Source organism: Thermoplasmata archaeon (assembly GCA_038874435.1).
Lineage (GTDB): Archaea > Thermoplasmatota > Thermoplasmata > Lutacidiplasmatales > SKW197 > SKW197.
Genome location: JAVZCK010000004.1, coordinates 57,672 through 115,342 on the forward strand (window position 1 = coordinate 57,672; position 57,671 = coordinate 115,342).

Sequence of the window (57,671 nt, forward strand, 5' to 3'; positions counted from 1 at the left end):
AGATTTACAATTAGTACACTGCCCTGAGAGAATTGCACCAGGTGTAACCCTACTTCACATAGAAACAATGCATCGTGTTGTGGGTGGTAACACAAAAGAGGGAATAGAGAGAGCTATCCAATATTACAGAAAGATTGTCAAAGGTGATTTGGATCCTACTGATTGGCTTACTGCGGAAGTGGTCAAAACTGTGGAAAACGCTGAGCGTGACCTCAAGATTGCATTTGCAAATGAAATTGCAATGGCATGTGAAGCAATTGGGATAGATTATTCACAAGTGAGAAAATTTGTGAACAAAGCACCATTAAGAGATTTGGTGTTTCCTGGTCCTGGTGTTGGTGGACATTGCATTCCGAAGGACCCATATCTGTTTATTTATGCCCTAAAAGGAAAATTTAAGCCAAAATTGTTGCTTACAGCGAGAAAAGTTAACGAGAAGATGCCAGAACATGTGGTGGAACTTGTAAAGAAAGCATTGAAAAAGAACAAAATCCAGATGAAGGATGCAATTGTGACAATTTTGGGATATGCATACAAGGAAAACACGGACGATACAAGAAATACTCCTGCCGAGGAAGTTAGAAAGTTGCTGGAAAAGAAAGTGAAGGAAGTGCGAGTTCACGACCCGCATGTAAATACAAAGTTTGTTGAGAAGGATTTGATTAAGTGCATTCAAGATGCTGACTGCCTTGTCCTTGTTACAGCCCACAATGAGTATAAAGAGTTATCACCAGAGATTCTCACACAACATCTCAGACACAAAATTATTGTTGACACAAGAAATTTTCTGCCAGAAATGGAAGGTTTTACACAGATTTGCCTGGGTGTTGGAAAATGAACATCTGCATGGTTGCTTATACTTATTACCCAAAAGATCCAAGAGTGCGAAAAGAGGCAGAGGCGCTTGCAGGAAATGGTTATAGCGTAGATATAATCTGCATAAGGCAAAGTGGGGAAAAAAGGGAAGAGATAATAAACGGAGTTCGCGTGTTCAGATTACCAATGCAAACTGCACGAGAAAGCGGGAAGTTACGGTATGTCTACCAATACTTAATGTTTTTTTTGCTTGCTACATTTGCAGTATCTGTTTTCCATTTCCGAAAGAGATACCATGTTGTGCACACACATTCTCTACCTGATTTCATTGTGTTTGCTGGAATTTTCCCAAAACTCTTCGGTGCAAAGCTTGTTTTGGATTTGCATGAGTCAATGCCTGACATTTATCTATCCAAGTTTAATGCAAGAGAGGGTTTTGTTTACAAGCTTGTATGCCTTGCGGAGAGAATAAGCACCTCAGTTGCAGATGCTGTAATTACAGTTTCGGAATACATTGCGAAATTACTTGTTGAGAGAAGAACAAAAAAAGAAAAGTTAACAGTAATTCCAAATGTTCCAGATATAGATTTCTATCCGCCGAAATGCAGTGATGCAAAAGACATTGTTTTTGCTGGAAATCTCACAGAGTATCAAGATATAGATACTGTACTGGATGCAATGGTAAAACTTCCAGACTTTAAGTTTCATATTTTTGGAGATGGCATTCTGTTACCTCGGATAAAGGAAAAGATTGTGAAATTAAATCTGACAAACAGAGTATTTTTGTACGGATTTGTACCACAGAATGAGTTGAGGAGAAAGTTGATAACATCCGACTGGTTCATTGCTGTCCATCCGTGTAGAAACATAAGACTTGCCTGGATTGCATTGGGGAATAAAGCGCTAGAATATACATTTTTGGGTTATGTAGTTGTTTCTTCAGACATGCCGGGAGTTAGAGAGGTATTTTCTGATGAGTGCTTTTATTATTATCTACCGGAAGATGCTGAGAGTTTAGCTAATGCAATTCGTCTTGCATATAGTGAGAAAGTAAAAACGATTGAAAAAATAAAGAAAGCTCAGGAAGTTATAAGGAGGAAAGGGATGAGTTGGAGTGATGTAAAAGGGAAACTCTTTCAGCTTTATTCTAGGCTTACTGCAGAAAGTTGAAGATAGAACAAATTAGGCAGTTCTCAATTGGTTGTAGTTCTGCCTACCCATGTTTCTTCCCGGGTGTAAGAATCCAGTCATATGGAATTTCCTTTGTGTCGGGTGGTAAGCGGTATTCATCTGGTTGCTTGCGATTGTATGGTTCTGTTGGAATGTTAATAACTATCGCTTCAGACTCACTCACACATTTCCAACCATGGTAAACTTCATTTGGAATAGCAACAAGCAATGGATTGTATTCTCCGATGAAAAATTCGTTGATTTCACCTTTTGTGGGAGAATTTGGTCTTGAGTCATAGAGAGCTAACTTTATCATCCCCTTGAGACAGCAAACATAGTCCGTCTGGAGCTTGTGATAGTGCCAGGCCTTTACAACACCAGGCAATGTTGTGGTCATGTAGACCTGCCCGAACTTGAGAAAAATTTCATCATCAGCACGCAGAATCTCCATCAGGCGACCTCTCTCATCTGGAATGACACGCAAGGACTTTGTTTTTACACCTGAAATCATGGGTGAGGCATACACTTAAAGGTATTTATTGATTATGAGAACCGGGCTGCAGAAAAATCATAAGTGCCAGCAATTTTTCAGAGCATCCAGTAGTTTATTCATTCTATACCTTCAGAATGGGCTTACACCACACATTTGTGAAACTGCTTTATCCTCCTCAAACAGGATGTGCACTAATTTGGTTTGCGCTTTGGAGAAAGGTATCTGTCCTGCAAGGGATAAACAACTTAGTGCACAATTACATCCTTGGTGTTTTCTTAGAAATATTGATTAGAGAGTTGCACTTACAGTTGACTAATGAAGATAATCTCTATCGGAAACACACCTCTCACAAATTTACAGTACGGTGGGACCATCGGAATAATTTTACATCTTACAGCACTCTCTAGGTTTGCCGATGTAACTTACATTAATTGTTCCAGGTTTCCTGAAGTGAATCCCAAAAGCCTCCCATTTGAGGTGTTAAATGTGCCTATCTCTTCAAAAGGTTATCTAGTCCAGAAAGGAATTTCAGGGATTTTAAGGCCTTTCACAATTATTCCCTCTGTGCCTATTGTGAACGAAATTAATATGTTTTTGAGTCCTAACACAAGAAAAAAAGTAAAAACTATTGTTGCCGACTATGCTAAAAGGGTTGGTGAAATCGCAATATTATTTGAATCTCCAATGGGGAATACTTTAGTTGATTCTCTTCACGATTATCCAAAAGTTTTGAGGGCACATAATTTTGAGGCAGAATACTTCAGAAGTCACACCAAACCTACCTACTACTTTAATAAACTGTTTTATAACTATTTTGAAGGTCAATTTGCAAAAAAATGTAATCTAATCTTTTCTATTTCTAAAGAAGATATGATCGGAATGTCCGAATACTATAAAATAGAAAAAAATAAATTCATCTATGTTCCAGCTAGTATTGACACAAAAAAAATCAAACCATTTACTGAAGAGGAGAAACAAATTGCAAAAGCAGAACTTGACTTGGTTGGAAAAAAAGTCGCTGTCTTTATTGGAGGAGGAAGTGTACGGGATAGGGTACTTGCTGTTCCTACAATCACCAGGCTTGCAGAGAAATTTGAAAATTTATATTTTTTAATTGCAGGTAAAATCTCAAAATTATTTACTCCGAGAAAAAATCTTAGATTGATGGGTTACATTGATGAGGAAACAAAAAAACTTTGCCTTGCTGCTGCTGATTTTGCCCTAAACCCAACAGCTTTTGGCACTGGCATGAATATAAAGATGTTAGAGTATCTTGCTTATGGGTTGCCAGTAATCACAACGCCAGAAGGAACAAGAGGATTTTCTCTCATTCATGGCTCAAATGCATTTGTATGTCATGTAGAGTCCTTTGAAGAGGTCATAGAAACCATCATTCACGAAAGGATTGACTGTGTAAAAATTGGTAAATCTGGTCGTACTCTCGTTGAAAAAGAATACGATGCGGCTATTGTAGGAAAACGAGCCGTGGATGCTATTCTCAGATTGCTGAAAAGAGATTAGGATTTTGACAGAGGTTAGAGGGGACGCTTAGCCCTGCAAAAATTTTCTTAAGTTGAAGGAGTATCCCTTGAACTACTCGCAACTGATATATAGAAGGAAGTATCTTCTCCTGACAATGAAGAAAGACGCAAGAATATTTGTTACTTTATCACTGATTACGGTCTTCTTTATCGCTGTTTTAGTGCGTTATCCTTTTGTAGATTATCCACCTGGAAACACAGATACGTACGCATATGTGTTTATGAGCGCACCAATAATAGATACTTCGCGAGTTCCATGGCTTCTTCATCCATTTTTATCCTTTTTTGGTTTGTATCCCGCATCAGATACTTCGGGTCCTATGATACTTGTTGCAACAACCTATGCCGTTACGAATGTTCCTAATTTATTTGCCGCATGCACAATTCTCGACTCTTTTATTATTCTAGTTTTTCTCATCTCTGGGTACCTGTTAAGTTCATATCTGTCCAGAAACAAATTGTTATGGGTTCTCCCTCCCTTGTTTATTATTGTTTGTCCCACTTTTGTCCTGGAAACCAATTTTTTTACAGTAGGCTCTAGGTTGCTTGCTGTGATGTTCTTTATGTGTTATTTTCTTTGTTTTTTTTACTTCTTGTTTAAACATAGTTCAAAGAGAAAAAAATTGAAAATATTTTTACTAGCAATTGTGTTTTTTATAGGAGGAATTGCCTCTCACCTTATGGGACTATTTTTTGCATTCTTCCTATTTTTTCCATTTTTACTCACACCTCTGTTTTATAAGCTCTCTGATTTATTAATAAGAAATCTTCATCCAACCTTTCCGAAGATTGTAATCAAATACGGATGGGTGTTTTTTACAAGTGTAATTTTTGTTATACTTGCTCTTGTCTATTTAGGATTGGCACCAGTAAAATTTAGAGAATTTTATGCTTCTGAACAAAGCAGTGTCATTAGTGGTAGAATTCTCGGGCCACTTGCGCAAAATCCCTTTGTTGTAGTATTCCTGGTCTACTTTTCAAAAATCGGGTTTTTTGTCCCTCTTTCAGCACTAGGCATCTATGCTCTCTTAAAAAGAGGATATAATAAGAGACTCAAAATCTTTTTTATGGTGGCTGTATCCACAATACTTCTTTTTATTTACGAAGCTGGGTATTTTCCATATGTAACAACTATTGTCTTGACATTATTATCACTGATTGGAATAGATTTTATTCTGAGAAATAAAAAGAAGATAAGTATGTTCGTTATCGCCATTAGTGTATTGTTAATTTCAATGACTTTTTACTTCTACTATTCTATCTTTAATGATGATTATAGAAGTTATTACGCTGCAATGTGTGGAATTTTTATAGTTATTACTTTTCTACATATATTTCTCTATCGTTTGTGGAAAACTACGAAAGAAATGCGAAAGAGCATCATAAAAGAAAAGGCTACAGTTCTTGCTCTTTCTTGCCTTCTTGTGTTTTCTGTAGCGTACGGAATTTACAGCCCTAATTTTGATCTAGCAGGTGATGCTGAAGGAAAAAGTATGCGAATGACACCACATTATGCACCTTTGTCCATAGTAGAAATCGCGTACTACTCTAAATTTATTTGCGAGTCAAAGCGTGTTCTTTTTCCTACATATGGGGGGAATACACAATTTTCTGCGATAACCGGAAAAACATTGTATGCTGAGACCCTCACAGAATCCCCTCTTTTTGTAGAGAGTCTCTCAATTCAACCTGTAGATTCTTACGACTATCACAACCCAAAAACCCTTTATATTGGTAAGAGCTCAGACTTTCCAAATATTCAGGCAGGGTTATCTGGACAGGTAGTGATTATGACACTTTACTTTACTCCTTCTGTTTCTACACTAGATGTAAGAAAAAAATATGATATTAATTATACTGTGGAATTCTTGCCTTATGAGGGGCAGTATGTTTCGTATGGTTTCAAATGGACCTCCGCAAAATCAATCTTCCTAAAAGAATTGAATGGTAGTTCTTATGTGACATTTATGAACTCTCAGTTTCGGATGTACTATTCATAATGAGAGCAAGCCACTCAAAATACCATGCCAGTATGTCGTTAACATTTTCAGTGTGTATCTTAAGTTTTTTGTCCGTATTATTAACTTTAAAAAAAATCGAAATGGAGTGTAAAAAAACCAGTAAATGATGTATGTAAGCCAGAATCTACAATGTTTTTTTGCAAAAAATACCGAGTTTCGATTATTAAAGAAGAGAATATGAGGTTTCATCTCCATCAATGACTTTGTCACTCCTTTATGCCATATACAACTAGCAGGCACATACAATAGATTGTACCCCTGCTTTTTTGCCCTGATACACCAATCACTCTCCTCCCAGTATGCAAAAAATTTTTCATCAAAGAGTCCAATATGGGCCAGGACAGAAGTACGAATCATCATTGCACATCCTTCAACATAACTGGTTTCAAATATTTCATCATACTGTCCCGTATCAAAACCTGTTCTTTTTTTAACTTTGCAAGTCCACAGATCTATCTTTGCACCAGCAAATGAAATATAGTCCTTCCTTCCATGATAGTCATAAGCATACACTTTTGGCCCCACGCATGCAATCTTTTCGTCTGTAAAACTCTCAACCAGAACTTTTATTGTGTCTTTATTTACAACAGCATCCGCATTCAACAAGAACACAAACTCATACCCATGCTTCAGTGCAAACTCAAACCCAAGATTGTTGCCGCCAGTGAAACCGAGATTTTTTGGTGAGAGATAGAAAAGAATTTTTTTTGTGCCTTTCCTCTCCAGTTTCACATCTCCTACATCTTTCATCTCAACTACATCGTAATTTTTCTGTGTGAAGTACTTTCGCAAAATCTCAACTGAGTTGTCCTTTGAACCATTATCCACAAGAAATATATCCACGCCATGTGGCTCTGTCTCGGAAGCCATTACAGAATCTATCGCTTCCATCGTATCTTTCGCACAGTTCCAGTTGAGAATGATTGTAAGGACTGATGCCATCAAAACTGGTAAAATATGGTTCATATTTAAAGAGTGTGGTGCTATTTCTTCTTTTTCAATAATGCTAGAACATCTTTTACTTCCTCGATAATTTTTCCTCTGGTTAGTAGGTATATAGAAGTTGCATAACACACTGTAAAGGAGGCAATTTTTAGGATGAAAATCGTGAAAGAGATTTCACGAGAAAAGAATGTAATAAGTAAAATTGGACAAACTCCTATTATTGATGCTAGAAAAGAAGGAATTGATGTTTGCAAAACCTCTCTTATGTGAATGCTGATAATTTTATTTACAAAAGAGATTACCCATATAAACATAGGAAAACCAAATATCAGGTAAGTCAGAGCTACACCAACTGTACCGAAAAGTATGCAAAGGGGACATACAAATATCGCCACGATCAGAAGGCCAACTAAGGTTTGGAGGAAGTTTATTCTTACATTACCAGTGGAAACAATAATAGCTCCTGCAGGTACCCAAAGAATTGGAAGAATTGCAAATCCTGAGATTATGGTAAGAACTGGTATTGCTCCGTCCCATTTGGAAGTATTTCCTGCAAGTACAACTCTCACGAAATCAGGAGCGAGAAACATTAAACCGATGCAAACAGGGAACGCAAAGAGCGAAATATACTTGAGAGTAGTTAGATAACCTTTTCTCAAACGGTCTTTATTTCCTACCACTTTACAGTAGGTGGGAAACAGAACAGCATTCAACACACCACCGATTACGGATGGAATTACAAAACCCCATGTCCATGCAACCTCATATGCTCCAAGTGATTCTGTTCCAAATGAATTCCCCACGACAAATTTCCCAATAGAAAGGGTTGCCCAATACATTATCCCAACAGCCAGCACATACTTCCCAAAGTTCAGCAGTTCCTTTGCCACTTTGACATCAAACACGAATTTTACTTTCCAGGAAACAAAAGAATACAGCACAACCACTGTGATCAAGCCACCAGCAAGATTGCCAAAAACCACGCTCCAGTAGGAAAAACCGAGGAAGGCAAGAGCAATAACTAGAATTCCCTTACTCAGTCCTCCAGAGAGATTGGCAAGCACAATTTTGTTAAATTTCAATTCTCTAGTCAAGCGTACAGTGACCACAAATCCAGCAGATGTGAGGAAAAACTGCAAGCTTGCAATTCTGATCACATTTGTCAATCTTGGTTCAGCCATGAAATCTGCAACAAAAGGTGCTATGGAAAATACTGTTAGATAAAGCCCAGTTGCAAAAATCAGACGAAGGGTTGCGCCAGTGTAAAGTTCTTTTTCAATGTTTTCCTTTTGCTTTTGAATAATTGCAGCACTTAAACCAAAATCACCAAGAATCTCACCGAATCCAATAAAAACCATTGCCATGCTCACTATTCCATACTCATCTGGAAACAACAACCTTGCCAGAACCAAAGAGGTTATCAGGGAGATGCCATAGCTTACAACTCTGAGCAAACTCACCCACAGAATGTTCTTTGCTGTCTTTTCCTTAAGTCCCTGCATTGGTCTCACGCATTCTTACCAGCATTTCTCTGGTGGTTGGAACCCTCAAAATTTTTTCAAGTTTTTCTGTATTCAAAGAGGAATTGACAGGTCTTTTAGCTGTGAAGTTTAGCTCACTTGAGTGAACATCTTTGACAAGAGCTTTATCCAACCTAAAAGCATCACAAATTTCATACACAAACTCCAACCTTGAGATTGCATTCCTGCTTCCACAATGGAAAATCCCTCTTACCTGCCTTTCAATCAATTTTTCTATCACTTCGGCACAAAAATCAACAAGCACAGGTGAGTAAATCAGGTCAGAAGCAATGGTTATCTCCTTCTCATTTCTCAATGACTCATGCACCCAAGAGACGAAATTATGTTTTTGCCAGGTTTTTTTCCAGCCAAAGTTTCCACAACAGCGAAGGACACAGCCATTTCCGTAATCCAGGACAAACTTTTCACCCTCCAATTTGGTCTGCCCATAAACGCTTATCGGGTTAACTGGTTCTTCTTCTCTATAGTTGCCCTTTTCTCCATCAAACACATAATCGGTTGAGATGTAAACAATGTAGGCATTCCATTTTCTTGCAAAATCAACTGCATTTTTTGTGCCGACAACATTAATCTGATAAGCCAGTTCTGGTTCTTTTTCGCATCTGTCAACATTTGTTAAAGCTGCAGTGTGAACAACAACATCCACTCTATTTATTCTCTCAAAATTTTCTTTTCTAGCAACATCTATTTCCACACAACTTCTATCGGGTATTTTTGATGAGTGACATGCTGGAATCACATTGTAAGTATTGGAAAGTTTAAGGTATGTGGCATAACCTAAAAGCCCTGCAGCACCTGTAATTAGGATTTGCATATCACACCCATATGCTTGAGTTCTCGCCCAATATTAACCTTTGTCCCTTTGGCTTTTTCTCGCCCTTGAAAATCTTTGTGTTGGCACCAATTAGGGAATCAACAATTCGGCCCTCATAATTTATCTCAGTGTTTGCTAGGATTATAGAAAACTCTATTTCCACACCAGTAATCTTACAGTTATTCCCGATTGCAGTGTATGGCCCAATGTAAGCATCTCCTTCTATAATCGTGTTGTCTCCAATTATTGCGGGACCACGGACCCGTGCACCCTTCTTTACAATTGAATTTTTCCCTATGGTAACTTTTCCTGTGACTTCTGCACCTTCCTCCACAGTGCCTTCCACTTTTGGCTCAAGATATTCAAGCACTACACGATTTGCTTCAAGAATGTCTTCTGGCGTTCCTGTGTCCTTCCACCAACCCGTGACTATGTATGCATGAACTGGGAGTTTAGCATCTATTAACATCTGGATTGCATCTGTGATTTCAAGTTCGTTTCGCCAGGATGGCTTGAGTTTCTTTATCATTTCAAATACTGATTTGCGGAAAAGATAGATACCTATGATAGCTAAATTTGTTGGTGGCTCCTTGGGTTTTTCAATCACACGAACAATCTCTTTGCGTTCATTGAGCACTGCAATCCCGAATTTTTGTGGATTTGGAACTTCACACAACCCGATTACTGATTCCGCACCTGTCTTTTCAAATGCCTGAACCAAGCCGCCAATACCACCAATGAGAAGATTATCTCCGAGATAGACCACAAATGGTTCATCCCCCACAAACTCCTCTGTTAAACCAACGGCGTGGGCAATGCCCTTTGGCTCTCCCTGATAAATGTAGGTGATTTTTACACCGTAATTTGACCCATCTCCAAGCAACTCCTTTACCTTTTCTGGCATATTGTTGCCAAGAATCACAGCAATGTCAGTTATACCTGCGTTTCTCAAGTCTTCAATGCAGTAAACGATGTTCGGCTTGTTCGCTATGGGAATAAGCTGTTTTGGACCCGTGTGTGTCAATGGTCTCAACCTCGTTCCGGCACCACCAGATAACACAACTCCTTTCATAATGATGGAAAAACCAACACAATAGTTAAAGATTATGGTTGGCTTGACTGTAGGACAAAATAGATTATCTGGCTTTTTCTCCTCCTTCACCAGCTGGTATCGAATTTTTGTCCTGCACCGATATCAAAGCATATAAATAACCCCTTTGGTTGTGAAAAATAATAAGAACTTGGCGTATCTCCAATGGTCTGTATTGAAGGTGGTAACTAATGGAAATGCAGATAATATTGAACTATCAGTATGGATTTCCCTGGTATAAATATAATAATACATATGTAAAGGGATATGTCATAAAAGAAAATAAACTTTGTCGAAATCATGATTTTGCCCGTCTAATCGATAGTATAGATACCTTTTCGAAAATTGTTACAGCATTGAAATCCTTTCATGGGATCTTTGTGATAGTGACAAAAAAAGAGGAAAAAATTTATCTAGCTTCAGACATCACACGAACATTCCCTCTATTCTACACCATTCACAACAACACAGTATACATTTCAGATGATGCTTTTTATCTCCAGCAATTACTTAATCTAAAATTAGATTCAATATCATCAAATGAGTTTTTAAAGTGTGGTTATGTAACAGGAGATGCTACCTTACTGAAAAACTTAAGGCAACTTCAAGCAGGAGAGATTATAGAATTAAACTCGAGGAAATTTTTTAGGCGATTTTATCATAATTACACCGTCAAAAACGATGAACTTTCGACCTTATCCGAGAAAGAACTACAATCTAATTTGTTAGATATCTTAACAAATGCAATAAGTAGACTTATTATTTTTGCGGCTGGTGCGCCTATTGTTGTTCCACTAAGTGGTGGGTTTGACTCAAGGCTAATCGTAGCTTTGCTAAAAATTCTTGGTTATAAAAATGTTATCTGCTATACTTACGGAAAAAGAGATAGCTCAGAAGTCCTTACGGCTCAAAAAGTATCGGAAAAATTGGGATATACATGGCACTTTGTGGAACAGAACGATAAGATAATTCCTAAAAACTATACGCATACTCAATGGTTTTATGATTTTTATAAATATGGTTTTAATTATGTCTCAACCCTTCACCTTCAGGACTTTTTTGTTTTTAAATTTTTGCATGAAAAAGAGAATATTTCTGAAAATAGCGTTATAGTGCCCGGACACAGTGGTGATTTCCTAGGAGGTTCACACATACGAAAATTACCGATACCAAAGAGTGTGAGAATGTGTCTTCATACGCTTACTGTAAAACACTATGTGTTGAACGGACATGTGCCTATTGCTCCAGCAGTTAAGGAGAAAATATTTTCTTACATAACTAAGTGTGCTGCTCAGGGTTCTCTTCTCTATTCTATTGACGAGAATTGGAACTTGAAAGAAAGGCAAGCAAAATATATCATCAATTCTAACAGAACTTATGAGTTCTTCGGTTATAGGCACGCTATTCCTCTATGGGACATAGATTTGGTAGAGTTCTTCAGAAGGTTACCACTCCATTATAAAGTAAATAAAAACCTATATGCAGACACAATAAAAGAATATATTTTCAGACCTTTAGATATTATTTTTGACCAAAAAGCATTTGCAAAAGGATTTAAGTTAAAGTTATATTTCAAAATCGTCAAAGAATTACCGGTGACACCGTATTTAAGGTATCTATTTGAGGTAGCCTGCCCATCTATCACAAGAATTCCAATAAAAAATCTTTTCCGTACCGACGAGAACAATTTTGCCTCTGTGCTGAATCCAATAATTATGGAACTTGGCAAAAGATACTATTTGATTAACACTCCAGGCCATGTAGCAGAATGGTGTTTAGCACACACAGGCATAAGCTGAAAAGCGAGAAATATTATATTTCTTATTTTTTTATGTTTTTATAAATTCCATCAATAATGTTTAAAAAGTAATCTTTATGCACCTCTTTCGAAAATTTTTGAACTATTCTCTCTCTTGCTTTTTTCCCCAAATCACGCTTTGAAAGTGCAAGTTTGATTCCTTTAATAGTACCCTCTACATCGCAATAGTGTACATATATTCCTGTATCGCCAACAAGCTCGGGAATTGCACCGCCTTTAGTCACTACTGGTACACACTCACATGCCATCGCCTCAGCTATGGCCATACCAAATCCCTCTATTTTACTGAGTTGACAATAGACACTTGCTTTCCTCATCAAATCACGAAGCTCTGTATCCGAAAGGTCATGTAGAATTTTTAGATTTGGGGGAACATTTATTTTTTTAAGAAAAGACGGATCTTTTAAGAAACCAACCCAAATAAAATTTAAGTTTGGTAATCTTTTTGCGCATTCAACAAATACATGAAAACCTTTTTTCTTTAAATATTTTTCCTCAATTGCTCCAACAGAAATTATAAGATTCTCATCTTTTTTGCCATTAGGTGTGAAAAAGGTTACATCTACTGAGTTTGGTCCATAACTTAAAAAGTGTTTCTTTGGCGTGACAAATGATAGCATCTCTTTTTCCAAGTATTTACTCACTACTATAACATAATCTGCAAAGATTAAAGCAGGTTTAGAATAGATTTTAATACGTATCCAGTCGAATGTGTTAAGTTGATGCTCTTTAGCTATATCATACCCGGCTGCAATGACGACTGTCCGACATCTTTTCAACTTAGATAAAAGTATCGTAACCAATGCAGACCTTCCTGCAAAATATATGATGCAAAGGTTATTTTGTTTCAAAGTTTTAAGAATTTCTAATATTGATAAAAATCCTTGAAATTTTATACACTTCACTATATATTTCTGTGAGAGGAAACCTATAACTGTATTTTGAAATCTCAAAAAGGCTCTAGATACAAATACAATTTCATTTTTCTCCATTTTTCTCTACTTCCTCCCCAACTTCTCCATCACCATTGGGAACTTTTCCTTGAAGGCAATGGCGTGTTCCTCGGGCACAGAGAAGGAAACTCTGATGAAGTTCTGGCCAAAGCGTTTTGAGACATAGGTGCCTGAGCGGACAAAGATTTTGTGTTCGTAAAGCAACTCATTCTGCACAGCATCTGGAATTATTCCGGTCTTGCTGATGTCAATCACAAACATGTTGGCTTGCGAAGGATAAACAGGCAGGAACACACCCTCAATCTTATCGCAGGCCTCCTTGATATGGGCCTGGTTTCGCCTGCAAACCTCCTTCACCTTTGGGAACCACTCTTTTTTCGTTTGCAGCGCAGCCAGTGCAGCCCTCTGCCCGAGCACATTGATTGAGAGGTCATTTGTGTTATAAGGCCTGAGTTTGTTCATTAACTCTCTATGAGCCACAAGTGCCCCTGTTCGCATTCCCGCTAACCCACAGTTTTTGGACACAGAATAAACCACTATGCTCGCCTCAGGTAAAAACTCTGTCGCCAGTGTATGGCTATCTGCAAAGTCCCTGTAAGTGATGTCATGTAACACATACAGCTTATTGTCCTTTGCAATCTCACAAATGGCTTTCACTTCATCTCTGGTGTAAGAACTGCCCAGCGGATTCAACGGGTCAATCAACAAAATCATCTCTGTCTTCTTTGTAATCGCCTCGTTCACCTCATCAATGTTGTATTTCCATGGCGGTCTGTAGATTGGGAAATCCGTGCATCTAGCACCTGACAACTCTATGAACCGATGAATTATCAAGTAGCTTGGGTCACTCGTAATTACCACATCACCATGCTTGAGCAAAGCCCTTGTAGTGATGTAAAGCGACTCTGTGCCTCCAGCTGTAAGCAGGCACTCAAATTCCTGCAAAGGCAGCCCCAAATCTTCAAGAATTGCCTCCCTCAATCCGAAAATTCCATGGGTGTAAGGATAAAAATTGTATTCTTTTTCCCGCAATGCCTCAATCACAGCTTTCTCAATTGCATCCGTAGTGGGCAAATGGTTCGTATTCTGGCTCATCCAGATTATCTCGTTTCTGTGCTTGTGAGCGTAAACAAACACATCCTTTATCTCTGGAATGGTAATCACCACATCGCCATAACTTAAAACTCTAAATAAATTTATCGGCCAATTACCACATTTCCTTTCTTATTCAGCAGTGCATAAATCTCGTCCTCAATTTTCTCAATTTCTTTGTTAATTTTCTCCTTCAACTGCAAGATTTCATTGAGGCGTTCCTCCTGCTTCCCCAATGTCTCCACATACTTCAGCCGCATTGCCCCTTCCTTTCCCTCTGTGTGCAATGCCTGAATGTTCTGCCTTATCCTTTCCTGGTCAACAAAGATTCTGTTGTATTCCTCATCCATTTTTGCAATCCTGTTTCTTCTCTCATTTATGCTCGCCTGTAATTCAATGATACGCTTCATCCATTCGTAGTCCTGTTTTCCAATTTTCTTCTCATTCAAATACCATTCCAGGGTATTCAGCGACAGATGCCTTATCTCTTCAGAATAAGAAATTACACGTCTCTGCTTCACCTCAAATTTGGTCTGGGTCTTACCCTTAACACCGGATTTCCATCTGTAGTAATTCTCAGTTTCTTCTGTTGGCTTCGGTGTGTCCACAAGCTCATACATCGAATTTTTCGGATGCTCAATTACCAAATTTATTTCCTCATTGTTTTTGTTTTCAATAGTGTATTCTGTGACAATTTCCTCATAATTCTCTCTCACCAGGTAAACATCCTGGATGTACAACCCCTTGAAGACAGTGCTCGTTCGAATGTTTTCTGTAACCACGACACCCATATCAATTGAATATGGAATTTGAATCTCGCCATCTGGCACTGTGTAGGGTAAAATCGCCTCACCCACATAAGTCCCCTCGTCCACAACTACAACAGGCCCTCTTTCAAGCACAAGCCCTGTGGTGTTTTTGCCACGCATTGTTACCATCGGATTTCTCTGGTTTTTCTGGCGGTTATAGACATGCTCCTTTGCCAACCCCAGTTCCGACTGAATTATGGGCACCATCGCACTCTGTCTCCTCTTAACAGTAATTGGATGCAAAATTTCATATTTGAAAAACTCGCCCAGTTCAATTGTCTGGGTTTTCACAGGTGCACTTGCACCCATCACTGCTGCTGTTGGCTCGGGCATTGCTTCCCTTGCTCTCGCCCGCTTCCCACCAGAATGAGCCATCACTCTTCTGCTTTCCATGGGCATTGCCTCATATTCGGCACTCGCAGCTGGTGGTGGCATTTCATAAGTGGCTTCTGCTGCAAAATCTGCCTCTGCAAGCTCTTCCTGCTTCGTCTCCAGCTCAATTGGTCCCTTCACACCTCTTGCCTCCTCCTTTACCATGGGTCTGAACACATAGGGAGGTGTATAAATATCATAGATGAATGAAATTGGTTTTCCAGCAACCAAACTTACCTTTATATCCTTCAGGTCTTCATCAAGCACATTATCAATATGCCCCCAGCCAAAAATAAACGCTTTCTCTTTTTCGTGAACCACTCTGTAAGACACACGCCAGGATGGCATCTGAGCAATGTAACTCACTGCCAGCTCCAGATTCTCTGCATCCACAAAGATTGTCACACCTCTGAGGTTTTTCTTTCGCTCAGAAGTCACTGCCTCCAAGAAAAACTCAAGGTCGTCACTTGCCTCTGCATCAAGAATCTTGTAAGAACCAATTTTGCTTGCCTCCACACTTCGCACGCTTCCATCCTCGCAGTAAAGCACCACATATTTTCTTTCATCTATGGTGCCCTGCACCATAATTTTCTCGCCTTCATGCTGCGGTTCCTCAGTTCCCATCACCTTACCTCTTACAGTTTCTGTGTTGGTCTGAATTTCTACGCTGTAACCCTTCAATTGTCTGAAAAGACCTATCAACGCCTCTCGCTCTGGCACTTTCACCGCTTTTTCCTCAATCAACTTTGAGATGTCCTCTGGTGTTTCATAAGAAATACTTGATATCTGTCCCTTACCAAAGCAGAACACTGAGAGCGATTTCAGAATATCGTTCATCATCTCTTTTTTGAAGAAGAGCTTCACTTGCTTCTCTCCCGCAATTTTTCCTCTTCGTTCAAAATACCCCACTCCATGCTTGTAAAGCACAATCCTTGTTACTGGCAACACAACATCCATATCCATCACTGCTATGGAATAGGAACAAAATTATATATAGATTTTTATGTTGCTTCATTAAATTGTGCCTGTATCACTCCCAACCATCATCAACAATTCCTGAAACTTCTGATAGTGTCGTGCATACAAATCTGCAAATTCTCCTCTTGGCTTCACCCTCTCTATTTCTTCTATCATTGAGTCCGCGGCCCGATTAATGCCCTCGTACATTCCCAACGAGGTGAAAGCAATCACTGCCGCCCCCATTCCTGCAGCCTCAGTGCTAGCATGGGTAAGCGACACCGGTCTTCCCACAACATCGGCCATTATCTGTCTCCATACTTTGGATCTAGCCCCACTTCCCTCTAAATAAACTTCAGTTGCGAATGCATTGAGGCCATGCATCATTTCAAGGAAAAATCTAGTAGAGTAAGCAGTTCCCTCCATAATTGCCCTGATCATTGAGTTTCTTTTCAGATTCAAATCTAGATTGTAAAACACTCCCTTACCGTAAAGCATCAATGGAATAAACAATACACCCTCAGCACCTGGCTGGGAGCGCTCCGCAAGCACATTCATTACATCGTAAGGATCACGGTTTGCTCTTTTAGCATCTAGAATCAAATCAGCACAGCAGTTATCTCTGAACCATCTTAAGGAGAGCCCAGTGCCAGGAAGCGAGGCTTCCAAAATCCACTTACCCTCGACTGCATGTGGGAGCATGTACATTTTTGTGGGTTTATCAAAGTAATCAAACATTGGTTCTGAGACACACACATCTATGTTGAGATTGATGTCCAGCGTAATTTTTGATGTAGCATCTCTGATGGCTCCAACTCCGACTGCAGCACACTGCATATTGGCACCACCGAGAATCACCGAGATGTTCTCAGGAAGGTCCATATCTCTTGCTGTTTCCAGGTTCAATGCACCCACGATTGTGCCTGGTGGAAAGATCTCAGGCAGCATTTCTACAGGAATTCCGCACTGGTTGAGCAAACTTTGATCCCATTTCATTGACTTTATGTCCATGCCAAGCGCTGGTGCATTTGTAGTATCTATTGCAAACCTTCTGCAGAGCTTGTGGATGATATAAGTGAGTGGGGTTCCAAACTTGAAAGTGCGATAAAATGCATCCGCAAAGTAGTCCCGCAATAACAAAATTTTGTAGAGTCCATGACGCTGTGGAAACACCTCTCTGAAATGTTCTATGCCCTGAGAAGTTCTAGTATCAAGCCAGCAGATGCCAGGATAGAGATTCCTTCCAAGTTCATCCATTGGGACGACAACGCCAGGGTCATTCGTCACAGCCACAGCAATTATCTCAGCATTCTTCCCTGCCATTGCCACCGCTTGCCGCATCGTGTGGACAGCGGACCCATACCAATGCTCTGGATTCTGCTCCATTGCACCTGGAACTGGAGAAGTTGTGGGAAATTCATGAATTGCATTTCCAAGAATGTCTCCAGATTCACTTATTACCAGAGACCTTACCTTCGTTTGTCCAACATCAATTACGGCCACACACCTTACCATGCTTCATCACATTCCATTAACTCCATTTGTATGCAGTTATTGGCAGGGAAATATGTTAAAGGTATATATTACTTACTTTTAGATTGTGCTTGTGCGACATCAAACCCAGCCGACTTGAAAAGGTTTTTATTCAAGAACCTAATTCTAGCATGGAATGGATGTAGAAAAATTACTCCAAAAAATTCCCGCAAGGTACACTGTATTAGGCACGATAGATGGCGTTGTGGGCAGCCTTGCAACTGTAATGGGTTTAAGTGCAGCTCAGGCCGCATCACAACTTATAGTCACCGCGGGCATAAGTGTCGGTGTCGGGCTTGGCATCTCAAATGGGTTCGGCGGTTTCATGGCAGAGCGAACAGTGGAGCAGATGAAATTGAGAAAACTAGAAAAAGCAATGCTTCAGAAAAAAGGCACACTAGCAAAAACCAAGCTCGGTAAAGAGGTCTGGAAGAAACTGCTGATTGACACAATTACCCATGGAGGTTTCTCATTTCTTGGTGCAGTGATACCAGTTATCCCCTTTGTTCTGTTCGCATGCATAACCCTCGGTGCAGTTTTCTCCTTCTTCCTTGGCATTGTCACCCTTTTCTTCCTAGGCATGTACTCTGGATACATGACAAAGGAAAACATGCTTCGCTCCGGAATTGCAATGCTGATTGTAGGTATTCTCGTCACAATTATTACCAGAGCATTTGAACTCGGGCATTAGCCCGCTTCCTCACCAGAACCAGAAAACTTCAAAATTTCATTCAATTTCTCCTTGTATTTCTCACCTTTTGAGGCAAGCAATTCCCCCACATGCCCTGCCAAACTCTTTCCAAGTTCTTTCTCCTCCTTTGTGAACTGCCAGGCATGAGCATCCTCAACGCCAAAATTAACCAGGAAGGCATAGGCAATTACTTTCATCTTCGTATCTTCCAGTTTCCTTCCAGTGATAGCAGCAATTGCAGTCGCTTTCCCTGCAACCAGAAATTCCACTGCAATCTCGTGGATGAATTTTGCAAGCTGGGGCAGTTTCCTGAACTCTGGCAAAACGCTCAGAACCTTCGCCCGCTCAAACTCCAGTCTTGCCTTCCGTAAAATCTCTGCGGGATTCTTCGCATCCTCTACAAACAGCCGCTCTGCAATCTCAGGACTTGAGACCATCGCAAGAAGTTCTTTTCCAGCTTCATTCCACACTGCCTCAAGAAATTTGCCAAACGAAACCTCCTTTAGCACCACAGCCCCTTCGACCTTTTCCAGTGCCTTCAACACAATTTTCTTTTCCTCCTCATTTGAGGCAATCTCGCCTGCAAATTTTTCTGCATCAGATCCAAAGCAATTCTCTCCCGCCACATACACCTTCTTCTCTCTGCCCCTCAACCCTGCCTCAAAACTTTTTCCATACTCCTGCAGGGTTGCAGCATCGCTTCTTTTTCCCACCTTGTAATTCTTCTCAATTTGCTCGTTATAAAACTGTTTGAGGACGCAGTCCTTACAATTGCTATTGCACTCGTAGTGTGGCTCAAACGAGACCCTAAACAACCTGTCAATGTTTCTTCCAAGAATTTTCTCGGTTAATCTGGAAAGCAAGTTTATGTCCCCGCTTGCACATCTGTTGCAGACCCGCACCTTAAACTCATTGTTTGCCAATCTCACTACGAGGGCTGGGTTTTCATGACCACATGTAAGCATGCCTTCCTTTTCAACCAGTTTGTATCCAAGTCCTTTCAGAGCCTGTTTTTTGAATGGCTCAGGCATCTTTAACTCTCTGCCCGTGCAATAAACATCGTCCGCAACAAAGAAGAAGTAGCCCTTTTTCGCAAAGCTAAGGTATGCAAGTGCCTTGCACATTGGCTCATCAAAGTGCTGAACTGCAAGCTGGAGTTCCTTAGGGGCACTGCCACGCATCGCAAAACTGTAGGTGCCAAATGGTAGTTTTACAGCCGCAAGGACTGCCAGAGAGTCAGAGAAACGAATTGTAAGGAAGCCAGCATACGCTTTGACAAATTTGTTTCCGAACAACATCTTCCATTTCAGTTTGCTCTTGCTATCGCTCACCGCACTCACTGCCTTCAGCTTCTCCTTCAACCCTGCAAAAATGCAGAGCGTGCACTCGTTGCTGCACACAGGCAATAGCTTCTCTGGATGTTCGGCAAGAACCTCTGCATTTTCAAGCAGTTTCTCCCTGCTCATCCTGGAGGCGGCTTTAATCCCTCTTGCCTTCTTGATTCTTCCCATTGCCCATACATTGAGAGGGAGGATAAAAAGGTTTATATCGGAAAAACCAGAAACCTTATCTACGAGAGAACCATTAATCCAATTGAACACAGGAGGTTAAATTATGCTATCAAGAATAAAAATCTCTGGATTTCGTTCGCTTGAAGATGTTGATATTGAGCTTGCACCTCTCACGGTTTTATATGGACCTACTGCAAGTGGGAAATCGAGTTTATTGTATGCCCTAATAGTTTTTAAGAACTTTCTCACAGACCCTGGTAGGAAAGTAAATAGTTTTATGGATTTAGGTTTTATGCACCTGGGAGAGTTTGGAGATTGTGTGAGTAGAAGGATGAACGCAATTGGGATAAAAGTTTCCACTAAAACAAAAACATATGGAATCACTCTTCAAGAAACTTCAGCAAGGCTTTTAGTAGAAACACCTCTTGGGAAGATTTCTGGGGAAGTTGAGATTCCCTATTTTTTGAACAGAAATTTCCAAGCCAAGGTTGAACAGGAGAAAGAAAAATACATCGTAAACTGGAATGGCATCTTTGCGACAGCTTTCGTAGACAAACCTATTCCTGTAAGTGATGCTAGAAGCCAAACAATAGGAATAACATTCAGCATATTGCCAGAATACATCAGAACAAAAGTAGATATCGTACCTCACAGAAGGGGTTTTTTCAAGCCAATATACACTCCAACCAAAGTAAGTTCCATTCCGGTTTCAGAAGATGAAGTTGCTACATTAATCATAAACGAGCCCACTCTCGCCCCAAAGATAAGCATAGATTTGGAAAAAATTCTCAACAAGGATTTCAGAGTATACACTCCTCCAGGCACTGCAACTGCATTCTTCATCTCTACTGACAAATCTTCGAAGACACCAGTAAATCTTGTGAATGATGGTTTCGGTGTAAACCAGCTAGTTTATCTCCTCGCTAAACTCCACAGACCTGAAATCGGCACACTCCTAATAGAAGAGCCAGAGGTGCATCTGCATCCCACGGTTATCCGCTCCCTTGTAAGAACCCTTTGCTCAATAATCAGGGAAGAGGGTAAACAAATAATTCTTACAACGCACAGCGAGGTGTTTGTCACTTCGCTTTTGGCTGCAGTGCGAAGAAAGGAGATTGCGCCAACCGACGCAAAATGCTATCTTGTGAGAAAGGAAAAGCATGAGAGTGTGTTTGAGGAGCAGAAGATAAATAGTAATGGGCAGATAGAAGGAGGTTTAGCATCGTTCGTTGAAGGGGAACTGGAGGATTTGAAGGAATTTTTCGGGAAAAAGTGAAGCCAATGTCTGAGATTTTCATAATTGACGAATGGCTCTGGGCGGACTTGGATGGCAAGAATGGGGAGAAAAAGCAGCGTGAGACATTCATATTTTTAGAAAAACTATATCTCAAATGTGATAAAATTGCCGTAGCCAGTGGTTCAAAATTTGAGAAAAAGGCCTGGAATTTCTGTAAGGCAGCGAGTTCATGTCAAGAGAAACGAAAAATTGCAAGATTCTTCGCTGCGGTACTGATGTATAACAGTTCCAAATACCTTCAATATGAGATAGAGCACTCCCCACTTGGTATGGATGGAGTAAAAGAAGATGATGCATATCTGGTTAAACTTCATAAAGAGACTGGCGCCAGAATAATTACAACAGACAGAAAGTTGAAGGAAGCTCTTCAAACCAAGAACATTCCCTGTGAATTGAGAGACGAATTTTTGGCAGCATATCTTTAAATTTTATTCCACTGCCGCACCCCTGTTCCTCGCCCTTGTGGTAAACCAGAGGGTTTTGCCATCCTTTCTCTTAAGCTTCTCCAGGGCCTTCTCAGCCTCCTGCTGGCTTGGAAAGAGCCCATATACAGTGGGTCCCCAGGAGCTTTGCCCAGAGCCAGCAGCACCACAATCCTCAATCAGCTTTACTGCATTCTGCGAAAGTCCAGAAAAAACACCACCCTGGACTTCAGCAAACACACTTCCCGTAAGTTCCTGCACTTTGGATAGGGCTTTTCCGAACCTCCAGATGTCCTTTTCCATCAGAGCAGGTACCATTTCGAGCAGAACTTGTTCGCAAATTTCTGATGTAGTGAGTTCGCTCGCCACGAGGCCCTCCATGAATTTTATCTCATGTTCCTCACTCATCCCCTTTCCCTGTGGGATGCCCACCACAAACACCCATTCTTCAGGAAATTTCAAACAAATAGAATGATGCTTTTGCCCAGTATCTATGACAAAGCCGCCTTGCTGGAATGCATTCAAACCTATGCCTGTATATTTTCCAAGCCCAAGGAGGGCAGCAATCTCACGAGTTTCAGCTTTCAATTCATAAAGGGAGAGAATTGCGTTGGCAACAGTGAGTGCACACTGAGTTCTTCCACCGAGCCCGACATGAAGTGGATAGCATTCCTGCACCTCCAGATGCACTTTTTCCTTAATTCCAAACTGCCCACAAACCATTTCAGCCACCCAATGTACATAATCCAGATACTCTGCACTCTCTAGATTGCCTGTGATTTCAAGAGCATGGGCGAACCTTGCGAGCACCTTAAATTTTGGCCTTTCAACTGCCACACCGATTGCCCCATACCTCTTCTTTGTAGACATGTCAATTACGCCGAAGTGCAATCTGGCGGATGTCTGCACTGTAATGGTTTTCATCGCATTGACTGAAAGCGAAATTCTATATAAAAGAAGTGTATTTGGAATTGATGACAGACGCCAAATTACAGCCAGTACATAAAGAGAAGGCACTTGCGGAAATAAGAAAAAAAGAGGCATGGGCAAAGAGTTTTTTGGTTAAGGCAAGGGATGAATCTAAGAAATACATTCTTTCTGCAGTGGCAAGGTCTGAAGAGATAAAGAAAAGAGGAGAAGCAGAAATCAGAGCGGAAATCCAGCGGTTAAGAGAAGAGAAAGCTAGAAAGCTTGCCTCTGAAATTTCAAAAATAGAGGCGGAGGCAGAAAAAAAAGTCGTGCTGCTCCAGCAGAGGGCAAAGGAAAGGATGGAACACACGGTGAATTTTGTAATAACTGCAATTCTGGAGGAACTGGATGCTCGCTCCTGAAAAGATGGTGGAAGTGGTACTCACAGGGCCAAAGGAAAAAGCTCAGAGTTACATCGATGAACTTCATGAATTGACAGTGTTGCATATTCGTGATCCAAGCCTTTCTGATAATTTTTTGAAACCAGGGCTGCCAGAATCTGAGGCGGGAAAACATTCTGACTTACTCTTAAAGCTTAGAATAATTCAGGAACGGGTTAAGCTTGAGGCAGAAAAAGTAGGTGAAAAAAAATCCGAAGCTGAGCTTCAAAAAAATCTGGAAAAGATAGAGAGTGTGATTCATGGCACAGGAATAAGCTTGCTTGAAAACACAGAACGAAGGCAGAAAATTGAAAACGAGATAAAACGTCTCACTGAAGAACGAGAGACAATAGAAAAAATTGCCAAACTCGGGCTAGAACTCGGGGACTTGCTTCCCTACGAAAATCTAAATGTTACAATGGGCTTCTATGAGGAAGACATAGTAGGGCTGAGCAGGGAGCGGAATCTGAAAGCAAAGATATATGTAAACCCGAAAGAAAAGGTCTGTGCGCTTATCTATCCGAAAGAGACCGAAACAACAGCAAAGGAAGTGCTCACAGCAGTGCATTTCAGAGAAATCAAATTTCAGGAGTTGCTTGAACACGCAAACCAATTAGGAAAGAGTTTCACAACATTCAATGAACTTCTATCTGTCTATTCTGAAAGAATTGCCCAACTGACTAAGGAGCGTGAGGAAATCAACCAGAGAATCAGCAATGCCCTGAAAAGATACAAAGAAACACTGCTTGCCACTGGTGAATTTCTCACAATAAAAGTTGCAAAGGAAGAACTGCCTCAAAGAATGCTCATTGGCGAAATCTCATTTGTGCTTCAGGGCTGGGTGCCGATTTCTGAACTTAACAAACTCAAGAGAGTTTCAGAGAAACATGATGTAAGTGTTATAGTGGTGGAAAGTGAGGATGAAAAACCAACGAAACTTGCAAATCCAAAGCCAGCAAAGAGTTTTGAACTGCTTACAAGAATGTATTCGCTGCCAAAAAGTGAGGAAATAGACCCCACAACCTTGCTCTGGGTTACCTTCCCCCTCTTCTTCGGGTTAATCATAGGGGATATTGGCTATGGAATAATGCTCTGTCTCCTTGCTCTTTACCTCAGAAACCACAAAATAGTTGACATAGGCGGGAGACAGGTGGGCAATGTCCTCCTTTATGCAGGAATAAGCACAATAATCTTTGGCTTTATTTTCGGTGAGATTTTTGGCCTGCCATTTACAAGCCATGGTGAGCATTCCCATGCCTCCCTCGCCCAGCTCTTTGGCATTGAACTCGGTTATTCGGGTCTCCTAAACAAATTCCTAGACATAAATTTCCTGATTAACACCACAATTATTGCAGGTTACATCCATCTCATTTTCGCCTTTGGTCTGGGCATGTACACAGAATACAACCACAATAACTACAAGCACATAGTGGGAAAGGCGGGCTGGATTGTGGTGCTCACCGCTGTTTTCATTCTCCTCATGCGACTTTTTGCTAAAATTCCCTTACCAGTTCCCACACTTCCGCTCGTAATTACCATTGGTGCAGTGGGTATGGTCTTCGTGGTTGCGGGTGAAGGTTTTATCTCAGCAATGGAGGCACTGAGCGTTTTCTCCAATCTTCTTTCTTACATTCGTCTTTTTGCTGTGGGACTTGCAAAGGCAGGGATTGCAGTGGCTGTGAATGCCCTAATTCTACCTGCGTTTTCCACGCCTTACGGTGCTCTTGCAGTTGTTGCCTTCTTTGTTATTCATTTTCTCCTTCTCTTGTTAGGTGTGCTCTCTGCCGGCTTGCATTCTATCAGGTTGCACTATGTGGAGTTCTTCACAAAGTTTTATGAAGGGGGTGGATTTACTTACTCTCCATTTGGCTACAGAAGAATTTACACGAAAAAAGGTGGTGAAAATGGCAGTTGAAGGTTTGGCTGCAATAGGTGCAGGGATTGCAATAGGACTTGCCGCTCTGGGTGCAGGGATTGCGGAAAAAGACATAGGGGCTGCTGCAATTGGGGCAATTGCAGAGAATCCGAAACTTTTCGGAAGAGCACTGGCTCTAATAGTTATTCCAGAAACACTGGTAATCTTCGCCCTGATTGTGGCTTTCAAAGCTCTTGGCATGTTCTAAGGGAGTTAGCATATGCCCGATGATGTGCTTGCCCAAACAACGAAGAAAATTGAGAGCGAAGCTAAAAAGAAAGCAGAGGAAATCTTAGCCAATGCGAAGGCAGAGGCAAGGAACATTCTGACGAAAACGAATGCAGAGATTGAGAAAGCAAAGAAAGAGAAGATTGCACTAGAGAAGGAAAAGCTTGAGTTCGAATTAAAACAGGAAATTCACTCTGCAGAGAACGCTGCCAGAAAAAAAGAACTTCAGACGAAGAGGCAAATAATTGATGCTGTAAAAGAGGAAACTCTGGCTAAGCTTAGAGCAATGGAACGGGAAAAGAAGCGAGAGTTGCTTGGAAAGATGCTCAGAATTGCGAAGAAGCAGATTCCAGATGGCTTTGTGTATACAAATGCTGAGGATGCAGAGATTGTCAAAGCGTTTGCAGTGTATCCATTTAAACAAACAATAAACTGTGTGGGAGGTATTCTCGTAGAGGAAAAGAGCGGTGAGCGTGTCCTTGACCTGCGGTATGAGACATTGGTTGAACGAATTTTCAGCGAAAGAGGCGAGGAGCTCTGGAAAATGTTGTTTGAGTAGATGAACATGGGGCTAAACAATACCAGTGGTGACAATTTTCCCTACCTCTGCACCCGTGTAAAAGTCAAGAGTTTGAAACTTTATAGCCTGCAAGAAATTCAGCGCATGCTGGATATGGATGTCAGAGAGATTCTCCGATTCTTGCATGAGGGAGTTTACAGAGAGGATGTGGAGGAGGGCTCAATAAAGTTTCGATTTTCCACAAGCGATGTGATTGAGTATGCACTCAACCGCAATCTAGGGAGAGCTTACACCGAAATCTACGGCTATGCATTAGGCGGTGCAAAAACAAGAATGGGAATCTTTCTTGAAAACCTAGATATCTGGAATTTCAAGACATTTTTGAGAGGACTCCACAGCCAAACACCGAAGGAGGAAGTGCTGAAGCACATTCTCAACGGAGGCAAGTATTCAGAGAGCTTCTGGGAGAAAGCACAGGGTGCTGAAGACATAGCACACTACTTCGCAAAAACCGAATTTGGTAAGCTCATCACTGAATATTTAGAAGAGAAAAATCTGGCAAGAGTTGAGGATAAAATCGACAGGGATTACTACATCCGTCTTGAGAAGTTTGTGAAATCTTACCAGGAAACACGAGCCGACAGAGTTTTTCTTGAGTTTGTGCAGAAGGAAATTGATTTGCGAAATCTTGCAACAGCAATGAAAATAATGTTTTACAGGCAGGGCAGCGAGGAAGTTAGCATTGCCTCCGGTGACATTTTTATTCCGGGTGGGTGGTCAATAAAATACCAGAAGTTCAAGGGCCTTTGCGAATCTAAGGATGCGACTGAGTTTCTCTCACAAACATCTACGCTGTGGTTTGGAACTGAGATTAACAGAATCATCAGTGAATGTGAGCATTGCTCTGGCCAGATAAAGCGGCTTGAGCATTACCTTACAAAGATTGCGAAAAGTTTTGCGGTCATTTACCCAATCTCGATTTTGCCAGTGATTTCTTATCTTTTGAGAAAGCGGATAGAGGTGGAGCAAATAAGAATAATTGCTCGTGGGAAGGCACACGAGCTTCCAAGAAATGAGATTCTGGGAATGTTGGGGTGGTGAAATGGCTGATGGCGAGGATATTGTGGTTGTTGGTTCTTCTGAATTCATTACTGGTTTTCGTCTTGCAGGTGTGCGTTCCACAATTGTGGTGGACCGAAGCACAATTGAGGAGGTGCTTCTTTCCCTGCTGCAGGAGAAAAGAGCAGGGATTCTTGTGCTCCATGACGATGATGTGCGAAGATTGCCTGCTGAACTGCGCACAAAACTCTGGCAGTCGGTAAAGCCCGTGGTTGTTGCAATAGGAAGTGAACCGGAAAGGGACTTACGAGATAAGATTAAACGGACGCTTGGAGTTGACCTCTACAAAGAGGAGGAGAAAAAATGAATGGCGAAGTTTATAGGGTGGCAGGGCCTGTGGTAACTGCTATAGGCTTGCCTGCAAAAATGTATGATTTGGTCTTTGTGGGTAATGAGCATTTGATGGGTGAAGTGATTAGGATAGAAGGGGAAAAGGTGGTCATTCAGGTTTACGAGGATACTGCAGGAGTTAGGCCTGGTGAACCAGTTGAGAACACAGGGAATCCCCTGATGATTGAGCTTGGACCTGGCTTGCTGAGGCAGATTTACGATGGGATTCAACGTCCACTTCCCGCGCTCAGCAAAAAGATGGGTGACTTCATTAAAAGAGGGATTATGGAACCAGGGCTGGATAGAACCGCAAAATGGCATTTTGTGCCGCTTGTAAAACCAGGGGATGTGGTAAAGCCAGGTAGCAAAATCGGTTATGTGCAGGAAACAAAGTTTAACAAAACCTACATACTTGTCCCGCCAGAGATGCAGGGAAAGGTTAAGGAGATTAAAGAGTGCGAAGCGACTGTTGAAGATGTGGTCTGCACCCTTGATTCTGGTGTCGAGCTGAAAATGATGCAGAAATGGGCAGTGCGGTTCCCACGCCCCTTTAGCGAAAAACTGATGCCAGACATTCCACTTATTACTGGACAAAGAATCTTTGATTTCCTGTTTCCAGTTGCGAAAGGAGGCACTGCGGCAATTCCGGGCCCATTTGGATCGGGCAAAACCGTTTCCCAGCATCAGCTTGCAAAATGGAGTGATGCAGACGTTGTGGTCTATGTGGGCTGTGGAGAACGAGGCAACGAGATGACTGAAGTTCTGGAAGAATTTCCGGAGCTTAAGGACCCGAGGACAGGGGCTCCGTTGATGGAAAGAACAGTTCTCATTGCCAACACGAGCAACATGCCAGTTGCAGCAAGAGAAGCGAGTGTTTACACTGGAATCACAATTGCAGAGTACTTCAGGGACATGGGGTATGCAGTTGCATTGATGGCTGACTCAACCTCGAGATGGGCTGAGGCAATGAGAGAAATCTCTTCAAGGCTTGAGGAAATGCCTGGCGAGGAGGGCTATCCAGCTTACCTTTCTGCAAGGTTGAGTGCGTTCTATGAAAGAGCAGGGAGAGTTCGCACACTGGCTGGTGAAGAGGGCTCAATTTCAGTCATTGGTGCGGTCTCACCACCTGGAGGCGACTTCTCAGAACCAGTAACTCAAAATACTTTGAGAATTGTGAAGGTTTTCTGGGCATTGGATGCAAAGCTTGCAGCAAGAAGGCATTTCCCAGCAATAAACTGGCTTACAAGCTACTCTCTTTACACATCTTACCTTGATGACTGGTTCAGGAAAAATGTCAATGAGGACTGGGTAGAACTGAGGCATGAAGCAATGGCAGTGCTCCAGAAAGAGGCGGAACTTGAGGAGATTGTGCAACTCGTGGGTAGCGATTCCCTGCCTCCGTCTGAGCAAATTACGCTGTTTACTGGCAGATTAATCCGTGAAATTTTCCTTCAACAAAATGCCTACCATGATGTGGATTCCTTCTGTCCGCTCAAAAACCAGTACCTGCTTCTGAAAACAATTCTCTGGGTCGATGCCGCCTGCAGAGAGACGCTAAAGAAAGGTGTCAATGTGCGAAGAATTGTGGAGATAAGAAGCGTTGAGGAACTTGCAAGGGCAAGATTTGAAACAGAGTTTGAGAAAGCCATTGAAAATGCAAAAGCTGCAATCACAAAGGAACTAGAGGGGTTGACAAAGGAGGTGCGAAGATGAGTTTGGTTGGTTATCGCACGATAGAAGGGATTGCAGGACCACTTGTATTCGTGAAAAAGACACATCCAGTTGCTTACGGCGAACTCGTTAAAATAGAAACTGCTGATGGTGAAATTAAACGAGGTCAGGTGCTGGATACATCCAAGGGACTTGTTGTGGTGCAAGTTTTTGAAAGCACCACAGGGCTTGACAGGAGAAGCACTGTAACTTTCCTTGGTGAAACTCTGAAAATCCCTGTTAGTGATGAAGTCCTTGGAAGAATTTTTTCTGGTTCAGGCGAGGCAATTGATGGGGGTCCAGCAATAATGCGGAAGGAACGCTGGGACATCACTGGGAGTGCAATCAATCCCTATGCGAGGGATGCTCCGAGAGAGTTTATCCAGACAGGAATTTCCACAATTGATGGCACCAATACACTTGTGAGAGGGCAAAAACTCCCTATTTTTTCTGGCTCAGGATTGCCGCACAACGACATTGCTCTCCAGATTGCGAGACAGGCAAAGGTGCGAAAGGAGGGCGAGGAATTTGGTGTTGTGTTTGCTGCAATGGGGATTACAAACGAGGAGGCAAAGTATTTCATCAAGGACTTTGAACGCACAGGGGCTCTGGGGAGAAGCGTGGTCTTTCTTAACCTAGCTGATGACCCTGCAATTGAACGGTTGATTACTCCAAGAATTGCATTGACCACTGCAGAGTATCTGGCGTTTGAAAAAGACATGCACATGCTTGTTATTCTCACAGACATGACAAATTATGCAGAGGCACTGCGTGAAATCGGGGCTGCAAGAGAGGAGGTGCCAGGAAGACGCGGTTATCCTGGTTACATGTACACTGACTTAGCCACAATCTATGAGAGAGCAGGAAGAATAAAGGGAAGGAAGGGCTCAATCACACAGATTCCAATTTTGACGATGCCGGGAGATGATAAGACACATCCAATTCCAGATTTAACTGGTTATATTACAGAAGGGCAGATTTTTGTGTCGAGGGAATTGCACAGGAAGGGAATTTATCCGCCGATAGATATTCTGCCAAGCCTTTCAAGATTGATGAACCAGGGAATTGGTGTGGGTTCGACAAGGGAAGACCACAGGGCACTCTCAAACCAACTTTATGCCCTTTACGCAGAAGGCAGAGATTTGCGTGGTCTTGTAGCGATAGTTGGTGAAGAGGCATTGTCCGACAGAGATAGAAAGATTCTTGAGTTTGCAGAGGCATTTGAGCAGAGGTTCGTTGCTCAGGGCAGGTATGAGGACAGGCCCATAGAGAAGACACTTGAGATTGGCTGGGAATTGCTTTCAATGGTGCCAGCAAGCTATCTCACAAGGGTGGATAAGAAATACATTGAAAAGTATTATAAGGAAAAGAATGTGCATACAAGTTAAATGAGAAAGGAAAATCTATGTTAGTTTCGTTTTTCTCCAGTGTGTGAAAATTGTAAATAGCGAGGTTCCAATTACTATAAGGATGCCTATGACTACAACTGATAATATGGTCTGGTTCTGGCTCTGTTTCACTCCAATACCTGCAAGTGCCCATATGATTACGAGCGCATATGCTATGTCTTTTCTTGTTATCAGAACGGCTACTGTAATTGCTAGAGCGACTGCCAATGTTAAGATTGCCCAGGATTCTGGGCCAATCCCAAAACCATTCCAGCCAACCGAAACGAGTGTTGCGGAGACATTAGCAATCGTTGCGACAGTGATCCAGCCCAGATAAACACTAAAGGGCACATGAAATGGCAGCATTTTCCGAAATGGAATATTTGATTTTCCGATTTCTATTCGAATATAAATCATGATTAATGTAGCGAGAATTAGGAACATAATCACTACTGATAATACCAGATACTCAAATTGCCAGATAATAAGCCAGAAAACATTCAACATTGTGTTGGCTATAAAAAGATACCCAATCTTTTCTCGGATTTCCTTAGCTAGTTGGGTTGGTAGTGCCTGGTAAACCAGAAAGATCGCGAGTAAGATGTAGATTATCCCCCAGATTGAGAAAACATAACCAGCGGGGGTTATCAGCGTCGGATTTGCATCTTAAATTTGTGCAGTAGTCTTACCGCCTATAATTTTAGTACTTCCCGCTAGTATGTTCACAACCAGCATAATAGCAAAGCAAATAATATTCAGCCATTTTAAAAGATTAGGATCTGCAAATTTTTCCAATTTTTTCCACATACTATGGATGATGCTTGTTTCTTATTTAAACTTGGTGATAAGGGCATGCCAAAGCAGAGAAATGAGCGAAAGTCATGTTTTAGCAATTCTCAATTATGGGTTGTTAGTTGAGCGAATGCGCGGATTAAATATGCAGGAAGGCAGAATAAATTATGGTGATATACACCATATTTACTATTTTACCCACTTTGATGCTCTTCTTTCCCACCAGTCAATTGCCTTATGCATCCCTCCTTCTATGGCGGCAATATTCATTCCAAAATGTCTAGCACTTATTACTTGACGCATTGCAGTTTCATCAATCGTAATAGGCACTCTTGTGGTTCCATAGTATTTCAGCAATGGGCTTCCTTCTGCTCTCAGATTTTCTAAGTAGACCAATGAGTAGTAGACATTTGTTACTAAACTTGCAATCAGAGCGATCCCAACAATAGTAGTTAGTGCAAAAATGATCAGCACAATGATAATTCCAAGCCATACGACCTCACCTACTACCGATGAAAGCAAGAATCCGAGACCTATTATTCCAAAGATCCCAATGAAAAGGACAGCAACAGCCACATAACCTATCACATCTGATATAATTATCCCGAACAAAGCAGGGACTACATTCTTACGCACAAGGGAGACACTTCTCTTAAGTGCCTTTGCCATTGGCATCTCTTCGATTACGATAGCACATACCGTGAATACTGTGAGAAACTGGTAGACCTTGGCAATTATATTAATAGCGACCTTACCTGCAAGCTGAACCCCTATGGAAGCTTTTCCTAATGCTTGAGTGGCAACTGCAAGAGCGCCTGTAAACAAGGTAGTAAGTAATGCAAATTTGAACAGGGCACCCCAATTCCCCTTGAGATTGTCTAATAGTCCCTCTTCTCTTCCGATTTCTGATGCATATACTGCAGCCACAATCATTCCCTGGTAAACATAAATTACGAGATATGAGAAGAGCCATAAGAGAAAGAGGTCCACAATTACAGTGGCAATTAGCATATGGAAGGCGATGTCGGTAGGGTTTCTTATAACCCAGAGAATTTCTAAGATGGTTCCAAGCACGAGTGGAAGGATTAACAGAAGCCACAAACCTGCAGCTAACAGAGGAATTTTGAAGATTTTTGGGTGCGCTTTCACATATTTCCAGGCCTCCCTGAAATAATGCCAAGATATCTTCCAACTCTCGAACATGATTTCTTTTATGAGAAAGGAAGATTTAAGATTTTTTGTTTTGTTTCTGGAATGAGTTTAAGACGAGCAACTGGAATAGAAAACCAAGGTTGCGAGTAAGACGGGCAAAACAGAATAGAACGGGCCCGTCGGGACGAGCAACTGGGAAACAAAACCAAGGTTGCGAGTAAGACGGGCAAAACAGAATAGAACGGGCCCGTCGGGACGAGCAACTGGGAAACAAAACCAAGGTTGCGAGTAAGACGGGCTAAAACAGAATAGAACGGGCCCGTCGGGACGAGCAACTGGGAAACAAAACTAAGGTTGCGAGTAAGACGGGCTAAAACAGAATAGAACGGGCCCGTCGGGACGAGCAACTGGGAAACAAAACCAAGGTTGCGAGTAAGACGGGCTAAAACAGAATAGAACGGGCCCGTCGGGATTTGAACCCGAGACCCCTGGCTTAGAAGGCCAGTGCTATATCCTGTCTAAGCTACGAGCCCTTTGCAGAGTGCCCAAATCATAGATTGGATTTAAACTTTATCGCAGTTGAACTCGAGATTTTTGCATGGGTCTTCAACAAAACCTTCGATGATTTAGGTAATCCTAACTCTTAAATAGGCGCTTCCTTATTCAGAAATGATGATAGAAAAGACGGAAAGAGAAGAAGAATATCTAGAGGAAATTCGAAGAGCTGAGGAAGACGGTAGAGAATGCACTACCACATCCATTGCTAAAAAACTCAAAATTTCTCCAGCATCTGTTTCAGAGATGCTAAAAAAGCTGAAGACAAAGGGTTACATTGAATACTCTCCTTATGGAAATGTACAACTTACTGACTATGGGAGAGATGTTGGAAAGCAAGTGCTAGATAAACATAGGATTGCTGAGGAGTTTCTCATGATGCTTGGCATAGATGAACCAGAGATACACGATGAGGCCTGCAAACTAGAGCATGCACTTTCGGAAAAGGTCTTTGTTGCCCTTTCGGAATTCCTAAAAAATGCCGAGAAAATTGCAACCCTAGATGAATTGGAAGAAGGGGAGACAGGTGTCATCGTGAGGATTGATACGGATGTCATTTGTAAAGGTAAGGGTCATGGTAAGGGCTATGGATGTGCATGGGGTGCTCTAAAACGTCTTTCTGATTTGGGATTCACACCGAAAGCAGAGGTAAAGGTAAAAAGAAAGGCACCTTTCTCTGGTCCGATTGAAGTAGAGATCCGTGGCACTTCTGTGTGCATAAGTAAGAATTATGCACGAGGAATCATTGTTAGAAAGAGAGAGGCGTGAAATGCTCTCCTTTGCATTAGTAGGAAATGCAAATGTGGGTAAGAGCGTAATTTTTAATGCTCTCACTGGTTTGGATCAGCATGTTGGAAACTGGCCAGGAAAAACTGTAGAACTTTTTTCTGGAAAACTTCATTATGCTGGAAGGGAAATTGAGATTGTTGATTTGCCAGGAATTTACTCGTTTGACACATATTCAATGGAAGAAGAGGTCACAAGAGAGTACATAATTACTCAAAGGCCAGATGTTGTTATAAATGTGATTGATGCCTCAGCTCTCGAGCGAAATCTCTACTTCACTCTTCAGGTTCTGGAACTCACGCCAAATGTGGTTGTTGTACTTAATCAAATGGATGTAGCAGAGAAAAAAGGAATGCAGATTGATGTTAAAAAGCTCTCTAGCATTCTAGGAGTTCCAGTAGTGCCAGCGGTAGCCATTCGGGGTAGTGGGATTGTGGAGACAATCAAAACCGCGATAAATATTGCCGAAAAGCCACAACAAGTGAGGAAGGAATTTAAGTTTGGACATGAAGTGGAGAAACGGATTAAGAAGCTGGCTTTGCTTTTGGAGAGATACAATCTTCCCTATCCACCAAGGTTTATGGCCACAAGATTGCTTGAGAAAGATGCTCAAATGCGAAAGCTTGCCGCAAAATTGGATAAAAATATAGTTGTTGCTGCTGACATCTTAGCAAATGAGATTGCAGAACTCCATCATGAACCCAGTGAGACAGTGATTTCTGCAGAGCGATATGCGGTTTGCACTGAAGTTGTGAGGAAGGTTGTGAGATGGAAAGGAGTAAAACGCAAGGGAATTGAACTCATAGACTACATTACTACCCACAGAATCTATGGGTATCTTGTTCTAATGATTGTGGTTGGTGGAATTTTTGTTTTTGTGTTTTACATTGGGTCATTGATCGCAGAAGGAATGGACGCATTTTTTGGATGGCTTGGTGGTGCATACTTTGCCTATTTCGGTGAGAATAGTGGCACGAAAATTATCTGGAATGGCTTCGTCACAGGTGGAATTGGTGGTGCTCTAAGCGTTGTAATACCATTTGTGCTTCCATTCTACATTTTACTTGCGATTTTGGAACAGAGCGGTTATTTAGCTAGAGCAGCATTTCTCATGGATTCCTTGATGCACCGTATTGGGTTGCATGGCAAGGCCTTCATTCCATTGATTCTTGGCTATGGATGTAATGTTCCCGCGTGTGTTGGGTGTAGAATCATGGAGACTGAGCGTGAAAGGACTCTCGCTGCTTTTCTGAGCACGCTTGTGCCCTGTTCAGCAAGAACTGTTGTGATTCTTGGTGTTGTGGGGATGTTTCTGGGAATTCACTGGGCGCTTGCACTCTATGCTCTAAACATTCTTGTGATTTTAGGGATTGGCAAAATGGCGTCTATGTATATGCCAGGCACTGGCACGGGCTTGATAATGGAAATACCTGACTTTAGACTTCCTCAACCCGTGGTAGTAGTAAAACAAACATGGTTTCGTGTGAAGGATTTTTTGGTCATTGCAATGCCGATTATAATCTTAGGTAGTGTTGGGATTGTGCTTATGGATGAGTTCGGTGTTCTCGCTCATGTGAATGTGTTTCTTGCTCCGCTCATTGTTTTTTGGCTTGGACTTCCTGCAGTAGTTGGTTTCACGCTCATTTTTGGTGTTTTGAGGAAGGAGTTAACTGTAGTGATGTTGGCTGCATTTATTGGCACTACGAATTTTGCTGCAGTTCTTTCCCCGCTGCAAATGCTGGTGTTCACTATTGTTGTGATGTTTTATGTCCCTTGTGTTGCCACAATCGCAGCCCTTGTAAAGGAACTTGGATGGAAAAAGGCAGCAGCAATAACCTTGTTTGAAATTGGATTTGCACTTATGATTGGTGGCGTTGTTTATAGGATCGGGTTGCTAGCTGGAATGTAGTGAAGGGTTTTGGAAGAGCCAATCTGGGGCACAGTATTTTACAATGGGTGTAATCTATATGTTGATATCAGTTATTTACATCAATTGAGGTTAAGTTTAGATACCTATTGTGATGGCTTGGTAGATTTGGGAGACCCTGATAGCGACAATGTGCTACCACTTCACATCGTGAACAACAAGAAGCCAGATAGAACAGATCACGAGGTTTGTCGAGAGAAGAAAAGAATCAGTGGACCTTATGGCGTCTGTGGGTGATCAACATGCCCATAAGGCCCAAATTAGTCAATGGAAAAGTAGTAAGATGAAAAGAACGAAAGAAATTGGTTTAAACTCGCAGATTTCAAATCTACGGATGAGTTACTCTTTCCTGAGGTGTTCAGGAGGTCCCTAGGGTCCCTAGATAATACATCTCATTATCGTTCACAAAAAACCTTAATACCACCCTGCTCATTGTGCAGTTGCTATGAATATGCAAATTGATGATCAGACAGTCCGCTCTCTCTGGCGTGAGTTTTTTGAAACTTACAACTACCTCCCCAAAATGGCAGAAATAGCTCACAAATACCCCGAGAAGCGCTCGCTCTTCGTTGATGAGAAGGAACTTCACGAATTCAGCCCAGAGTTCCTAGATGTAATTTTAAACGCCCCACTTGAAGTGCTTGAAATAGGGAAAGAAGTGATGCTTGAAATGATGCCAGCACCTGAAGAAGAAATTGACACTAAAAAACTCTGGATACGGATTATTCCAACTCATCGCCAGCCAATTCCAATAAGGGACATAAGAGAGACCTCCCTCTATAGGTTTATCACAGTTGAAGGTTTGCTGAGGAGAGTTACTGAAGTCAGACCTAGAATTATCGTTGCTGCATTCAGGTGCAAAAATTGTGGGGCATTAATCAAGGTGCGACAGGAAACAGGGGACCTTATGAAGCCTGTTTCCTGTGACCAGAAGCAGGGGGGTTGCGGCAAACTTGCACATCAAACCGATTTTGTTCTTCGACCTGAGGAATCTGAATTTATCGACCAGCAAAAAATTGAAATTCAGGAAAGTCCAGAGACAATGCCAAGAGGTGGAGTCCAGCCCCAGCGATTGATGGGATACATTGAGGATGACCTCTGTGGACAGATTTTCCCAGGAGATAGAGTTCAACTAAGTGGCGTTCTCCTCGCTATTCAGAAACTTAAAGGCAAAACCACGGAATTTGAAATTACGCTTAATGTAAACAACCTCAGGAAACTCAGCAAGGAATACTCAGAGGTGGAACTCACAAAAGAGGAAATTGAAGAGATAGAGAATGCTGCAAAGGATCCAAATATTTTCAATAACATCGTCCGCTCCATAGCACCCACAATTGCAGGTATGGAGGACGCAAAGAGAGCGATTGCACTCCAGCTTGTTGGTGGCGTGCCCAAAACTCTCGAGGATGGAGTGAGACGAAAAGGTGATATTCACATCTTACTTGTCGGTGACCCTGGCACCGCGAAGTCCCAGATACTCACATTTGTTGCTAGAATTGTGCCTAGAGGTATTTATGCAGTTGGGAAGTCCACTTCTGCTTCTGGTCTCACTGCCGCAGCGGTGAAAGATGAGTTCGGAGAGGGTCGCTGGACATTGGAGGCTGGTGCACTTGTCCTGGCAGATACAGGCATTGCTTGTATCGACGAATTAGATAAGATGTCTAAGGAAGATAGGAGCGCAATGCACGAGGCACTTGAACAGCAAACAGTTACAGTTTCTAAAGCAGGAATTTACGCAACTCTCAACACCAGATGTCCTGTTCTAGCTGCTGCCAACCCAAAAGAAGGCAGGTTTAATCCTAATCGCCTTTTCTTCAGTCAGATTGATTTGCCAGAAACCCTTATTTCGAGATTTGACATTGTGATTCCTGTTTTGGATAGGCCCGATGCAGAGAGGGATGGAGATATTGCAACCCATATTTTGAAAGCACATCTACATGGAGAGGTTTTGGCTCTTGAAAGCGAAGGAAGAAAACCGGAAATAGAAGACACTGGTAGGGATTTACAGCCACCATTTCCCATGGATTTCCTGAAGAAGTATATTTCATATGCGAGAAAATGCATCCCAGTGCTGTCCGATAAGGCAAGAGAGATTATCCAGAGAAAATATGTAGAAATTAGAACAATGTACGAGAATGAAGCAGAGGAAGTGGTGCCAATCACACCAAGACAATTGGAAGCAATGATTCGACTTTCAGAGGCCGCTGCAAAACTCCGTTTGAGCAAGGAAGTAACAGAAGATGATGCAAACCTTGCAGTGGAGATTTTCATGAAATGCTACAGAATGGTGGCTACAGACCAAGCAACTAATAAGTTGGATGTAGACCTACTCACCACTGGAATTCCAAAGTCAAAGAGGGATGCTATTGCAACAGTGCGAGACATAATAATAGAACTTGAGGCGGAAAACAAGGAGAATGGTGCATCGAAAGAGGATGTAATTACACTTGCACAGGAACGAGGAATTGATGAATCTAGCGTAGATGAAATAATTGATAAGTTGAAAAAGAATGGAGAGATTTATGAGCCGAAAGAAGGATACTACAAGCGAATCAGGGACTGAGTCGAAGATATGGTTGAAGGTTCATCGAAGAGGTGCAGAGATTCTTGTTGCAGCATGTGATGTGTGCCTTGTTGGAGAACATCTGAAGGATGAGCGTTTTTCAGTTCACATTAGTCCTGAATTTTACAAAGGAGAACTTGTGAACGATGAAACATTTGTGGTCTATATGAGAACAGCTACAATCGCTAACCTGTTCGGAAAGCACACAGTGGCCCTTGCAATAAGAGCTGGATTTGTGGAGAAGGAGAATGTTATAAAAATTGCGGGCGTTCCTCATGCGCAGATGGTGGTGATGTGAGTGCTCTGTCCGAAATGTGGAATGACAGTTTCGCAACTTCATTCTGGTCTTTGCCTTCATTGTCTTATTCGTGAGAAAAAGCCAGTTTCTTTGCCAGAAAAAATTGAGATGCTTGTTTGTGGGGATTGTGGGGCGTTGTATGTTGGAAAACATTGGGAAAAATTTGAGAGTGAGGAAGATGCACTTAAAAAATTGATTTACCAGGAAATTGTGTGCAAGCCAGGGTTCAAATGCACTGCAGTTGAGTTTGAATGCAAGGAAATTGACCGTGATGTGCTTTCGTGTGCGGTGAAGTTAAGTTTGGAGCATGAAGGCGAACTTCAGTCAGGCAATCGCCAGATTACGGTTTTTTGCAGAAAAAATCTATGTCCAGATTGCTCAAGAGTGCATGGTCATGGATTTTCGGCCATAATTCAGATAAGAAGGAAGGGAAGAGAGATAGAAGCAAGAATTCTGGAGGAAATGGAGGCAGTCGTTGAAGGAAGCCAGAATGGAAAAAGGCAGGTTGTGAAGCGAGAAAATGTGGAGAATGGCATCGACATTTACATTGTGGACAACAGTTATGCCCGAGCTGTCTGTGAAGAGTTGAAACGGCGTTTTGGCGTTAAAGTAAAGGTGTCTCCAAGGTTGCACACGAGAAAGGAGGGAAGGGATGTTTATCGTGTTACTTATCTCCTTGAATTTGAGAGGTTTGAGGAAGGAGACCTTATTTATTACGAGGGGGAGCTTTACACAATTGCACCAGCAAAGGCAGGTAAACTTCTGTTGAAAAGCCAGAATGGAAAAGAAAGAGAGGTCATGATAGAGCATCTGAAAAATGTGGAGATAATAGAATTCAGGATGTTGGAAGAGGTGAAGGTGGTTTACCGCGATGAAAGAGAAATCACTGTGATGGATGAGAAAACAATGAAACTGGAGAGATTCGGGAACCTAGATTATCCAGCAGATGCAGAGACGGTCTGGGTGTTGAAGAGAGAAGATAATATTTACCTGGTTCCATTTAGGAGTGTAAAGAAGATGAGAGGTGATCCAAGATGAAAGCCCACACAGAGTATCTCTGGTTTCACACAAAAAACAAGCGAGAATACATTAACATTACAGAGCAAGTTGAGGAGATTGTGCGAAAGTCAGGAATAAAGGAGGGATTTGCACTGGTTTCTGCGATGCACATCACAGCTGGCGTTTACATCAACGATGCAGAAAGTGGATTGATAAAAGACATAGATGAGTGGGTTGAGAAGCTTGCGCCGTTTAGACATGATTACAGGCATCATAGAACCGGTGAGACAAACGGTGATGCCCATCTCAAGAGCTTGCTCATAGGCCATGAAGTGATTGTGCCAATTACTAATGGGGAGTTAGATTTTGGACCCTGGCAGCAGATTTACTATGCAGAATTTGATGGTCAAAGAGATAAGCGTGTGATTGTGAAGGTAATAGGTGTTTAAAGTGAAAATAAACAGAAGCGTGGCTGTAATTCTTGCCTTTGCGTTCTTTGTGTGCGCTTGTGGAATGCTTGGCTACGCCGTGCTCAACCTCTCGCTTCAGGATGAAATGCTTCCACCAGATGCCCCGCAGAGAAATGAGACGGTAAGTCCCCAGGCACCTGCAATAAACATGAATGTTTGCCTCTTAATCTACTGGCTCTTCCTAGGGTTTGGTATCGTGGGAATTTTCTATCTGGTTGCGATGCGCAGGGGAAGAGAGGTGATGCATGCCTTCTTTGGTGCGTTGCTGGCTGTACTTATCCTCATAGGTATTCTTTATGTGATGGCTGTGAACAATACGCAGGAAAACACTGGTGAAAATATCACATCGAATTCAACAGGGACACCAGGAAACACACCATTGCCAAAGACCTCAACAACACCACCGCTTATCTCAATGCTTCTTGTGGCAGGGATGTTTGTGCTCATTGCTGTTATTATTGTTACTCTTCTTTTTTCCTATCTTTCTTCGAGGACAGGGAGAGGAACTGGGAAGGTAGAGCCATTTAATCTGGATTTCGCAAAGGCGATTGATGAAGGAATTGCGTTGTTTGAAACAGGGGTTTCTGCGAGAGATGCAATCATAAGATGCTACAGAAGAATGACTGAACTTCTGGCTGCACATGGTGTAAAAGATGCCCTTTACCTAACTCCAAGGGAATTTAAGGAGGAAGTCCATGCAAAAATGGGCTTTGAAAGTAAAAATCTGGATGCGTTGGTGGAGCTTTTTGAGACAGCAAGGTATAGCAGTCATCCAATTGGAGAGGCAGAAAGGGAGCAGGCTCTGGGGGCATTGAAAGGGCTTAGGAAGGAGGTGGAAGGTTGAAGGAGCACAAACTCCTCACTGTGATTTTCTTCATTGCCATTTTCTTCGGTGTGCTCTCACCATTCGTGTATTATGCACAATACAGCGGGATTGTTCAGCTTGGTTTTATTGCATTCACAGCCCTTATTGGCGTGTTTCTAGTTTATTACTACGGTTTCCATACTTCTAGTGAGGAGCGAGAGGAGGCAAGAAGAAGCGAGCGTTGGGAAAGGTTTGACAAGACCGCAGAGCGGGCATTGCAGGGCTACACATTGAGCCAGAATATTCTAAAAGACAGCGTGCTTGAGGCCTACATGCGGCTTTACAGTGTGAAGGAGCCAAAACAGCTGCGGGGCTTTGTGGATGATGACATTCTGAAATTTCTGATGCGCAAGCCAGAGAAGATTCGGATAAAAAGGAGCGGTGAAGAGTTCTACCAGATGATGATGAGGGTGTTCAGAGAGGAGGGTGTAGAATGAGCGTTACTAGGAAGAAAGATATATGTGATCAAGTATATTCGAATCTGATGCCAAACAGTGATGTAATTGTGGATAAACCTATTAGGGGATTTCTATTCTTCTGCACAAACAGGAGCGAGGAAGAATGTTTCTCTAGAATGTTGTTTGGAACAGAAAAGCAGTATGGTCCTGTGGTTATAAGAATCAGAAAAGACGACCTCCTGTTTTTGATTAACATAGATATGGATGCTCTCTATGGCGTTTTCAAAGCTGCCTCTGATGGAGGTTTCAAACTATTTCCAGAAGCATGGGGTGGCAAATACCCATACCAGGTGAAAATTGAACAAATAGGAAAAATAATTAAATTGAAAGATGCAAATAAAATACTAAAAAATTTTGAAATAAGAAGAAATACACCGCTATTTGGCAAAAAGCTGTTAAAATTCCTTGATTTGTTTGCATCTAAATCCCCACTACTGGAAGACATAGAGAGCTGGGATGCTCAGACAACGAAACTTATTCTAAGGGAGAGATCGCGGGTAAAAGAAAGGATGGATATCCAAGACATTGAAGATGAGATTCCACTCCTTGAAAGCACCACATTCTGGGATTTTCCAAAGCAGAGCTATGGTCTTACACCAAAAGGGAACAATAAGTACCCTGGTGTTACTCCGGCACTGATTATCTACAATTTGATATGGAGGTATACAGAACCTGGAGACCTTATAGTAGACCCAATGGCTGGAAGTGGCACAACTCTGGATGTGTGTAACGAGGAAAAGCGGAGATGCATCTGCTATGACATTGCCCCCACAAGACCAGAAATAATTCAAAACGATGCGAGAAAAATTCCTCTGGAAGACAATTCAGTTGACATGGTGTTTATTGATTCACCCTACGGAGACAACATTAGATACAATGAGCATCCTGACTGCATAGGCAAAATTTCTTGTGAAACCGCAGAATTTTACGATGAACTTGAAAAAGTGATTAAAGAGTGCTATCGCATATTGAAACCTGGTAAAGTTCTTGGCTGGCTGATAGGAGACCAGTGGGTCAAGAAGAAGTTTACACCAGTTGGTTTTCTGATATATGAACGTCTTTGCAAATACTTTGAGCCAGTTGACATAATTTGTGTGGCAAGGAGAGGACAAGCATCGCACACGGATGTGTGGCATAACAGAGCAAGACGATTCAATTTCTTTCTGAGGGGATTTAAGTATCTGATAATAGTAAGGAAGCAAGGGGTGGAGAAAAGCAAAATTGCCAAGTCTAGAAAAATAACATGGACATTTTATGAAAGAGGAAAATTATCATAGGAGGAGTTAAGATGAAATTTGAGGACTTATTAACACTGTATGAAGGAATGAGACAAAAGTACGGTAATGAGACATACAAGCACATCTCAGAATTGTTCTCATTAGCAAAAGAAATGCATAAAAACGACTGGAAAAGAAGTCCGACGCCACAGGGTGATCATGAACAATCTTGGCGTGCATTCAAAGGAAAAAACTTTGAGAAACTGATAATGTATGTTATTAAGAAAGAAGTTGAAGGACTTGGGTTGAAAGTGGTTGAGGGAAACATTTTAGAAAGAACCACATCAATCAATCTCTCGAAAGAGCTTAGCCTGGTAAAAAGAAATCTACTTATAGATTATGGAGAGTTTGGTGCCCATTTGCCAGATGTGGATATAGTAATTTATCATCCTGTTTCTCTCCGACCACTTGCAGTAATTTCGACTAAGATCACTCTGAGAGAGAGGATTGCTCAAACTGGATACTGGAAATTAAAGCTGATGCAGGATGAAGTTACAAGACATATTAAGGTATTTTTCATTACTCCAGATGAAGATGGCACATTAAAGGCGAAGAAGCCCACAAAGAAGGGACGTGCAATTGTTGAGGTAGATACAGATGGAAGCTATGTAATGAGTGAAGAAAAAATAGAAGAAAGTGATAAAGTAAAGATGTTTGACAAATTTATTGAGGACTTAAAAAAATTGGTGGAAAAAGGTTCTATTTAAATGGTTTTATTTTACTCTCTTTTCCTGAAGTTCTCGCACATTCTGGTGTAGCGTTCCACCTCCTGTTTTGAGAGCGGTTTCACCTGTTTCAACGCCTCCTCAAAGTGCTTCATTTTCACTTTAACATCCTTCAGTTTTGCCTCATCCACCTTGCCATTGTTCTCGTTGAGATACTCTCTCATCGCAAGATAGCTGGCTTTCTGTACTACCGCAGCAAGGTCTGCACCATTGTAATTCTCAGTCATCTCCACAATTTTCTCAAGTTTGACATCATCCGCAAGTGGCATGTTCTTTGTATGAATCCTAAGGATACTGAGCCGCTCATCTTTGCCAGGCATCGGCACATACACCAATCTATCAAATCTTCCAGGGCGGAGAATCGCAGGGTCAATTATGTCTGGGCGATTCGTTGCTGCAATCACCACCACATTGTGCAATTCCTCAATTCCATCAAGCTCTGAGAGCATCTGGCTTATAACTCTCTCTGTGACATGGGAATCGCAACTCTGGCCTCGCACTGGCACGATTGCATCAATCTCATCAAAGAAGATGATGCATGGCGCAGCTGTCTTTGCCTTCCTGAAGGTTTCCCGCACCGCTTTTTCGCTCTCGCCCACCCATTTTGAGAGGAACTCTGGGCCCTTCACAGAGATAAAGTTTGCCTCGCTTTCAGTGGCAACTGCCTTTGCAAGCAAGGTCTTGCCAGTGCCTGGTGGTCCGTAAAGCAGAATGCCTTTTGGCGGTTTTGTGTTGAAATGTTTGAACAAGGTAGGATACTTCAGTGGCCATTCCACTGCTTCCTTCAATTCTTCCTTCTGGGCATCAAGCCCTCCAATGTCATCCCAATGTACATTCGGGCGTTCAATCAGCACCTCCCGCAATGTAGATGGTTCCATCTCTCTGAATGCGGCAATGAAATCCTCTTTCGTAACTTTGATTGTGTTCAGTGTCTGCACTGGGATTTTTTCGCTCTCCATATCAATGTTTGGCAGTATTCTCCTCAGCGCTTTCATTCCTGCTTCCTTCACGAGTGCAGCAAGGTCTGCGCCAGAGTAGCCATGGGTTAGGTCTGCAAGTGCAGAGAGGTCCACATCTTCTGAGAGTGGCATTCCCCTTGTGTGAATCTGCAGAATTTCAAGCCGTGCATCCCTATTAGGAATTCCAAGTTCAATCTCTCTATCGAATCTACCAGGTCTTCTCAGTGCTGGGTCAAGGGCATTGGGCCTGTTTGTAGCACCTATTACCACTACTCTGCCCCTGCTCTTCAGCCCATCCATCAAGGCAAGCAACTGGGCAACAACTCTGGTTTCCACCTCACCTTTGATGTCATCCCTCTTTGGAGCAATTGAGTCAATTTCGTCGATGAAAATTATTGATGGTGCGTTTTCCTCTGCCTCTTTGAAAATCTCTCTCAAATTTTCCTCGCTCTGGCCATAGAACTTGCTCATAATTTCAGGACCGCTGATTGAGTAGAAGTTGGCGTTGGTTTCGTTAGCAACTGCTTTTGCAAGCAATGTCTTGCCAGTGCCTGGAGGACCATGGAGCAGCACACCTTTTGGTGCCTCTATACCCAAACGGTCAAAGAGTTCTGGGTGGCGAAGTGGGAGCTCTATCATCTCCCTTACTTTCTTAATTTCTTCCTTGAGCCCACCTATGTCTTCGTAGCTAACCCTGCTCACTCCTACCTCTTTTTCCTTCGCAATTTTCTCGCTTACCTCTACTTCTGTGCTTCCGTTTATCATCACCACATCTGTGGAAGGAGAATAGGAAGTGACAATGAGCGTGACCTTTCTACCCATGAGGTTAAGTTCAACAGCATCGCCCTTGGTGAGCACTCTCCCTTCCAGTATCTGGGATAGATACTCAGCACCGAAGATTCTTATCGGTTCAGTGGGAGAGAAAACCACTTTAGAGGCCTTTTTCACCTCTGTCTTCTTCACACTAACTTTGTCATCTATTCCTGCACCAGCATTCTTTCTTGTGATTCCATCCATTCGAATTGTTCCTGTACCTTCATCCTCGGGATAGCTAGGCCAGACAATGGCTGCAGTTTTCTTTGTGCCCTCGATTATTACTACATCACCTGGCTCAAGTCCGTTGTTTTCCATGTATTCTGTGTCAATTCTGACGATACCTCTACCAGCATCCCGCGCAGTCGCTTCAATTACCTTTAAATAATTTTTTTCAGGTGTTTTTACCGACATTTATACCACCTCCTGACAAAAACAAAGGTATAACAAAAAGGAGAGAAGGAAAAGTGTTTACTCAATGTTCACCTTTACCTTCTTTTTCTCAGTGGGGTTTTTCTTTGGCAGGATGATTTCAAGGACACCATTGTTCAGTTTTGATGTAGCTTTATCAGGAACAATATCCTCTGGTAGCTCAATGCATCTGTAGAATTTTCTGTAGCTGCGTTCCCTGTGAACCACATTGCCCTCTGTGCTCTCGGTTTCTGTGCCCGTCTCTGAAGAAATTTCTAGAGTATTCCCTGAAATTGAGACATCAATCTTGTCCTTCGTTGCGCCAGGCATTTCTGCAATTACCTTGAATTCTTTGCCTGTGTCAATCATGTCCACAAATGGAGCTCTTATTTCTGGTTCTCTCATTTCTTTTCTGAATGTGAATGGTGACCTGAATGCCATCTCAAAGAAAGCGCGTTCGAAGTTTCTCATTGCTCTCTCGAATTCTTCAAATGGGTCGTAGAAGTCCCTGCCCACAATGTCTGCATCCTTCTTTCGAATTTCAATTTTGTTTTCATCATCTTTCTTTCTTCCAAACATGTGTATCACCTCCAAGTTGTTAACCTTTGTTTGTCATCATAAAAGAGTATGTAAGCACTACTATATAAATCTTTTGCATTAGTTTCAATGTATATAAAGTTAAGTGGTCAAAAGAAGCACATTTGTTATGGATTACCAGGGTTTTTTGCCTTATTAAGAATCAAAAATCGTTTTTCCAGATTTGCCTTTACCACATCCTCTGGCATACCCGCAGTTCTCTCCTTTCTTGATAACGCATAAATTAGTTTTTCCACACCTACAAATGTGGGTTCTTTGAGTGTGAGGTTTGCCTCTTTGAATGCCTCTCTCAGCAAATCCATTGCTTGGCTCTCGTTTCCAAAACTTGTTGTGAAGTCCACCATAATTGCATCAAGGGCACCGTAGAGTGTGCTGGTGTCAACTTCCATTGCCTCAATTGAACGAAGCAATGAGTCGATTATGAAACTTCTGGCATCCCTTTTTTCCTCGTCTTCCAGCAGCATCAGAAATGCTACCATGTGCTTGAACCCGACCTCTACATTATCACCAGTTTTAGCACTGGTAAGAAATGCATTTTTGAGCTTTCCTCCCGCTCCAGAGTGCAGATTTTCATTTGCGATTTTCTGGAGGTCTGCAAAATCAAATTTCCTCTCTGTTATCAGGTCTGCCTTGTTTGCAAAGAAGATGAGTGGAATTTCTCCAGTAACCTTTTTAAGTGATGGAAGCCAGTATTCCTCCAAGCTGTCAAGTGTTTCCTTTCTTGTGATATCACACACCATTATCGCACCCTCAACCCCCTTAAAAGCATTGAAGTGCACACCCCTGTATTCCTTCTGACCCAGAATGTCCCAGATTATGAGATTAACAGAAACTCTGTCCTCAATTGTTTCCACCACTACCTCCTTCTTCGAAACCCTTGTCCCAATTGTCTGAATGTAACTTTCATCAAACGCATTGTGCACATACCTTGCAATCAAGCTGGTTTTCCCCACTGCTCCATCACCAAGCAACGCAATTTTCTTCACCAATCTCTTCATGTTAGGTATATCGCTCACAGAGATTAAAAGGTTGTGATTGGCACTATCTAAATGAACGCAACCTCATGCAGATGTCTGGAAAGGAGGGATGCAATTGTTTCATACAGCCCTTCAGTGGAAATTTTCGGCTTTAGATAGAGGTCTTCTTTTGTTATCAACATTGCGCATGCCTCACAGCCAGAGTAAAAACTAAATGCATAGAGAGATGGGATATAAAAGGAAATTACATTTACATTGTTTGTTCGTAGATATTTGACATCGTTTTCAAGGATGAGATACGGGGTGTCCACAGACCCAGCTTTTGCCTCGCCAGCTTTAATTTCCTCCATCTCTAGGATAGCTCTCAAAAATTTGTGGATACGGTAACTAGCATTGATTTCCTTTCTTCCACCTGTGTAACGATAGGAGGCCCCATCTAGACAAGCCGCACTTCCCACAAGGAAAATTTTGCCTATGCCTGTACCTATTCCTATTCCCTCAAAAACACCAATGAACATTTTGGCTCCAAGATGTCTAAGTACCTCGATTTCTGTGAGAAAAGCATGGGCCGGAGGCAGAGCCATGACTATTGACACATCAATTCCAGGCAGATTCGCAAAATAAAGCTGGGCTTCTGCATCATAGAGCCAGTCAGGACTTCGCTGGGCGTTCAATCCCTCGACAAGCAGTTGATGGAATTTGCGGTTTTCAGTGAGCACAACCACCGGCTTCACGCCCACATCCTCTGCTCTGAGTCGTTTTTCCTTCAGATATCCAAGCACAAGCTCATCAATTTTCCTTAACGAAGGATTGTACATTTATGCCTTGATTGGCTCATTGCTATAAAAATTTACGGTGTGTCCCTGTTGGTTGGGATAAATTAGATAGCTCCTTGACCAATTTTCAAAATAAGGTATCAGCAACTTTATGCTCTACACTTTTTCAATCTCTTTCTTTACTCGCTCTATCCATGCTCTGTTTTCAATTTTCTCAAAGAAAGTCAGCGTCTCCATGAGTAACTCTTTTTCATTTTTAACCTTCCCTAACTCGAACAGGATTTTGTAATACTCGATATCCAATCTGCCCACTGTTTCATACATGTCAATTGCCTTCTTTAGCTCGAGCTCTGCCTCTGCGATTTTTCCCTCACTTGCAAGGAGTATGCCAGATACAGACAAAAACTCCGCATCAATAGGTTTCGCAGCAAGTTCCACTACAAATTTCTTTGCCTCCCTAAGCATCTCATTTGCAGATTCAAAATTTCCCATACCCACATAACACCTAGCGATCCCCAACAAACTCTTGCAAATCTCAGATTTGTCTTTAACTTCCTTCGCAATTTCAAGGGCTTTTTGCAGTGCCTCCAAACCTTTGTGAAACTCACCTAATTCATAATGAATCATACCTATGTTGAAGTAGTTTATACTCATGCCCCAAACATCTCCAATCTTCTTCCGTAATTCTAAACTTTTATTATATAACTCAAGTGCCTTTTCGTAATGTCCTCTCATGTAGTAAATACTCCCAGCGTTGTTGTAGCTCATCGCAATGCCCCAAACATCTCCAATTTTTTCCTTCACCTCCAAACTTTTTTTGTGGAACTCTAATGCCTTTTCAAGCTCACCACTTTCGCCGTAAGCAATGGCAATGTTGTTATATCCTGCCGAGATGCCACGCACATCGCCTATCTTTTCAACTAATTCCAAACTTTTTTTGTGGAATTCTAATGCTTTTTCATTCTCTCCTTTCTCATGGTAAACAATAGCAATGTTGTTATAGCTTCCTGCTATTCCTCTTAAATCACTTATTTTCTCACGAATTCTCAGAGCATCAGTGAACAATTGAAGGGCCTTGTCATACTCTCCCAGATACAAATAGCATGTGCCCATTCTGTGGATAACATTACCCAACTCTTTTTCTACTCTCGCTTTCTTAAACACTTGCTCGGCTTTTTCTTGGGCTTCGATTGCGCTTTTATAGTCTCCTTTCCGCTCGTAGATGAGCCCTTTTGCACTCCATACTCTTGCCAATTCAAGTTCAGATTTGGTCGTTTCGGAAAGCACTTGCTCTGCTTGCTCCGCCTCTACAATCGCATTTTCATAATCTCCCTTCTGGATATAAATTTCACATCTCTTTCTATAACTTTTTCCTGCCTCTAATGGCTTTTCTGTGATGAGGGCAGAGATTCGAATTTTAAGAATTTCCAGGGCCTCATCATATCTTCCAGTTAGCTCTAGTACCTCTGCAATTTCACCTAGAACCTGCAGTTTTAGTTCTTTGTAGCCCTCTTCTTCTTTCATTGCCTCTAGCACCGCTTTGTAAAACCTGATGCTTTCTTCATTTGCGAATCTCTTCTTTGCAAGTTTCCCAGCGGACAAGCCATATTCAATAACTTTATCACTGCGCATTGCCTTTGAGTAATGATAAACAACATCCGCTAAAACATCAGCATTCCCAGCTTTGTAATTTTCTTCAAGGATTTGGCCTGCAATCTCATGGTAGATTTTTCTTAACTCATCCGCCATTTCTGCATAAAGCACTTCTCTTATCTTTCCATGCTCAAATTTGTATTTTGATTTCAATGCTCTGATTAGTTTGTGTGCCCGTTCAACGCTCACAAGCATTTTTACAACCTGGATATAAGGGAGCTCAGTTAGTTTTGCAACCATTTGGGATGTGAATTCCTCACCCAGAATACTTGCTGCATCTAGGAGATCTCGTTCTTCTTTCGCTAATCTCTCAATTCTCCTCAAAACAATCTCGTAAACTTTTTTTGGAATTTGCAATGTGTCCAGATGGTAGTGCCACTTTCCGCCCTCTAAATACAACTGCTTTTCTTCATACAGGTTCTTCAGAATCTCCACAACAAAGAAGGTGTTGCCCTCTGTCTCCCTGTAAATTTTTTCTGTAAACTCCTGAGCAATCTCAGTGCCAAGCACACTGCAAATCAGGGCATGGCATACTTCCTTGTCCAGCCGCTTTAACTCAACCTTTTCAAGTAACTCCTCTTTTTCCATCTTCTCCATTGCCTCAACGAGGGGGTGCCTCTTTTCATCATGCTTCGCTACAATCTCCTCAATTCTGTAAGTGCCAACAATAAGAACCGCATTTTTTCTTGTGTTCCTGGCTATGTAATGCAACATCGCTAAACTTGAGGGGTCGCTCCATTGCAAATCGTCTATGAAAATCAGCACTGGCTTCTGCTCTGCCTTTCTTTGCAAACCCCTTGTAACATTCTCGAACAAATTTGCCTGTCTTATTTTTGCATCCTCCTCTGCATAATCGACGCCTTCGTATTTTCCTCTTAAAAAGAGGGTTTTGAGCTTGTCCTCAATTGCAGCAATTTGAGAGGCCTCTATCGTCTCAAGCCCTCCACATAACTCCTTTTCAATATCTTCCAGAATTTCCCGCAGGTCAGAAATCAGATATTCATTTTCTCTCCCAGTGGTAACTGCCACAAGGTTCAGCAACTTGCCAGGTACATTCGTGATGAAAAAATTTCCATAACCCATGTGGCCAATTTGCTCAGTCACCTCTCTTGCCTGCATCTGGGCAATTGAGTCCTTCACAAAGGTTTCCACTGCTGTCACCATGCCCATAAAAATGTCAGAGTCCGTTGTCTCCTTCCGCTCATACTTTGCAATTATTATTCCACCTTTTTTCACACAATAAATTCCCTCTATTTTCGGTGGCTTTGTTTCAGTAAGCAGATGTTCCAATTCTGCGTCTTTCAGAATCTCAGAAATGGGTGTGTAAGGAGCTAAGGACTCAAGAAAGCACTGGCTCCTGAAAACCTGAAATCCAGCTTGTTCTGCAATTCCAATCAATTCCTCAACGAGCCGTGTCTTTCCAACACCACTCTCTCCTCCGATAAAAACGGTCAAGCCAGCTCTTCGTTCTACCTTTTCCAATTTTCCTTTGAGAAACGCAAGTTCTTTTTCCCTTGCTACGAATTCTGGAGGAATGTGAAGTGAAGACATCTGTGGAGTGTAGACGAATTGGATATTTATCAATTTGGTTAAGGACTGCCGGGGAGTAATCAAAGCATGTTATGAATGTAAGAACCAAAATTAGGAGGTCTGTAAAAACCATTTTATACAATCACGAATTTTACTGTTGGATGATTGAGGAAGGGGACATACTGCTCAAGGCAATGCTCTTCATCGCCTTTCTCGGAGGCATATTTATTTGCTCTGCGGTTGTGCTCAGCATTCTCTACTATTCAGACCCAACAATCAGGTTCATCAGCTTGGCCATGGGGATTGTAGGTGCTGGCCTTCTCATAACGCCATTTACCCGTATGAGGGTCCCTGTCTGACTCAGGAACCAGTTATTTGGGCGTTTGGAATAAGAATGCTAGGCATTGCGAAGTTTGTAGGTGTGAATGTCCCATAACAATTTTTTCTTTCCTTAGAAATCACAATTCCTCTGTTCAGATATTCAGCAATGTTCCCGCTTAACATTCCTTGCTTCCTTGGTTTCAGTTCTCCATTCACATATTCAAATACAATCGGGATATTCACTGCGAAATTTCCTGTGATTGGGTTAGCGGTATGGGCTCCGAGTACTGCATATACTACGAGACATGGCGAGAAATCTTTAAGAATTGCCTCATAGGGCGCCTGTTCTGCTTCGATTACAAAATTTCTGAAATTTGGGGATGGCACAGATTTGAAAGTTCTACCAGCAGAGAGCCGCATTGAGCGGATTCCATTCCCGGTGGTTTTCAAATTGAATTCTGCAGCTGTGTAGGCATCAAATATAAAATTCTTTAGTATCCCAGCTTCAATCAATGTAGTTTTTCTAGAGGGCGTACCTTCATCATCAAAAGGAGCGGTCCCTAAACTGTTCTCAAGCAAGCCATCATCCACAATGTTGAGATGTTCATCAAGTACTTTCTCATTCAACTTGCCAGCAAAAAGGCTTTCGCCCCTCATTGCATGTTGTCCCTGTAGCATTCCTAGGAGTGTGCTTTCGATTACACTCCTAGCTGCAGTAGGCACGAGCAGGACATTTTTCTTTCCACCCTCTAATTTTTCAGGGTTTCTACCTTCAAAAGCAAGTTTGGCTGCGCTTCGCCCGAGTTCACCAAAATCAAAGTCTAGATCAGGTGATTCTATTTCTTCAAATCCAACAGAGACACTATCTGGAGTAGGTAATGCAGTGGCTATTGAGATTCCACATGCAGAACGGATATACTCTGCACAAAGACCAGATGTGTTCATAATCACGGTTTTCTCGGTTCCATAACCGAAGTGTCCCTCACAAACAAAAATTTCCTTGTTGACAGATTTTACAGCGTCTAGCATTGTCTGGATGTGTTCAGTTGCCTCATCTGAAGAAAGATCTGCAATCTTTTTGCTCAATTTTACATCTACTGCTGGAAAATTCTTCTCAGAAGGGAAAGCGAAATTTTTCAGAGTTTTGCTTGGTTTAGCTGATTTTATGGCTTCTCTGAAACATCTTTCTAGTTCCCTTTGAGTTTTGCCAGTTGTAAAACCGAAGCCGATCTTTCCATCGGCTAGAACGCGGATACCTGTGCCTGCAATTTCCGATGTATCCATGGAATGAATCTTATGAAAATCAATGTTCAGAGTGCTTAGTTTTGTCTCCTGGTAAAAAATTTCAACTTCAATTTCCTTTTTCTTCCCCATATTCAAAACTTTCTCAAAATCCATGTTTTTCAACCTCCACCAACCCTTACATCCCTTATCCTGATGTGTGGACCTCCATCACTCACAGGTACCCACTGCCCTTTACCACAATTTCCAGGATGCCCTAGCATAAGGTCTTTTCCCACTGCATCTATCTGATGGAAAATTGAAAGAATATCACTTGCCAGGGAAAGGTCTTTCAGTGGTTTTGTTAGTTCTCCATTTTCAATGAGAAATCCTTCTTGAGCTGAGAATTGGAATGTCCCTTTTGTTGTGTCCACCTGTCCTCCTCTCGAACCCTTTGCATAGACACCAAATTTCACATCCTTTACCATCTCTTCAAATCCGAAATCTCCTTTTTCAATGAATGTGTTACTCATCCGCACAAGTGGAGGCACAGCGTAGGATTCTGCTCTTGCACTTCCATTTTTCTCCATTCCTAGAAATGTAGAGGTTTCTAACGAGTGAAGATAGCTTTTGAGAATTCCCTTCTCTACGAGAACTTTTCTGCAGGTTTTAGTGCCTTCATCATCGTAAGGGAAACTGCCGTTCTCATTTGGGAGTGTTGGATCATCCACGATGGTAACAAGTTCATTCCCAATTCTTGTATTAATTTTTCCAGCAAGGCAGGAGCCTCCAGCAATCACTGCATCTGCTTCACAAGCATGGCCAAGGGCTTCATGGGCAAACACACCAGATAGCTCTGGATCTGCAATTACGGTAAAAACACCACTTGGTGCGCTCTGGGCATTGAGCTGTCTTTCTGCAGATGCACAGGTCTTCTTTAACTCCTCCTCTGGTGAATATTTTTCAAATATTTCTAGACCACCAGTGCCTCCAACACTTCCTGTGACACTCGCAATCTTACCTTCAGCCCCAGCCACGACCTGGATTCGCATGGCGGTTCTTGGCACTGCAGTCATTATTCTTGCACCATTTATATTGTAAAACTCTGTTTCAATCGTTGATTCGCTGTATGTAAGTGAGAGGTTCTTTACCTTCTTGTAATCTTTAGCCAGCTCCCTCAATTCTTTCATGTAATCTATCTTTTCCTCGATTGATACTGAGTCATGGGGTTTCTTTCCCTTCCACAACACTTTCCCTTTCTCTGTGTTTACATTTTCAAACCGGATAGTCTTTCCTTTTAAACTCTTGGAGATTCTGTAGGCCTCTTCAAGACATTGTTGGGCACTTCTTTTAGAACCATCGGTACTTGAAGCAAAACCAATAGCACCATTGGATAGAACTCGAATCCCGATTCCATGGTCTAACCCGCTAACGCATCTTGTTATTTCATCGTTCTTCATTTCAATGTAAAGCGTTTTGATTCTAACATTTCTTAAATCCGCATAGGTTACATCAGGGCTAGCATACCGATGGAGAAAATACTCCATATTTACACCCGCGAGGAGAGAGGGATAACCCTATTTTACCTTGTCGGTGGGGGAAAAGATATATACCCTTACTTCTTTTCTATCTTGTGATAATTATGGGTTTCACCAAAGTCCCGGGAAAAAATTGCGGCAAAGTGTTGATTTATGCATTAAGCACCTGTGGATGGTGCAAAAAAACAAAGCAGTTTTTGAAAGATAACGGCGTGGAATACTCATATGTAGATGTTGACCTCCTACAGGGAGAGGAGCGGGAGAAAGTTGTTCGGGAAGTTGAAAAATGGAATCCATCCCTCTCATTTCCTACCATCGTGATAAACGATGCTGCCTGCATTGTGGGCTTTGATGAAAAAAAGTTGAGGGAGCAACTGAAGATATGACAGAAATCACGGATGCGGAAGTAGAAAAGCTTTACAGTAAACTTAAAAAGGAGGCAGAGGAATCAGGTTATTTTCTCAATCCTGATATCGAATTTACGAAAGGACTTGTGAGAAGTTTGCTTATAAACGAACAACGCTATGGATACTGGGCGTGTCCATGCCGGCTTGCTGCAGGCATCAAAGAGAAAGACCTAGACATTATCTGCCCCTGCGATTATAGAGATGCAGACCTCAACGAATTCGGCACATGTTATTGTGCGCTTTATGTGAGTGAGGAAGTAGCAAAAGGAAAAAAACAGGTCTCATCTATACCTGAACGCAGAAACCAGAAAAAACTGGTTGAACAGAATACGCCCTTGTTGGGTAATCTAAAATACCCTGTGTGGCGTTGTAAAGTGTGTGGTTATCTCTGTGCCCGAGACCAACCGCCATTAGTATGCCCAATCTGCAAGGCGAAGCAGGAAAGATTTGAGAGGATGATATGATGGAAGGTACATGCAGAGCATCAATTTTCCAGACAAACATTGCATACCTGAAGAAAAAGAAGGGAATTGAAGGACTGCGATTTCTGGATAATTACATGCAAAAACAGGGTTTAAAACTCACAACTGTTCAGATTGAGGAGATGAAGCCTTCCGAGCATGTTCCGTTATCCTCACGGGTGGTATTTCTGGAGGGCTGTCTTGCCCTTTTCGAGAACGACATCGAAAAGCTCAAGGCAATGGGCAGGGAAGCCCCATCTGCTTCGCTTATTCTGAAACTTTTTATAAAGTACTTTGTGGGTCCTAACTCCGCAATCAATCAAGCACCGCCTCTCTGGAGGGAACATTATTCTATTGGTACTCTCAAAGTGATTAAAAACGAAAAAGGAATTGGTGTGCTTGTGTTGGAGGATTTTAATGTATCTAAGATAATGTGTAATTATCTGTGTGGTTATTTTGAAGGTGTGGGGATCTTGTGCAGGGCAAAAAACACAGTTTGTAAAGAAACCAAGTGTGTGCATGAGGGAGCAGAACATTGCGAGTTTGAGATAACCTGGGATGCGTAAAAAAAATTTACAGACACTGAACGAAGTATATCTCCACTTCCTCAACTTTCTCAAAACCCACACGAGTGTACAAAGCAACTGCACGAGTGTTATCTGCTCTGACAGATAATGAAATGTTGCTGACCCCATTTGCAGATGCCCATGCCTTTGCTCCCTCTATCAATTTTCTCCCGTAGCCTTTTCCCTGCAGCTCTTTCTTTACTGCAATAATCGGTATGTATGCTTTTGTACTATCATTTGGATAAAGGAGTAAGAGCACACAGCCACAAAGTAATGCACCCTCAAAGCACCCGAGAAATACACTGTCTTTATTACCAAGAGCGTCTTGCAATGTCCTTTCAACCAGCTCTCTTTCATGAGCATCATCAAATGCTTCTATAATTATCTGGATTACTGGTTTCAGTTCTGGTGGTGCTAGGACTCTCACATTACTTGGCATCGAAAAAGAATGGGAGATATGGAGTGACATCCGATAATATTTCCCTTCATAACTAAAATTGTTCTCCAGAAGTAATTTTCTTGTATCTTCCTCACATGGAGCAAGCCAACAGCACAGCTTTTTTATCCCATGTGCACACGCATACTCCTTCAATTTTTCAAGCAAGATTGAGATGCAATCTTTGTGGTCCTGTAGATACCTCAGAATAACATAATGCCTGTCAAACTGCATCAAAAAGGCAGAGCCAACGATTTTTTCATTTTCTAGAGCGAGAACATGCGAATCCTTGAGATAATTCTCTGATTTGAGATAAATAGGGAGTGTTTGGAGTGCGTCACCTGATGCTACCCAGAAAGCCTCCAGTTGCTTAAGCCATTTATCCTCAAATTGCAGGGTTTCCATTACCAGCCAAGCCTTTCCAGTTCTCTTTCTTCCTTTGTTTCTTTTTTGAATTTTCTGTAGTGGTCTTTGCAGATCCTAAGAGAACCTTTCTTTCGCTCTAGCCCTGAATAAACTTTTGAAAGCTTAGCAGCGGAGACAGAACGCTCTGCCTGATTTTTGCATCCTTCTATCTGGCATTTCTCTTTTTCTTCTGCTTTGTGCTTCATCTCTGGCATGTTTACAACCTCAGATAGGTTTTTATCATGTCTTCAAGGTTGGGTCTTCCAATCTCATCTAGTTCATATCTCACTCTGATAATCGGCTTGTTTACTTTCATCACTCTTTCCAAATTTATCGGTGTTCCTGACACCACTAAGTCACAGGGAATTTTGTTTATTGTTTCCTGAAGTTCCTGTATCTGGGTTTTCCCATAGCCCATAGCTGGCAGCAGATTTTTCAGATGTGGGTATTTCTTGAAGGTCTTCTTTATGGAACCTACGGCATAGGGTTCAGGATCCACTATCTCTTTTGCCCCAAACCTTTTCGCAGCAATTGTGCCCGCTCCATACTTCATCTCACCATGGGTAAGTGTGGGCCCATCTTCCACCACAAGCACTGACTTGCCCCTTATCATTTCCGGGTAGTCTGTGGAAATTGGGGAGCCCGCCTCAATTATGTCCGCATCTGGATTCATTTCTCTTATGCTTGCCTTGACCGCCTCCACATTATCTGGGCTTGCAGTATCCACCTTGTTTATAATCACGACATCTGCCATTCGGAGGTTTGCCTCGCCAGGATGATATTTTGCTTCATGCCCGGGTCTGTGTGGGTCTGCGACCACAATGTGTAGGTCAGGTTTGTAGAACGGAATGTCATTATTTCCACCATCCCACAACAACACATCACATTCCTTCTCCGCCTGCCTCAGAATTTTCTCGTAGTCAACGCCTGCATACACCACAATTCCATTGTCAATGTGTGGCTCGTATTCCTCTCTTTCCTCAATAGTGCACTTGTGTTTATCCAAATCCTCATAGCTTGCAAACCTTTGAACCGCCTGCTCCTTCAAGTCACCATATGGCATTGGATGTCTGACAACAACTACTTTTTTTCCCATCTGCTGGAGAATTTTTGCAACTCTCCTGGTTGTCTGGCTCTTACCAGCTCCAGTGCGAACCGCACACACTGCAATAACTGGCACCGCTGCCTTCAGCATCGTTATTTTTGGAGGTATCAATCTGAAACCAGCACCATTTGCCATGGCAATGGAGGCACGATGCATTACATACTCATGCGAAACATCGCTGT

General features: G+C 41.9%; 54 protein-coding genes and 1 tRNA gene (2 of these 55 cut by a window edge). 31 read left to right on the forward strand and 24 right to left on the reverse strand.

Going from position 1 to position 57,671, the window contains the following annotated elements; translation table 11 throughout:
* Positions 1-838, forward strand: the 3' portion of a protein-coding gene (locus QXD64_02595; protein ID MEM3396204.1) for a nucleotide sugar dehydrogenase. 440 nt of this gene lie to the left of the window's left edge; the window shows 838 of its 1,278 coding nt (coding positions 441-1,278); its start codon lies beyond the left edge, outside the window; the stop codon is at positions 836-838.
* A complete protein-coding gene (locus tag QXD64_02600; protein ID MEM3396205.1) occupies positions 835-1,986 on the forward strand; it encodes a glycosyltransferase family 4 protein in 1,152 nt (383 codons plus the stop codon). The genes QXD64_02595 and QXD64_02600 overlap by 4 nt, the downstream gene beginning before the upstream one ends.
* 43 nt (positions 1,987-2,029) lie before the next feature.
* Here QXD64_02600 and QXD64_02605 read toward each other — a convergent pair whose 3' ends face one another.
* The gene (locus QXD64_02605) at positions 2,030-2,497 is read right to left on the reverse strand and encodes a dTDP-4-dehydrorhamnose 3,5-epimerase family protein (protein ID MEM3396206.1); all 468 of its coding nucleotides are present in this window, start codon (positions 2,495-2,497) and stop codon (positions 2,030-2,032) included.
* Between the two features lie 297 nt (positions 2,498-2,794).
* Between QXD64_02605 and QXD64_02610 the strand changes: the two genes are divergently transcribed.
* Positions 2,795-4,000 carry a glycosyltransferase family 4 protein gene (locus QXD64_02610; protein ID MEM3396207.1) on the forward strand — a complete coding sequence of 402 codons (1,206 nt, stop codon included), beginning with the start codon at positions 2,795-2,797 and terminating at the stop codon, positions 3,998-4,000.
* Between the two features lie 115 nt (positions 4,001-4,115).
* Positions 4,116-6,020: a hypothetical protein gene (locus tag QXD64_02615; GenBank protein MEM3396208.1), complete on the forward strand. Its 1,905-nt coding sequence runs from the start codon at positions 4,116-4,118 to the stop codon at positions 6,018-6,020.
* On the opposite strand, the gene QXD64_02620 is transcribed toward QXD64_02615, so the two are convergent.
* The 4 genes from QXD64_02620 to QXD64_02635 are packed head-to-tail and all read right to left on the reverse strand — an operon-like array spanning position 6,015 to position 10,413.
* The gene (locus QXD64_02620) at positions 6,015-6,983 is read right to left on the reverse strand and encodes a glycosyltransferase family 2 protein (protein MEM3396209.1); all 969 of its coding nucleotides are present in this window, start codon (positions 6,981-6,983) and stop codon (positions 6,015-6,017) included. The two genes, QXD64_02615 and QXD64_02620, sit on opposite strands and share 6 nt — an antisense overlap.
* 41 nt (positions 6,984-7,024) lie before the next feature.
* Positions 7,025-8,488 (reverse strand): lipopolysaccharide biosynthesis protein, encoded by a 1,464-nt coding sequence (locus tag QXD64_02625; protein ID MEM3396210.1) that lies wholly within the window; start codon positions 8,486-8,488, stop codon positions 7,025-7,027.
* Positions 8,475-9,341, reverse strand: a complete 867-nt coding sequence (locus QXD64_02630) for an SDR family oxidoreductase (protein ID MEM3396211.1) — start codon at positions 9,339-9,341, stop codon at positions 8,475-8,477. Before QXD64_02630 ends, QXD64_02625 begins: the two co-directional genes overlap by 14 nt.
* Before the next feature lies 1 nt (position 9,342).
* A complete protein-coding gene (locus QXD64_02635; GenBank protein MEM3396212.1) occupies positions 9,343-10,413 on the reverse strand; it encodes a glucose-1-phosphate thymidylyltransferase in 1,071 nt (356 codons plus the stop codon).
* 209 nt (positions 10,414-10,622) lie between these two features.
* On the opposite strand from QXD64_02635, the gene QXD64_02640 reads away from it, so the two are divergent.
* Positions 10,623-12,230 (forward strand): asparagine synthase C-terminal domain-containing protein, encoded by a 1,608-nt coding sequence (locus tag QXD64_02640; GenBank protein ID MEM3396213.1) that lies wholly within the window; start codon positions 10,623-10,625, stop codon positions 12,228-12,230.
* A 22-nt stretch (positions 12,231-12,252) separates the two neighbouring features.
* On the opposite strand, the gene QXD64_02645 is transcribed toward QXD64_02640, so the two are convergent.
* From QXD64_02645 to QXD64_02660, 4 genes are read right to left on the reverse strand one after another with little or no spacing between them, the layout of a single operon-like run.
* A complete protein-coding gene (locus QXD64_02645) occupies positions 12,253-13,242 on the reverse strand; it encodes a glycosyltransferase family 4 protein (protein MEM3396214.1) in 990 nt (329 codons plus the stop codon).
* Positions 13,243-13,248: 6 nt separating this feature from the next.
* Entirely contained in the window at positions 13,249-14,367 is a 1,119-nt protein-coding gene (locus QXD64_02650) for a pyridoxal phosphate-dependent aminotransferase (protein ID MEM3396215.1), read from the reverse strand.
* Positions 14,368-14,399: 32 nt separating this feature from the next.
* A complete protein-coding gene (locus QXD64_02655) occupies positions 14,400-16,433 on the reverse strand; it encodes a hypothetical protein (GenBank protein ID MEM3396216.1) in 2,034 nt (677 codons plus the stop codon).
* A gap of 57 nt (positions 16,434-16,490) precedes the next feature.
* Positions 16,491-17,948 (reverse strand): FGGY family carbohydrate kinase, encoded by a 1,458-nt coding sequence (locus tag QXD64_02660; protein ID MEM3396217.1) that lies wholly within the window; start codon positions 17,946-17,948, stop codon positions 16,491-16,493.
* 154 nt (positions 17,949-18,102) lie between these two features.
* Between QXD64_02660 and QXD64_02665 the strand changes: the two genes are divergently transcribed.
* Positions 18,103-18,657, forward strand: a complete 555-nt coding sequence (locus QXD64_02665) for a VIT1/CCC1 transporter family protein (GenBank protein ID MEM3396218.1) — start codon at positions 18,103-18,105, stop codon at positions 18,655-18,657.
* Here QXD64_02665 and QXD64_02670 read toward each other — a convergent pair.
* Entirely contained in the window at positions 18,654-20,168 is a 1,515-nt protein-coding gene (locus QXD64_02670) for a hypothetical protein (GenBank protein MEM3396219.1), read from the reverse strand. The two genes, QXD64_02665 and QXD64_02670, sit on opposite strands and share 4 nt — an antisense overlap.
* Before the next feature lie 103 nt (positions 20,169-20,271).
* Here QXD64_02670 and QXD64_02675 point away from each other — a divergent pair, with 103 nt between their 5' ends.
* Both QXD64_02675 and QXD64_02680 read left to right on the forward strand, forming a co-directional pair.
* A complete protein-coding gene (locus QXD64_02675; protein ID MEM3396220.1) occupies positions 20,272-21,444 on the forward strand; it encodes an AAA family ATPase in 1,173 nt (390 codons plus the stop codon).
* Positions 21,445-21,449: 5 nt separating this feature from the next.
* Positions 21,450-21,890: a hypothetical protein gene (locus QXD64_02680; GenBank protein ID MEM3396221.1), complete on the forward strand. Its 441-nt coding sequence runs from the start codon at positions 21,450-21,452 to the stop codon at positions 21,888-21,890.
* Between the two features lie 3 nt (positions 21,891-21,893).
* Here QXD64_02680 and QXD64_02685 read toward each other — a convergent pair whose 3' ends face one another.
* Positions 21,894-22,811 carry a hypothetical protein gene (locus QXD64_02685; protein MEM3396222.1) on the reverse strand — a complete coding sequence of 306 codons (918 nt, stop codon included), beginning with the start codon at positions 22,809-22,811 and terminating at the stop codon, positions 21,894-21,896.
* A 50-nt stretch (positions 22,812-22,861) separates the two neighbouring features.
* Here QXD64_02685 and QXD64_02690 point away from each other — a divergent pair, with 50 nt between their 5' ends.
* Genes QXD64_02690 through QXD64_02725 form a run of 8 tightly spaced genes read left to right on the forward strand, consistent with a single transcriptional unit; the run spans position 22,862 to position 30,446 of the window.
* Complete coding sequence (locus tag QXD64_02690; protein MEM3396223.1) at positions 22,862-23,218, forward strand: hypothetical protein; 357 nt, start codon at positions 22,862-22,864, stop codon at positions 23,216-23,218.
* Positions 23,205-25,151: a V-type ATP synthase subunit I gene (locus tag QXD64_02695; protein MEM3396224.1), complete on the forward strand. Its 1,947-nt coding sequence runs from the start codon at positions 23,205-23,207 to the stop codon at positions 25,149-25,151. Before QXD64_02690 ends, QXD64_02695 begins: the two co-directional genes overlap by 14 nt.
* On the forward strand, positions 25,141-25,359 hold the full coding sequence (locus QXD64_02700; protein MEM3396225.1) for an ATPase: 219 nt from the start codon (positions 25,141-25,143) through the stop codon (positions 25,357-25,359). Before QXD64_02695 ends, QXD64_02700 begins: the two co-directional genes overlap by 11 nt.
* A gap of 12 nt (positions 25,360-25,371) precedes the next feature.
* Positions 25,372-25,938: a V-type ATP synthase subunit E family protein gene (locus tag QXD64_02705; GenBank protein MEM3396226.1), complete on the forward strand. Its 567-nt coding sequence runs from the start codon at positions 25,372-25,374 to the stop codon at positions 25,936-25,938.
* A gap of 6 nt (positions 25,939-25,944) precedes the next feature.
* Complete coding sequence (locus tag QXD64_02710) at positions 25,945-27,000, forward strand: V-type ATPase subunit (protein ID MEM3396227.1); 1,056 nt, start codon at positions 25,945-25,947, stop codon at positions 26,998-27,000.
* Between the two features lies 1 nt (position 27,001).
* Complete coding sequence (locus QXD64_02715; GenBank protein ID MEM3396228.1) at positions 27,002-27,325, forward strand: V-type ATP synthase subunit F; 324 nt, start codon at positions 27,002-27,004, stop codon at positions 27,323-27,325.
* Positions 27,322-29,061: a V-type ATP synthase subunit A gene (locus QXD64_02720; protein ID MEM3396229.1), complete on the forward strand. Its 1,740-nt coding sequence runs from the start codon at positions 27,322-27,324 to the stop codon at positions 29,059-29,061. Before QXD64_02715 ends, QXD64_02720 begins: the two co-directional genes overlap by 4 nt.
* A gap of 2 nt (positions 29,062-29,063) precedes the next feature.
* On the forward strand, positions 29,064-30,446 hold the full coding sequence (locus QXD64_02725) for a V-type ATP synthase subunit B (protein ID MEM3396230.1): 1,383 nt from the start codon (positions 29,064-29,066) through the stop codon (positions 30,444-30,446).
* A 15-nt stretch (positions 30,447-30,461) separates the two neighbouring features.
* Here QXD64_02725 and QXD64_02730 read toward each other — a convergent pair whose 3' ends face one another.
* From QXD64_02730 to QXD64_02740, 3 genes are all read right to left on the reverse strand, one after another.
* Positions 30,462-30,863, reverse strand: coding sequence for a hypothetical protein (locus tag QXD64_02730; protein MEM3396231.1), 402 nt, complete (start codon positions 30,861-30,863; stop codon positions 30,462-30,464).
* A gap of 564 nt (positions 30,864-31,427) precedes the next feature.
* On the reverse strand, positions 31,428-32,441 hold the full coding sequence (locus QXD64_02735) for a hypothetical protein (GenBank protein MEM3396232.1): 1,014 nt from the start codon (positions 32,439-32,441) through the stop codon (positions 31,428-31,430).
* A 407-nt stretch (positions 32,442-32,848) separates the two neighbouring features.
* Positions 32,849-32,923 (reverse strand) — tRNA-Arg (locus QXD64_02740).
* A 139-nt stretch (positions 32,924-33,062) separates the two neighbouring features.
* Between QXD64_02740 and QXD64_02745 the strand changes: the two genes are divergently transcribed.
* The 11 genes from QXD64_02745 to QXD64_02795 all read left to right on the forward strand — a co-directional run bounded on the left by QXD64_02745 (position 33,063) and on the right by QXD64_02795 (position 43,295).
* Positions 33,063-33,713 carry a metal-dependent transcriptional regulator gene (locus QXD64_02745; GenBank protein ID MEM3396233.1) on the forward strand — a complete coding sequence of 217 codons (651 nt, stop codon included), beginning with the start codon at positions 33,063-33,065 and terminating at the stop codon, positions 33,711-33,713.
* Position 33,714: 1 nt separating this feature from the next.
* Positions 33,715-35,640, forward strand: a complete 1,926-nt coding sequence (feoB, locus tag QXD64_02750; protein MEM3396234.1) for a ferrous iron transport protein B — start codon at positions 33,715-33,717, stop codon at positions 35,638-35,640.
* Between the two features lie 9 nt (positions 35,641-35,649).
* Complete coding sequence (locus QXD64_02755; protein ID MEM3396235.1) at positions 35,650-35,895, forward strand: hypothetical protein; 246 nt, start codon at positions 35,650-35,652, stop codon at positions 35,893-35,895.
* A gap of 214 nt (positions 35,896-36,109) precedes the next feature.
* Entirely contained in the window at positions 36,110-38,221 is a 2,112-nt protein-coding gene (locus QXD64_02760; GenBank protein MEM3396236.1) for a minichromosome maintenance protein MCM, read from the forward strand.
* On the forward strand, positions 38,181-38,519 hold the full coding sequence (locus QXD64_02765) for a DUF424 family protein (GenBank protein MEM3396237.1): 339 nt from the start codon (positions 38,181-38,183) through the stop codon (positions 38,517-38,519). The genes QXD64_02760 and QXD64_02765 overlap by 41 nt, the downstream gene beginning before the upstream one ends.
* Positions 38,520-39,557 (forward strand): NMD3-related protein, encoded by a 1,038-nt coding sequence (locus QXD64_02770; GenBank protein ID MEM3396238.1) that lies wholly within the window; start codon positions 38,520-38,522, stop codon positions 39,555-39,557.
* On the forward strand, positions 39,554-39,967 hold the full coding sequence (locus tag QXD64_02775; protein ID MEM3396239.1) for a secondary thiamine-phosphate synthase enzyme YjbQ: 414 nt from the start codon (positions 39,554-39,556) through the stop codon (positions 39,965-39,967). The genes QXD64_02770 and QXD64_02775 overlap by 4 nt, the downstream gene beginning before the upstream one ends.
* Position 39,968: 1 nt before the next feature.
* Positions 39,969-40,832, forward strand: a complete 864-nt coding sequence (locus QXD64_02780) for a DUF4129 domain-containing protein (GenBank protein MEM3396240.1) — start codon at positions 39,969-39,971, stop codon at positions 40,830-40,832.
* Complete coding sequence (locus tag QXD64_02785) at positions 40,829-41,290, forward strand: hypothetical protein (GenBank protein ID MEM3396241.1); 462 nt, start codon at positions 40,829-40,831, stop codon at positions 41,288-41,290. The genes QXD64_02780 and QXD64_02785 overlap by 4 nt, the downstream gene beginning before the upstream one ends.
* 47 nt (positions 41,291-41,337) lie before the next feature.
* Positions 41,338-42,588 carry a DNA methyltransferase gene (locus QXD64_02790; GenBank protein MEM3396242.1) on the forward strand — a complete coding sequence of 417 codons (1,251 nt, stop codon included), beginning with the start codon at positions 41,338-41,340 and terminating at the stop codon, positions 42,586-42,588.
* Between the two features lie 11 nt (positions 42,589-42,599).
* Positions 42,600-43,295, forward strand: a complete 696-nt coding sequence (locus tag QXD64_02795; GenBank protein MEM3396243.1) for a BsaWI family type II restriction enzyme — start codon at positions 42,600-42,602, stop codon at positions 43,293-43,295.
* Positions 43,296-43,306: 11 nt separating this feature from the next.
* Here QXD64_02795 and QXD64_02800 read toward each other — a convergent pair whose 3' ends face one another.
* From QXD64_02800 to QXD64_02820, 5 genes are all read right to left on the reverse strand, one after another.
* Entirely contained in the window at positions 43,307-45,499 is a 2,193-nt protein-coding gene (locus QXD64_02800) for a CDC48 family AAA ATPase (protein MEM3396244.1), read from the reverse strand.
* A gap of 57 nt (positions 45,500-45,556) precedes the next feature.
* Positions 45,557-46,075 carry an Hsp20/alpha crystallin family protein gene (locus QXD64_02805; protein ID MEM3396245.1) on the reverse strand — a complete coding sequence of 173 codons (519 nt, stop codon included), beginning with the start codon at positions 46,073-46,075 and terminating at the stop codon, positions 45,557-45,559.
* Positions 46,076-46,200: 125 nt separating this feature from the next.
* Positions 46,201-47,091, reverse strand: a complete 891-nt coding sequence (locus QXD64_02810) for a Rab family GTPase (GenBank protein ID MEM3396246.1) — start codon at positions 47,089-47,091, stop codon at positions 46,201-46,203.
* A gap of 47 nt (positions 47,092-47,138) precedes the next feature.
* The gene (locus tag QXD64_02815) at positions 47,139-47,888 is read right to left on the reverse strand and encodes a hypothetical protein (GenBank protein MEM3396247.1); all 750 of its coding nucleotides are present in this window, start codon (positions 47,886-47,888) and stop codon (positions 47,139-47,141) included.
* Between the two features lie 114 nt (positions 47,889-48,002).
* Positions 48,003-51,050 (reverse strand): tetratricopeptide repeat protein, encoded by a 3,048-nt coding sequence (locus tag QXD64_02820; protein MEM3396248.1) that lies wholly within the window; start codon positions 51,048-51,050, stop codon positions 48,003-48,005.
* A 140-nt stretch (positions 51,051-51,190) separates the two neighbouring features.
* Here QXD64_02820 and QXD64_02825 point away from each other — a divergent pair, with 140 nt between their 5' ends.
* Positions 51,191-51,388, forward strand: a complete 198-nt coding sequence (locus tag QXD64_02825) for a hypothetical protein (protein ID MEM3396249.1) — start codon at positions 51,191-51,193, stop codon at positions 51,386-51,388.
* 1 nt (position 51,389) lies between these two features.
* Here QXD64_02825 and QXD64_02830 read toward each other — a convergent pair whose 3' ends face one another.
* Positions 51,390-52,748: a TldD/PmbA family protein gene (locus QXD64_02830; GenBank protein ID MEM3396250.1), complete on the reverse strand. Its 1,359-nt coding sequence runs from the start codon at positions 52,746-52,748 to the stop codon at positions 51,390-51,392.
* 5 nt (positions 52,749-52,753) lie between these two features.
* Positions 52,754-54,118 (reverse strand): TldD/PmbA family protein, encoded by a 1,365-nt coding sequence (locus QXD64_02835; GenBank protein MEM3396251.1) that lies wholly within the window; start codon positions 54,116-54,118, stop codon positions 52,754-52,756.
* Between the two features lie 95 nt (positions 54,119-54,213).
* Between QXD64_02835 and QXD64_02840 the strand changes: the two genes are divergently transcribed.
* From QXD64_02840 to QXD64_02850, 3 genes are read left to right on the forward strand one after another with little or no spacing between them, the layout of a single operon-like run.
* The gene (locus QXD64_02840) at positions 54,214-54,495 is read left to right on the forward strand and encodes a glutaredoxin family protein (GenBank protein MEM3396252.1); all 282 of its coding nucleotides are present in this window, start codon (positions 54,214-54,216) and stop codon (positions 54,493-54,495) included.
* Complete coding sequence (locus QXD64_02845) at positions 54,492-54,980, forward strand: ferredoxin-thioredoxin reductase catalytic domain-containing protein (GenBank protein MEM3396253.1); 489 nt, start codon at positions 54,492-54,494, stop codon at positions 54,978-54,980. The genes QXD64_02840 and QXD64_02845 overlap by 4 nt, the downstream gene beginning before the upstream one ends.
* Positions 54,977-55,543: a 4-vinyl reductase gene (locus tag QXD64_02850; protein ID MEM3396254.1), complete on the forward strand. Its 567-nt coding sequence runs from the start codon at positions 54,977-54,979 to the stop codon at positions 55,541-55,543. Before QXD64_02845 ends, QXD64_02850 begins: the two co-directional genes overlap by 4 nt.
* A gap of 7 nt (positions 55,544-55,550) precedes the next feature.
* On the opposite strand, the gene QXD64_02855 is transcribed toward QXD64_02850, so the two are convergent.
* The 3 genes in view from QXD64_02855 to QXD64_02865 are tightly spaced (at most 2 nt apart) and all read right to left on the reverse strand, a layout consistent with a single transcriptional unit that may run on beyond the window.
* A complete protein-coding gene (locus tag QXD64_02855) occupies positions 55,551-56,384 on the reverse strand; it encodes an N-acetyltransferase (protein ID MEM3396255.1) in 834 nt (277 codons plus the stop codon).
* Positions 56,384-56,599: a hypothetical protein gene (locus QXD64_02860; GenBank protein ID MEM3396256.1), complete on the reverse strand. Its 216-nt coding sequence runs from the start codon at positions 56,597-56,599 to the stop codon at positions 56,384-56,386. Before QXD64_02860 ends, QXD64_02855 begins: the two co-directional genes overlap by 1 nt.
* Before the next feature lie 2 nt (positions 56,600-56,601).
* Positions 56,602-57,671, reverse strand: the 3' portion of a protein-coding gene (locus QXD64_02865; GenBank protein MEM3396257.1) for a cyclic 2,3-diphosphoglycerate synthase. Its footprint extends 250 nt past the window's final position; 1,070 of the gene's 1,320 nt are visible here — the last part of the coding sequence; the start codon falls outside the window, past its right edge; its stop codon occupies positions 56,602-56,604.

Coding starts and splice junctions, on each gene's coding strand:
- QXD64_02600 (MEM3396205.1), top strand. CDS start 835: ATGAACATCTGCATGGTTGCTTATACTTATTACCCAAAAGATCCAAGA.
- QXD64_02605 (MEM3396206.1), bottom strand. CDS start 2,497: ATGATTTCAGGTGTAAAAACAAAGTCCTTGCGTGTCATTCCAGATGAG.
- QXD64_02610 (MEM3396207.1), top strand. CDS start 2,795: ATGAAGATAATCTCTATCGGAAACACACCTCTCACAAATTTACAGTAC.
- QXD64_02615 (MEM3396208.1), top strand. CDS start 4,116: ATGAAGAAAGACGCAAGAATATTTGTTACTTTATCACTGATTACGGTC.
- QXD64_02620 (MEM3396209.1), bottom strand. CDS start 6,983: ATGGCATCAGTCCTTACAATCATTCTCAACTGGAACTGTGCGAAAGAT.
- QXD64_02625 (MEM3396210.1), bottom strand. CDS start 8,488: ATGCAGGGACTTAAGGAAAAGACAGCAAAGAACATTCTGTGGGTGAGT.
- QXD64_02630 (MEM3396211.1), bottom strand. CDS start 9,341: ATGCAAATCCTAATTACAGGTGCTGCAGGGCTTTTAGGTTATGCCACA.
- QXD64_02635 (MEM3396212.1), bottom strand. CDS start 10,413: ATGAAAGGAGTTGTGTTATCTGGTGGTGCCGGAACGAGGTTGAGACCA.
- QXD64_02640 (MEM3396213.1), top strand. CDS start 10,623: ATGGAAATGCAGATAATATTGAACTATCAGTATGGATTTCCCTGGTAT.
- QXD64_02645 (MEM3396214.1), bottom strand. CDS start 13,242: ATGGAGAAAAATGAAATTGTATTTGTATCTAGAGCCTTTTTGAGATTT.
- QXD64_02655 (MEM3396216.1), bottom strand. CDS start 16,433: ATGGATGTTGTGTTGCCAGTAACAAGGATTGTGCTTTACAAGCATGGA.
- QXD64_02660 (MEM3396217.1), bottom strand. CDS start 17,948: ATGGTAAGGTGTGTGGCCGTAATTGATGTTGGACAAACGAAGGTAAGG.
- QXD64_02665 (MEM3396218.1), top strand. CDS start 18,103: ATGGATGTAGAAAAATTACTCCAAAAAATTCCCGCAAGGTACACTGTA.
- QXD64_02670 (MEM3396219.1), bottom strand. CDS start 20,168: ATGGGAAGAATCAAGAAGGCAAGAGGGATTAAAGCCGCCTCCAGGATG.
- QXD64_02675 (MEM3396220.1), top strand. CDS start 20,272: ATGCTATCAAGAATAAAAATCTCTGGATTTCGTTCGCTTGAAGATGTT.
- QXD64_02680 (MEM3396221.1), top strand. CDS start 21,450: ATGTCTGAGATTTTCATAATTGACGAATGGCTCTGGGCGGACTTGGAT.
- QXD64_02685 (MEM3396222.1), bottom strand. CDS start 22,811: ATGAAAACCATTACAGTGCAGACATCCGCCAGATTGCACTTCGGCGTA.
- QXD64_02690 (MEM3396223.1), top strand. CDS start 22,862: ATGACAGACGCCAAATTACAGCCAGTACATAAAGAGAAGGCACTTGCG.
- QXD64_02695 (MEM3396224.1), top strand. CDS start 23,205: ATGCTCGCTCCTGAAAAGATGGTGGAAGTGGTACTCACAGGGCCAAAG.
- QXD64_02700 (MEM3396225.1), top strand. CDS start 25,141: ATGGCAGTTGAAGGTTTGGCTGCAATAGGTGCAGGGATTGCAATAGGA.
- QXD64_02705 (MEM3396226.1), top strand. CDS start 25,372: ATGCCCGATGATGTGCTTGCCCAAACAACGAAGAAAATTGAGAGCGAA.
- QXD64_02710 (MEM3396227.1), top strand. CDS start 25,945: ATGGGGCTAAACAATACCAGTGGTGACAATTTTCCCTACCTCTGCACC.
- QXD64_02715 (MEM3396228.1), top strand. CDS start 27,002: ATGGCTGATGGCGAGGATATTGTGGTTGTTGGTTCTTCTGAATTCATT.
- QXD64_02720 (MEM3396229.1), top strand. CDS start 27,322: ATGAATGGCGAAGTTTATAGGGTGGCAGGGCCTGTGGTAACTGCTATA.
- QXD64_02730 (MEM3396231.1), bottom strand. CDS start 30,863: ATGATTTATATTCGAATAGAAATCGGAAAATCAAATATTCCATTTCGG.
- QXD64_02735 (MEM3396232.1), bottom strand. CDS start 32,441: ATGTTCGAGAGTTGGAAGATATCTTGGCATTATTTCAGGGAGGCCTGG.
- QXD64_02745 (MEM3396233.1), top strand. CDS start 33,063: ATGATAGAAAAGACGGAAAGAGAAGAAGAATATCTAGAGGAAATTCGA.
- feoB (MEM3396234.1), top strand. CDS start 33,715: ATGCTCTCCTTTGCATTAGTAGGAAATGCAAATGTGGGTAAGAGCGTA.
- QXD64_02760 (MEM3396236.1), top strand. CDS start 36,110: ATGCAAATTGATGATCAGACAGTCCGCTCTCTCTGGCGTGAGTTTTTT.
- QXD64_02765 (MEM3396237.1), top strand. CDS start 38,181: ATGAGCCGAAAGAAGGATACTACAAGCGAATCAGGGACTGAGTCGAAG.
- QXD64_02775 (MEM3396239.1), top strand. CDS start 39,554: ATGAAAGCCCACACAGAGTATCTCTGGTTTCACACAAAAAACAAGCGA.
- QXD64_02790 (MEM3396242.1), top strand. CDS start 41,338: ATGCCAAACAGTGATGTAATTGTGGATAAACCTATTAGGGGATTTCTA.
- QXD64_02795 (MEM3396243.1), top strand. CDS start 42,600: ATGAAATTTGAGGACTTATTAACACTGTATGAAGGAATGAGACAAAAG.
- QXD64_02800 (MEM3396244.1), bottom strand. CDS start 45,499: ATGTCGGTAAAAACACCTGAAAAAAATTATTTAAAGGTAATTGAAGCG.
- QXD64_02805 (MEM3396245.1), bottom strand. CDS start 46,075: ATGTTTGGAAGAAAGAAAGATGATGAAAACAAAATTGAAATTCGAAAG.
- QXD64_02810 (MEM3396246.1), bottom strand. CDS start 47,091: ATGAAGAGATTGGTGAAGAAAATTGCGTTGCTTGGTGATGGAGCAGTG.
- QXD64_02815 (MEM3396247.1), bottom strand. CDS start 47,888: ATGTACAATCCTTCGTTAAGGAAAATTGATGAGCTTGTGCTTGGATAT.
- QXD64_02820 (MEM3396248.1), bottom strand. CDS start 51,050: ATGTCTTCACTTCACATTCCTCCAGAATTCGTAGCAAGGGAAAAAGAA.
- QXD64_02825 (MEM3396249.1), top strand. CDS start 51,191: ATGATTGAGGAAGGGGACATACTGCTCAAGGCAATGCTCTTCATCGCC.
- QXD64_02830 (MEM3396250.1), bottom strand. CDS start 52,748: ATGGATTTTGAGAAAGTTTTGAATATGGGGAAGAAAAAGGAAATTGAA.
- QXD64_02835 (MEM3396251.1), bottom strand. CDS start 54,118: ATGGAGTATTTTCTCCATCGGTATGCTAGCCCTGATGTAACCTATGCG.
- QXD64_02840 (MEM3396252.1), top strand. CDS start 54,214: ATGGGTTTCACCAAAGTCCCGGGAAAAAATTGCGGCAAAGTGTTGATT.
- QXD64_02845 (MEM3396253.1), top strand. CDS start 54,492: ATGACAGAAATCACGGATGCGGAAGTAGAAAAGCTTTACAGTAAACTT.
- QXD64_02850 (MEM3396254.1), top strand. CDS start 54,977: ATGATGGAAGGTACATGCAGAGCATCAATTTTCCAGACAAACATTGCA.
- QXD64_02855 (MEM3396255.1), bottom strand. CDS start 56,384: ATGGAAACCCTGCAATTTGAGGATAAATGGCTTAAGCAACTGGAGGCT.
- QXD64_02860 (MEM3396256.1), bottom strand. CDS start 56,599: ATGCCAGAGATGAAGCACAAAGCAGAAGAAAAAGAGAAATGCCAGATA.